The organism is Neisseria sp. P0006.S009, assembly GCF_051962915.1.
GTDB classification, from domain to species: Bacteria; Pseudomonadota; Gammaproteobacteria; order Burkholderiales; family Neisseriaceae; genus Neisseria; species Neisseria subflava_E.
In genome coordinates this window covers 417,850-469,539 of sequence record NZ_JBQCUV010000001.1, presented here as the reverse complement: position 1 = coordinate 469,539, position 51,690 = coordinate 417,850, and the positions used below count along the sequence as shown (strand labels likewise).

Here is a 51,690-nt window from a genome sequence, read left to right as displayed (position 1 = left end):
ATGGAGCGGGAAACGAGTCTCGAACTCGCGACCTCAACCTTGGCAAGGTTGCGCTCTACCAACTGAGCTATTCCCGCTCTGATATTTGTTGCTTCGTATATCGAAGAAGACGCAATTATTATGGATTTAATCGCGTGCGTCAAGTGTTTTGTTTTTATTTTTTTAAAAAATTTATTTGAATTCTTTCCATGCCATTTTCAGGTAGTAGCACATTGACCAGATGGTCAATACAGATGCTATAAACATCAATATGTTACCAATGAGATAGAAAGGATCGCTATATTTGTCTGTGCCGATAAGCAAAAGGAAGATGGCGATCATTTGGGCAGTGGTTTTGAATTTACCGATGGTTGCCACGGCAACGCTGCCGCGTTTGCCCATTTGTGCCATCCATTCGCGCAAGGCGGAAATGGTAATTTCCCGGCCGATGATAATCATGGCGAAGATGGCGTATGTTCTGCCAAGGCTGACGAGCAGGAGCAGGGCAACTGCGACCATGAGTTTGTCGGCAACGGGGTCGAGGAATGCGCCAAAGTCGGAAGTTTGTTTCCAGCGGCGTGCCAAAAAGCCGTCGAACCAGTCTGTAATAGCGGCAAGTGCAAAGATGATGGCGGCTGTCCAGTTGACGGTTTGTGGTTGAATCCATGTGTTCGGTAAATAGAATAGGATGGTGAACACGGGGATTAATAGGACGCGCATCCAGGTAAGTAAAATAGGTATGTTCCAAGGCATGGTTTGGGATCTTTTGGATGATGTGTCGGGTTGTTCATTATAGCTTATTTGTTCACTCTGCTTTTTGAAGTGTTGTTTTTTTGCCGACAAGTATCTCGGGCATAGGTTTTTGTCGTGTGGGTTGTGAAGAAAATCTGCTAAGGCCGTCTGAAAAATAGGCTGTTGCGGGGTGTAAATGTTTTTGGGTAGAAAAGTAGCTGCGAAATAGTGGGCAATAAGGTCTGCCTGCTGTTCGATATTTAATTGGTTGATGTGGGGTAAGGGGATGGGGTAGGCGTAAGCTTTGCGTTTTCTGTATCCGCCTTTGAGCATGATGAATAGGCCGGAAAGCCAAACTTTGTGACCGCGCTGGTGTTGCCAGACATGTGTCAGCTCATGAATCAGCCAAATTTTGTAGGCTATGCCGGCTTGAGTGAAATCTTCGGGGCAGTGTTTACGCGGAAAGTATATGTTTCCATTGGGCGCAATGGCGGTATTGGCGTTGGGTATAAGTGGAATGCCGCGATATATTTTGATGCGGTGGAAGTTTATGCTGTCCGCAAAAACTTGTTTTGCCATACGGACTTCATTTTCGGTCAGTCTGCGCCAATCGGAAAAAATCATATTTGGAAGGGAATATAAAAGGGTATGAAGATTTCAGGCCGTCTGAAAGGTTTCAGACGGCCTGGGTCGGGATTTATTGTTCTGTTGAAGCGGCTTGTTTGCCGTTGTCGAACAATTTGTCCATAGGCGTCAAGTTGACTGCATTGCCTTGGCTGACTATCCATTTGTTTTCAACACGCCATACGCCTGAGGCATCTTCAACGCGTAAGTACCAATGATTGGTTGGGCGTAAAGGTTTAAAGACGGCTTCGTATTCCATGCGGCCGTTTTGCGGTTCGGCTGTTACGGCGCGCAGCTTGACGGTTTGGTCATCGGCTTTGCGTGTTGGGTGCATCAACAATAGGTTTAATGGCTGTTTGGTATCGAATTGTCCGCTGACGAATACTTTGGCGGCATTCATATCCGGACTGATTAAGACCTGCACCTGAATTTGCCGTTTAACGGCTTCTTCATCGCGGTGAAGTTGGATTTCGATGTGTTTGCCGTCTTTGTAGTAATCGTCAGACACCAAGTCTGTCGTATGTTCTTTTGCGACGAAGAACATGGAAACGCTGGCGATAACGACGAAGATGGGGCCAGCCATCAGCACCCAGGGCCAAATATGTTTGTACCAAGGTTTGATTTTGGGTTGTGGGGACACCGTTTATTCTCCGATAAAGGTTGCTTTTTCTTCTAAAGTAGTCGGTTTGGAGTCAGCAGAGCCGGTCTCGTGATAGATAAAGGTAAATTCAATCGGATGGCTGCCTTTGTCGGCGTATTCGGGAATGGTAGATACCTGTACCGGGATGGTAACGGTTTCCCGCGGCGCAATTTTAATACCGTTTTCAGGCAGGCCGGTCAGCGCGATTTCATCAAAGCCTTTGACGGTTGCAGTCATCAGTTGTTCATTTTCACTATTGTTGATAATGCGCAGGTTATAGGCATTTTCCAACCAGCCTTGGCTGTTTTCGCGAACCATGACGCCACGGTCTTTCAGGATATCGACTTCGACCATTTTTCGGGTGGAAATGCCGACCAGGAAGGCGATGATGACCACCAGGAGTACTGCGCCATAACCAGCTACACGCGGACGTTTCAAGCGTTTTTTGATGTCGCTTTCAGGGTATTCGTGTTCCAACGCGCCTTCGGTCGTATAACGGATTAAGCCGCGCTCGTAGCCCATTTTGTCCATGATTTCGTCGCAGGCATCGATACACGCCGCGCAGCCGATACATTGGTATTGCAAACCGTCGCGGATGTCGATACCGACGGGACAGACTTGCACGCACATGGTGCAGTTGATGCAGTCGCCCAAGCCGCTGTCTTCTTTGTTGGCGGTTTTCTTGCGTGCGCCGCGCGGTTCGCCGCGTTCGGTATCGTAAGAAATAATCAGCGTGTCTTTGTCAAACATTGCACTTTGGAAACGTGCATACGGACACATATGCAGACACACTTTTTCGCGCATGATGTGGGCGAAGAAGAAAGTCATGAATCCGTAAAATGCTGCGGCAAACATTGCGCCGCCGCCTGCTGCTCCGGTGAATAAATCGGGAATAAATTGGCGGATCGGGATAAACCAGCCTGCAAAAGTGATACCTGTCCATGCGCAGACAAGGAAAATCAGCAGGTATTTGGTGGCCTTAATGCGAATTTTAGTAAAGTTCCAAGGCGATTTTTCCAGTTTCAGGCGTTTGTTTCTATCGCCTTCGACCAAGTTGTCGATCCACAGCATAATTTCGGTGTAAACTGTTTGCGGGCATGAATAGCCGCACCACAAACGACCGGCAATGGTTGTCCACCAAAACAATCCGAATGCGCAAATCATCAGCAGCAAGGCAAGGTAGATCAAATCGCCCATGCCCAGCGACAGTCCGAAAATGAAGAAATGACGGTCAGGGATATTGAATAAAACCGCCTGACGGCCGCTCCAGTTGAACCATGGAATAACGTAAAATACAAACTGGGTCGCCAATACGGCGGCGATACGCAGTTTGGCAAAGCGTCCTTCTGCCTTTTTAGGATGGATGCGTTCGCCTTCGGGATGGATTTGAATCACGCTGGATTTGGGTTTGGAAGGTTTGGGCGCAGTGGCTTTTGCTGTTTTTTCTGTTGAGGGTGTGGTGTTTTCAGCTTGGTTTTCTGGTGACATTTCAGTGTTCCTTGATGAAGTGCACACAAGCCTGTTGTCATGGTAGTAGTTTGATGTGAATATTTTCAGACGGCCTTTCGCGTGCATACAAATCATAACATTTGACTCTATTCAAAGCAAAAGAGGGACTTCGTCTTAACGATGGATTCCTTGTGGCCGTTTGATGTAGGGCCGTCTGAAAAGGGCAGTATTCAAAGGTTTACGAATCAGCCTGTATGCAAACTTATAGTGATTTGCTATTTACACGATAAAAATATATAAAGCACTGTTTCAAAACGAAATAACAGTTAATATCATCTATCCTGTTCGTTTCGGGCAACCGAGTGGAAACAGGCCGTCTGACAAAGCGAATATCAAAAGCTATCCTTGAAAGCACGGCTGATTCAGGCGATAATCGGCACACCTTTTTTCATATTTCCAATCTTGTCCAAGGAAGGTCAAACCATGTCTCAACTGGCAAACGCAATCCGTTTCCTCTCAGTCGATGCCGTACAAAAAGCCAACTCAGGCCACCCGGGTGCGCCTATGGGTATGGCGGAAATGGCAGAAGTGTTGTGGACGAAGTTCCTCAATCATAATCCGGCTAACCCGAAATTCTACAACCGCGACCGTTTTGTCCTCTCCAATGGTCATGCTTCCATGATTCTTTACAGCCTGTTGCACCTGACCGGCTACAACGTTTCTATTGATGATCTGAAAAATTTCCGCCAACTGCACAGTAAAACCCCCGGCCATCCTGAATATGGCTACACCGACGGCGTGGAAACCACGACCGGCCCATTGGGACAAGGTATTGCCAACGCTGTGGGCATGGCTTTGGCCGAAAAAATCTTGGCTGCTGAATTCAATAAAGACGGTTTGAACATCGTTGACCACCACACCTACGTCTTCATGGGCGACGGTTGTATGATGGAAGGCGTATCGCATGAAGCCTGTTCGCTTGCCGGTACTTTGGGCTTGGGCAAACTGATTGTTTTATATGATGACAACAATATTTCCATCGACGGTAAAGTGGACGGTTGGTTTACCGAAAATATTCCGCAACGCTTTGAAAGCTACGGCTGGCATGTGATTCCAAATGTAAACGGTCATGATACTGATGCCATTCAGACGGCCATTGAAGCGGCCAAAGCCGAAACCGGCAAACCTTCCCTGGTTTGCTGCAAAACCTTAATCGGCAAAGGCAGTGCCAACAAAGAAGGCAGCCATAAAACCCACGGTGCGCCTTTGGGTGCGGACGAGATCGAAGCCACGCGCAAACATTTGGGTTGGGCTTATCCTGCGTTTGAAATCCCTCAAGAAATCTATGCTGCATGGGATGCAAAAGAAAAAGGCGCGAAACTTGAGGCCGAATGGAACGAGCTCTTTGCTCAATATCAAGCCAAATACCCTGCCGAAGCCGCAGAATTCGTGCGCCGCATGGATAAAAAACTGCCGGAAAACTTCGATGCTTACGTTCAAGCTGCATTGAAAGAAGTGTGTGCCAAAGCAGAAACCATCGCCACTCGTAAAGCCAGCCAAAACAGTATCGAAATCTTGGCAAAAGAGCTGCCTGAATTGGTGGGCGGTTCTGCCGACTTGACCCCGTCCAATCTGACTGACTGGTCAAACAGCGTTTCCGTTACCCGAGAACACGGTGGCAACTACATTCACTACGGCGTGCGCGAGTTCGGTATGGGCGCAATCATGAATGGCCTTGCCCTGCATGGCGGTGTTAAACCATTCGGCGCGACTTTCCTGATGTTCAGCGAATATGAGCGTAATGCCTTGCGCATGGCTTCGCTGATGAAAATCAACCCTGTATTTGTGTTTACCCACGATTCCATCGGTTTGGGTGAAGACGGTCCGACCCACCAACCTATCGAGCAAACTGCCACTCTGCGCCTGATTCCAAATATGGATGTATGGCGTCCATGTGATACCGTTGAATCTTTGGTAGCGTGGTCTGAAGCCGTTAAAGCGGCCGATCATCCGTCCAGCCTGATTTTCAGCCGTCAAAACCTGAAATTCCAAGCGCGTGATGAGCAACAACTGAACGACATCAAACGCGGTGCTTATGTAATCAGCGAAGCTCAAGGTAATGCGCAAGCTATTGTAATTGCTACCGGTTCTGAAGTTGAATTGGCTCTGGAAGCACAAAAAGTATTGGCAGAACAAGGTATCGCCGTACGTGTCGTTTCCATGCCGTCTACCAATGTATTCGACCGCCAAGACGCCGCCTATAAAGCCGCCGTTCTGCCGGAAGGTTTGCCACGCGTAGCCGTAGAAGCCGGACATGCCGACGGTTGGTATAAATACGTCGGTTTGAACGGTGCCGTGGTCGGTATCAACCGCTTCGGCGAGTCTGCACCTGCTGACTTGCTGTTCAAAGAATTCGGCTTTACCGTAGACAATGTGGTTGCCACTGTTAAATCCGTTTTGTAAATCAGATTTTTGATTGAGATAAAAAGGCCGTCTGAAATTCAGACGGCCTGAGACCTTTGCAAAATTCCTTTCCTCCCGACAGCCGAGATCCAAACAAAGATTTTCGGCTGTTTTTGTTTCAAATATCCACTGATTCTACCCAAATTCCCCCTTAATCCCCCTTGGATACCTGATTAATCAGGTATCCGGCCACCTTTTAGGCAGCAACAGGCGCACTTAGCCTGTTAGCCGCTTTCAACAGGTTCAAACACATCGCCTTCAGGTAGCTTTGTGCACTCACTTTAATCAGTCCGAAATAGGCTGCCCGCGCATAGCGGAATTTACGGTGCAGCGTACCGAAACTTTGTTCGACCACATAATGGGTCTTCGACAAATATCGGTTGCGTTTGGTTTGCGCTTCCGACAGCGGATGTTTGCGGTGAGCTTTGCGCATAATGCCGTCCTGCAGTCGATGCTCTTCCAGATGTTGCCGGTTTTCCTCACTGTCATAGCCTTTGTCGGCATAGACGGTCGTACCTTTGGATAATCCTTCCAATAAAGGCGACAGGTGTTTGCACTCATGGGTATTGGCGGGGGTAATGTGCAGTTTCTCGATATAGCCTTCCTCATCGGTACGGGTATGTTGTTTGTAACCGAGTCTGTATAACCCGTTTTTTTTTATCCAACGGGCATCGCTGTCTTTACTCGGTGCGGTTTGGCCGCTGACTTGTCCTTCTTCATCGACTTCTATGGCCTGGCGCTGTTTGCTGCCGGCGGTCTGGATAATGGTGGCGTCAACGACGGCGGTGGATGCTTTCTCTACTTTTAAGCCTTTTTCGGTCAGTTGGCGGTTGATCAGTTCCAGCAGTTCGGACAGCGTGTCATCTTGCGCCAGCCAGTTGCGGTAGCGGCATAAGGTGCTGTAATCGGGGATGCTCAGTTCGTCAAAACGGCAAAACAGGTTGAAATCGATGCGGGTGATGAGGCTGTGTTCGAGTTCGGGATCGGAGAGGCTGTGCCATTGTCCGAGCAGGACGGCTTTGAACATGGACAACAGGAGATAGGCGGGACGGCCGCGGTGGTCTCGGAGGTAACGGGTTTTTTGACGATTCAGGTATTGTTCGATCGGCTGCCAATCAATCACCTGATCCAACTTCAATAGCGGGAAATGGTCGATGTGTTTGGCAATCATGGCTTGTGCGGTTTGCTGAAAGAAAGTACTCATGAGAAATCCCCTAAATGTCTTGGAAGGAATTTAGGGGATTTGGGGGAATTTTGCAAAGGTCTCAAATTATTAGATATTTTGCTATTTATGACCACTATTCGGCGACTGACAAAAAAGCCCGCGTAGGGCGCGGGCTTAGGGTAAAAGCGGATTTTATACCTCTTTTACAGGGGTAGCGGCGGTAGTGCTTTTCACCAAATCGACTGCGTGCTGGCAGTTTTGCTTGCTGGTGTAGCCTTGGCCCTGAGCGATGATTTCATGGTTGGCTGCTTTCAAATGCCAACGGTATTCGCCTTTTGCGTCTTTATAGATTTCAAAATACATAAGGTTTCTCCTATGAATGAGTACATGTTTTCTTACCGCTTTGACGGCAAGTCCTGGTCATTGAGCATTTGGGCGGACGGCCCTGAAGAAGCCCGGGCAAAATTTCGGGCTGCACGGGAAAATGCGCAGTATGACGGCGAAGTTGTAACAAAGATTTATACATTTGTAAATATTTCGTGGGTTAAGAAGTTGTACAGACGGATAAAATATTTAATGGGTATCAAAGAATGACCTACCGTGAATTAGTTGAACGTCAGTTGGCTGTGCGCCATGCCGATTTGGAATTGGGCTTAAGCCGCTCCCGCGAACAAGAATAGATGAGAATTGGATGTTAATTACAAAAAAGGTCGTCTGAAAACGGAAATTTCGTTTTCAGACGACCTTTTGCCTTTATCCGTCAAACCGCTGCTGCTTCAGGTTTGGCTTTGTTTTTCTTGAATTTCAACACGGCTTCTTCTTTTGCCGCATCCCAGTCTATCAGCACGAAGCCACCTTCGGCGAGTTTACCGAACAGGAGTTCGTCGGCGAGCGGTTTGCGGATTTTTTCCTGAATCAGGCGGTTCATCGGGCGTGCGCCCATTTGCGGGTCGAAACCTTTTTCCGCCAGATAGTTGCGCAATGCCGGCGTGAATTCGGCTTCGACTTTTTTGTCGAGGAGCTGGTGTTCGAGCTGAAGCAGGAATTTGTTCACAACTTTTACGATGAAGGGTTCGGACAAGGGTGCAAACGGGATAATCGCGTCCAAGCGGTTGCGGAACTCGGGCGTGAAGAGTTTGTTGATCGCCTGCATTTCGTCGCCGCGTTCGCGCTTGGCGGTAAAGCCGAGGCTGGGGCGGCTGAGGCTTTCCGCGCCTGCGTTGGTGGTCATAATCAGGATGACGTTGCGGAAATCGGCACTCTTGCCGTTGTTGTCGGTCAGTTTGCCTGCGTCCATGACTTGCAGGAGGACGTTGAAAATGTCGGGGTGGGCTTTTTCGATTTCGTCCAAGAGCAACACGCAATGCGGCTGTTTGTTGACGGCTTCGGTCAAAAGGCCGCCCTGTTCGAAACCGACGTAGCCTGGTGGCGCACCGATGAGGCGCGATACGGCATGGCGTTCCATGTATTCGGACATATCGAAGCGTTGCAGCGGTACGCCCATCGAGTAGGCAAGCTGTTTGGCGACTTCGGTTTTGCCGACGCCGGTCGGGCCGGAGAAGAGGAAGCTGCCTATGGGCTTGTCGGGTAGGGCAAGGCCGGAGCGCGACATTTTGACGGCGGCAACCAGCGCGTCGATGGCGTTTTCCTGACCGTAAACCATGTTTTTCAAATCGCGGCCGAGGAATTGCAGCACTTGCTTGTCGTCGTGCGATACGGTTTTTTCGGGAATCCGTGCAACTTTGGCGATGACGGTTTCGATTTGCGCTTTGCCGATGACTTTTTTCTGTTTGGATTTGGGCAAAATCCGTTGCGCCGCGCCTGCTTCGTCCATCACGTCGATGGCTTTGTCGGGCAGGAAACGTTCGTTGATGTAGCGGGCGGAAAGTTCGGCGGCGGCTTCGAGCGCACCTTGCGTATAGCGCACTTGGTGAAAATCTTCAAACATCGGTTTCAAGCCGCGCAGGATTTGCACGGTTTCGGCGACGGTGGGTTCGACCACGTCGATTTTTTGGAAGCGGCGGCTTAAGGCGTGGTCTTTGTCGAAAATGGTGCGGTATTCGTCGTAAGTGGTTGCGCCGATACAGCGCAGCGAGCCTTTCGCCAATGCGGGTTTGAGCAGGTTGGATGCGTCCATTGTGCCGCCGCTGGTGCTGCCCGCGCCGATGATGGTGTGGATTTCGTCGATAAACAAAATGGCGTGCGGGATTTTTTCGAGCTGTTTCAAGACGGATTTGACCCGCGCTTCAAAGTCGCCGCGGTATTTCGTGCCTGCCAAAAGCGAACCCATATCCAGCGCGTACACTTCGGCTTCCTTAAGCGCGTCGGGAATGTCGCCGTTGACGATTTGATGTGCCAAGCCTTCCGCCAGCGCGGTTTTACCCACGCCAGCTTCGCCTACCAAAAGCGGATTGTTTTTGCGGCGGCGGCACAGGATTTGCACCAACCGTTCCATTTCGTGTTTTCTGCCGATTAAGGGGTCGATGCGGCCGGCTTTGACTTCGGCGTTGAGGTTGACGGTGTAGTCGGAAAGTGAGCCGGTTTTTTGTTCTGCTTCCTCACCCTCGCGTCCCAGGCCGTCTGAATCATTGCCGTCTTCATCATCGGGCGAGCCATGGGCAATGCAACGCAAGACTTCAAAGCGCGTAATGGATTGCAATTTGAGGAAATAAACGGCATGGCTTTCGGATTCGCTCATCATGGCAACCAAAATATCCAAAGGCTCTACTGCGGCTTTGCCGGCAGACTGGGTATGCACCATCGCCCGTTGGATGACGCGTTGGAAGCCCAATGTCGGTTGGGTTTCGACCGTATCCAGAAGATGATCGGGAATTTGCGGCGTATTTTCGGCCACGCTGGCGGCCAGCTGCTCGGACAGGACTTTCAAATCCGCACCGCACAGTTTCAAGACGTTCGGCACAGCCGCATCTTCTTCTATCAGCACCAAAAGCAGGTGTTCCAAGCTGATAAACTCATAACGCGCGTTGCGTGCTTCACGGTAGAGCAGTTGCAGGATGTGTTCCAATTCGGGTGAAAGCATGGTTTAAACCTCTTCGACTATACATTTGAGCGGATGCCCTTCAGCTTTGGCGCGTTCCATGACCTGATGTTGCTTGGTTTGCGCAATATCGCGCGTGTAGGTGCCGCACAGGCCTTTGCCTTCGTGGTGCACCAGCAACATGACGGCCACGGCCTGTTCCTGTGCAAGCATAAAGACTTCGGTCAGGATTTCGACGACAAATTCCATGGTGGTGTAATCGTCGTTCAATAAAAATACGCCGTAACGTTTCGGCGGCTGTGTGTTGATATCGCTGAGCAGGGTATCGGATTGGTGGTCGGTATTCGGATGGTTCATAATCTTAGGTTTCAGTTTTCAGACGGCCTGTTTTAGAGTGTAAACCGTTTTCTGTTGTATTTCGGCCAATTTTTTCTATTTTCCCACTTTTTTGAAAACATAGCTTGACGTTTTGTCTTAACAAATGTAAAAAGACGGTTAAGCAGAAGTTGGCACTCGACCGCGTAATAAAAACGGGGGAGAAACGCTGAACGTTTTAGTTTGCTGTATGCCTTGTTTTGCTGATTTTGTTAATTTTTAAGTATAGGAAGTTTCTAATGGCAACCGGTATCGTAAAATGGTTTAACGACGCTAAAGGTTTTGGTTTCATCACTCCTGACGAAGGCGGCGAAGATCTGTTCGCTCACTTCTCAGCGATCAACATGGAAGGTTTCAAAACCCTGAAAGAAGGCCAACGCGTGTCTTTCGACGTAACCACCGGCCCTAAAGGCAAACAAGCTGCTAACATTCAAGCTGCTTAATCAAATGCGCGGCATAAGCCGTAAAATCATGGCGGGGTTTCCCGCCATTTTTTATGGGCGTTCGAGTTAAAAATTATGAATCCAAATTCATCTTATCAAAATGCTTTAAACCAGTTGGACGAGCTTATCCGTCATTTCCGCAGCGAAGGCGAGGTCAGCTGCGCCGTTGCCGAGCGTGAAGACCAAATTTTGATCCGCCTTGCCGATTTGAAACTGGATTTGCGTCCTGAAGATGAAAAAGCCATTGCCGATATAGACCGCTTTTACCGCCGCCATGTTTTAAGCGAATAAACGTTTCAAAACCGTTTGCCGTTTTATTTTTTAAGCATGCCTGATAAAATAGGCCGTCTGAAAAGTTTGTAAAGAATCAGCACAATGAGTATTGCCAATAATAAAAAAGCCTTTCACGATTTCTTTATCGAAGACCAAATCGAAGCCGGTATAGTATTGGAAGGATGGGAAGTCAAAGCCATCCGCGCTGCACGCGTGCAATTAAAAGAAAGCTATATCTACTGGAAAAAAGACGCATTTTATTTGGTGGGCTGCCACATTACCGCATTGCCCACTGCCTCGACACACGTCAAACCCGACCCTGTCCGTCCGCGTAAGTTGTTGTTGAAGCAATCGGAAATCAATAAGTTAATCGGCAAAACCGAACGTGCCGGTTATACGATTGTGCCCTTAAACCTGCATTACACCCGCGGTAGAATCAAAGTGGAAATCGGTTTGGCCAAGGGTAAGAAACAGCATGACAAACGCCAAAGCCTGAAAGAAGCGGATTGGAAGCGTGAGAAACAGCGTTTGATGAAAAACGTACGTTGATTTTTTCAGACGGCCTTTGTATAAAGGCCGTCTGAATATTTATTGTTTGAACATTTTAAAAGGAAAACAGATGAAAACCATGATTTTAGCGGCGGCTTCAGCCGTATTGTTGCTGGGCGCGTGTTCCACTACGGAACAAAGAGTATTGAAGCCTGAAGAGCTGACCAGCATCAAACATGTCTGCATCATTCAAAATGCAAAAGTAAGACCGCATGATTTGGATCGTGCTTTGTCCAAAGCTTTGGCAAAACGCGGCATTGGCAGCACGATTGTAACTGCAGACAACCGCGGCAAACTGTATGATTCTTCTTGCCCGTATAACCTGCGTTACAAAACCAAAGGCAATAACGAAATCTTGCGTAAAGGCGTATTTGTGTTGAGAAGCACCAAGTACGCGGTTTCTACGGTCAGCTACTCTTTGAACGATGAAAACCACTTCCGAACCAATCCTGATTTGGTGAAACAGGCCGAAGGCGTTGTCGCTAAATTGTTGGAAAAAAACAGCAAATAAAAGCCAGAATAAAAAACCGGCTTGCCGTGATATGGAGAATATCGGGCAAGCCGGTTTTATTTTCAGACGGCCTTAAATGGATTTGATTTTTTCCCAAAGGGTTTTGACCGTACCTTGATAGTAAGTATCGGAAGTGCAATAGACTGTTTCTAAAGCACATTGTCCTTGAGAGCCGTATTTTTTGATGCACTGGCTCAAGGCAATTTGATGCACGTTTTTGAAGCGCGGAGATGTAATGGCCACTACGTTTTGAGCAGTCAATTTGCCCATGGCTTTAGGGTAGGCAACCGCGATACAGGTATTGTGCAGTGGGACAACCGTTTTGCAGCCTGTTGCTTGGCCTGCGCCAATACCGGCTAAGGCATCTTGGCCTTTGCAGAATGTTTCGAGTTCGGCTGTCGCGTCCAGTTGGGTGGCATTTTCTTTGGTGGTTTTGATTTGCAGCGCTTCATTGCTGTCGGCTGGGTTTTGCCACATGGCCAGGTAGCCGTAAGTATCGGCAGCCAGGGCGGCAGGAGTCAGTGCGCAAAGGATAAGTGTCGTTAGTGTTTTTTTCATGTTTGTTCCCTGTTTGTTGGGTATTTGTTGTCATTATAAAGCAAAAGTACTTATTTGATATAAATTTGCCATTAAAATGAAATTCAGTGTGGCAAACAGATAATAGGCCGTCTGAAATTTCAGACGGCCTGTTGATGATGTTTCAAAGAATAGGGCGCAGTTTTAGAGATTCATGCGCCGTGGCGGTCGAGCCAACGTTCGGCATCAAGTGCGGCTTGGCAGCCGGAAGCTGCGCTGGTGATGGCTTGACGGTAGGTATGGTCTTTGACGTCGCCTGCCGCCCATACGCCTTCGATATTGGTGGCGCCGACATTGTCGCCGGTGCCGCCTTTGGTTTTCAAATAGCCGGTTTCGTCCATATCAAGTTGGCCTTTGAAGATGTCGGTGTTGGGTTTGTGGCCAATGGCGATGAAGACGCCTTTGACGGAGATTTCTTCAGTGCCGCCGTCATTGTGTTTCAGGCGTGCACCGGTAACGCCGCTTTCGTCGCCCAAGATTTCATCAACCGAGCTGTTGAGCTTGAGGATGATTTTACCTTCTTCAACCCGTTGCATCAGCTTGTCCACCATGATTTTTTCGGCGCGGAAGCTGTCGCGGCGGTGAATCAGGGTAACGGTGTTGGCGATATTGGCAAGGTAGAGGGCTTCTTCCACAGCGGTATTGCCACCGCCGACTACGGCAACATCTTGTTTTTTATAGAAGAAACCATCACAAGTTGCACAGGCGGAAACGCCTTTGCCGGCAAAGGTTTCTTCGCTTGGCAAACCTAAATATTTGGCGGATGCGCCGGTAGCAACAATGAGTGCATCGCAGGTGTATTCGCCCATATCGCCTTTGAGGGTAAACGGACGGTTTTGCAAATCAACGGTGTGGATTTGGTCGAAAATCATTTCAGTGCCGAAGCGTTCGGCATGAGCTTGGAAACGGGCCATCAGTTCCGGACCTTGTACGCCTTCTGCGTCGGCAGGCCAGTTGTCCACTTCGGTGGTGGTCATCAATTGTCCGCCTTGCTCAACGCCGGTAATGATTACAGGGTTAAGGTTGGCACGGGCGGCATAGACGGCGGCAGTATAGCCGGCAGGGCCGGAGCCGAGGATGATGAGTTTGTGATGGTTGCTCATGATGGTTTCCTTGCTGATAAATGATTGAATTTTGTCGTGTCTACGCTTTCAGACGGCCTAAATTCTACTTGAATCTGCCGCCGTCTGAAATATGTTTGTCGTTTGGGTTTAGTGGCTGTCTTTCCACTGGTAGTATTTGGAACCGAGGTAGGAGCCGAGTTTGCGCAGGAACGGCTGGGTGATGATGTTGCTGTGGCGCAGTTGTTCGAAAGGTTTCAGACGGCCGTCATCACCCATGATGGCTTCGGCAATTGCCAAACCGGCAATGCCGGTAATCGCCATGCCGTGTCCGGAGTAGCCTTGTGCAAAGAAAACGGTAGGGGCGAGGCGGCCGAAATGTGGAGCGAGGTTGCGCGTGATGTCGCATTCGCCGCCCCAAGAATGCTCGATTCTGACATCGGCAAGTTGCGGAAAAACTTTCAGCATGTCTTGGCGGACGAGTTCGGTCATGCAGTCAGGATCGTCGATAAACTCGTTGTCTTTGCCGCCGAAGAGCAGGCGGCCGTCGGCGCTGAGGCGGTAGTAGTCGAGGACGTGGCGGTTGTCGCAGATGGCCATATTGTTGCGGATCAGGTCTTTGGCACGCTCGCCCAGAGGCTCGGTGGCGATGATAAAGGTGCTGACGGCAATGGCTTTTTGTTCCAATACTTTGAATTTCGGGTGTAAACCGGCATAAGTATTGACGGCATAAACGAGGTTTTTGCATTCAACGCTGCCATTGGGTGTATGAACCAGCCAACCGTTATCGCATGGCTCGATACGCGTCATCGGGGACTGCTCAAAAAGTTGTGCGCCTGCATCGGCTGCCGCTTTGGCAATGCCTAGGGTGTAATTGAGCGGGTGCAAGTGGCCGGATAAAGGATCAAATTGCGCGCCTTGATACATATCGCTGGCTAGTTGTTGCTTCAGTGTGGCTTTATCCCAAAGCTGGTAATGGCTTGCGCCATAATGTTTTTGTGCGTGTTTGTGCCATTGTTGCAATTCTTCCCAATGCTGAGGACGGACGGCGACGGTCGCGTAGCCGCGTTGCCAATCGCATTGGATATTGTGTTTTTGAATGCGCGAGTCAACCAGTTCAACGGCTTGCAGGGATTGCTGCCAGAACCATTGGGCCTGTTCTAAGCCGACTTGTTTTTCGATCTCTTCCATGCCGCAGGCAAAATCGCTGATGACTTGTCCGCCGCTTCGGCCTGATGCGCCGAAACCGATACGTGCGGCTTCGAGTACGATGACTTCATGGCCGTTTTCGGCAAGCGGTAGGGCGGTGCATAAACCGGTCAAGCCGCCGCCGATAACGCAGGTTTCAGTTTTCAGACGGCCTTCAAGCGTCGGATAAGACGGATGGGGATTGGCTGTGCTGACATAGTAGGAGGGAAGGTATTCTTTGAAGCTGGGATTGATCATGATTTGGGCTTTAGGTTGGTTTTCACTTTATTGAAAACAGGTTTTCAGACGGCCAGGAATATGGGCTTAAGTTTAGGCCGTCTGAAAGGATAAAATGCGGTTAATAAAACAGGCTGTTCCGACACTTTATCGGACAGCCTGTCTGCATATTAGGCGGCTTTTTCGGCTGCCAATTTTTCTTGGCGGTAGGCTTCGGCAGCCTCGCGTTCCCGTTTGGTTGCCTGACGCATCATCCAGTAGTTGACGACAATCACCAGCGTACCGATGATACCGATCAGGATGGTTGCTAAAACGTTCATCTGAGGGTCAAGGCCGAGTTTGATTTTGGAGAAAATTACTTGCGGCAATGTCGATGAGCCCGGGCCTGATAGGAAGGAGGTAATGACCAAGTCGTCCAAAGACAGGGTAATGCCCAAGAGGAAGCCGGAAGCAATCGCAGGGGCAATCAGCGGCAGGGTAATCACGAAGAAAATCTTCAGCGGACGGGCGCCCAAGTCCATAGCGGCTTCTTCCAAGGATTGATCCAATTCCACCAAGCGCGAGCGGATGACGACGGTAATGTACGCCATGCAAAGCGTGGTGTGGCCGAGGAAGATGGTGAAGAAACCGCGATCGAAGTAGAGCGATTGCAGCAATTCACTGCCTTGCAGGAACATTTGTACCTGAATAATCAGCAACAGCATGGACAAACCGGTAATCACATCAGGCATCACCATAGGCGCGGAAATCATACCGGCAAACAGGGTGCTGCCGCGGAAGCGCTTAATACGCGCCATGGCGTAACCAGCCAATGTGCCGAGTGCTACGGCGGCAAGCGAGGAAACGATGGCGATACGCAATGACAGCCAGGCCGCCTCCAAGATGGTGTCGTTTTCCATCAATGCACCGTACCATTTGGTTGAGAAACCGCCCCAAACGGTAACCAGTTTGGATTCATTGAAAGAATAGATGACCAAAACCACCAGCGGAATATAGAGGAATGCCAGCGAGAGCAGGAGCATCAGTTTCAAGAACCAGGATAATTTGGTTTTCTGCATTATTTGCCTCCTTCTTCCAATTCGCGGTTTTCATAGTGCTGGAACAGGGCAATCGGTACAACCAGCAGGGCAACCATGACGACGGCGACGGCAGAAGCCAGCGGCCAGTTGTTTTGGTCGAAGAATGCCTGCCACAATACTTTACCGATCATCAGGTTTTCAGAGCCGCCCACCAATTCAGGAATCACAAATTCACCGACGGCCGGAACGAAGACCAGCATAGAGCCTGCGATGATGCCTGTTTTGGATAAAGGCAGGGTAATGGTAAAGAACGATTTGATCGGACCTGCACCCAAGTCGGAAGCGGCTTCGAGCAGGCGGTTGTCCAGTTTTACCAGTTGTGTGTACAGCGGCAAAATCATAAACGGCAGATAGGCGTAAACCATCACCAAATTCAGCGAGAAAGCATTGTAGAACAGGTCTAAAGGCTCGCTGATGATTCCATATTTGATTAAGAAATTGTTGATGATGCCGTTGTGACCCAATAAGCCCATCCATGCGTAAACACGCAGCAGGAAAGAGGTCCAGAAAGGCAGCATGATTGCCAACAGCAGGCCGTTGCGCGCAGCCGGATTGGCGCGTGAAATGGCATAAGCGGTCGGATAACCAATTAACAGGCAGATGATGGTCGTCGTCAGCGCGGTCTTAATCGAAGACCAGTAGGTCATCAAATAGATATTGCTGTTTTCACTGTCGCCAAACGGATTGAGCGTATTCCAAAAGTTTTGGAAAATGTCGGCGTAGTTCTGATAGCTGATGGCAATGTTCAGACGGCCTAAGTCTTCATCAATCGTCGTCAACGGCGTAAATGGCGGAATGGCGATTTCTTGTTCGGCAAAGCTGATTTTCAATACGATGGCGAACGGAATCAGAAACAGCACCAAGAGCCAAATATACGGCACGGCAATCACTGCACGCTGTCCAGGACGGCGAAACAGTTTCTTTTTCAGTTTTTTAAGGTCCATTGCATTTCCCTCAAATTAACTGTACAGAGGTGTCGGTTGGTTTTCAGGCCAGCTGATATAGACGGTTTCGTCCCAAGTCGGCGGCGTAATGTTGCGCACATACCAATAAGGTGCGGGAACTTGGCTCTTAACGACACGGCCGTTGGCGAGTTTGATGTGGTAAATTGCAAAGCTGCCCAGATAGGCAATTTCTTTAACCGTGCCTTGGGCCCAGTTGTGCGCGCCCAAGTGTTCTGGTTTTTCTTTATGCAAATCAATGTCTTCTGGGCGGATGCTGATCCAGATTTCATGGTCGTTCGGAACGCCAAGGCCGTGGTCGATGCGGACGTGGTTTTCCAAGCCGTCACATTTGACGATAGAGAAATCGGCGCGGTCGTCAATAACGACGCCGTCAAAAATATTGGTTTCGCCGATAAATTCAGCGGTAAAGCGACTGTTAGGGTAGTCGTACACATCGCTAGGTGTGCCAACTTGGCGCAATTGGCCGTCGGACATAATGGCGATACGGGTAGCCATCGTCATCGCTTCTTCTTGGTCGTGGGTAACCATAATGCAGGTTACGCCGACTTGTTCCAGCGTGTTGACCAATTCCAGTTGGGTTTGTTGGCGCAGTTTTTTATCGAGTGCGCCCAAAGGTTCGTCAAGCAGCAGGATTTTAGGACGTTTCGCCAGGCTGCGCGCCAAAGCGATACGTTGTTGCTGACCGCCGGAGAGTTGGTGCGGCTTGCGTTTGGCAAATTTGGTCATTTGCACCAGGCGTAGCATTTCTTCCACACGGGCATCAATTTCGCCTTTAGGCATTTTGTCTTGTTTCAGACCGAAAGCGATGTTTTGCTCAACGCTCATGTGCGGGAACAAAGCATAGCTTTGGAACATCATGTTGATTGGGCGCTCGTACGGAGCAAGCTTGGTAATGTCTTGGCCGTCGAGAATGATTTTGCCCTGATTGGGGCTTTCCATGCCTGCCAACATGCGCAGCAGCGTGGATTTGCCACTGCCTGAGCTGCCCAAAAGGGCGAAGATTTCGTGTTGATAGATGTCCAAGTCGATGTTATCGACAGCGTAATTGTCACCAAACTTTTTCACCAAGCCTTGGATTTGCAAATAAGGTTTGGCTGAAGACGCAGTGGTTGCGGTCATAATGGCAATACTCCAAAAAGAAAGACGAGTACCGGCAAAACGGATTTTCGAATGGGTGATAAAAAGCTGTTTGATTGCTGGCGGGAGTCGGACGGAGGCCGTCTGAAACTCTTGTAAAGCGCACGGGCAGCGTGGATAGAAAGCAGTTTAAGCCTCAGCTTTTGCTCTCGGCAAACTCAATATTATATTAGCCTAAGCCTCATAGGGGCAATATGAAAATGCTTGTAGCGGCTGATTTGAAGCAAATAGGAAAGGAAAGGCAGGCAGGGGAACAGGATAGCGAAAATGGGTAACGTTGTTTTTCTGCACAAAAGGATTTAATTTATATTCAAATGTCTTAAAAAATAATTTAAGATAGAATAAAATACGCAAATTGCATTAATTTTAATAAAGTCGTGCGGATTGCGTTTTATGCGGGCAAGATGGTTTTGTTCTGAATAAAAAAACTAAATCCGCTATATGAATAAAAAGGGAAAACATGAGCATTAAAGAATGGCCCGAGGGGGAGCGGCCGCGTGAGAAGCTGTTGGAGCACGGCGCGGCGGCATTGAGTGATGCGGAGTTGCTGGCGATTTTATTGCGTGTCGGAACACGCGGTATGAGTGCGGTCGATTTGGCGCGTTATTTGTTGGGTGAATTTGGCAGTTTGGGGAAGCTGATGAGTGCGGATGCCAAAACACTCGCTGCTTATAAGGGCATGGGTTTGGCAAGCTATACTCAATTTGCCGTGGTCAAAGAAATCGGGCGGCGGATTTTGGGTGAAGATTTGCAGGAGCAGATTGTTTTGTCAAGCCCGAAATCGGTTGCGGATTATCTGCGCCTGCATCTTGGGCATGAAAAAATCGAGGTCAGCGTTGCTTTGCTGCTCAACCGTCAAAATCAATTGATTGCGGTACGGGAATTGTCGCGCGGTACGGTGGCGGAAAATACGGTTTATATCCGTGAAATCGTCAAATTGGCATTGGATGAATATGCCGACAGTTTGATTTTGGCACACAATCATCCGGGCGGCTCGGCAAGGCCGTCTGAATCTGATGTGCAGTTTACAGAGCGTTTGAAACAGGCTTTAAGTTTGGTCGATATTACGCTGTTGGACCATTTTATTGTAACGGCAAAAGAAACCTGCTCTTTGCGCGAACAGGGCTATATGTAAGGATGAATGTTCAGAAGGCCTCAGTAGGATTGGTTACCTTACTGAGGCCGTCTGAAGGATTATTGCGTTACTTCTTCGGAGGATTCTTCTCTATAGATGATTTTTTCCGATTTTGGCTTTTCTTTGCTCTTTTCTTTTTCTTTGTCCTTGTCTTTTTTACTGTCAGGAATGGCGGCGTCAATCACTGCCCCCGTTCCTTTGACGACCAATTTTCCGGCAGTCAGGACGGTTGTAGCAGCCAAATCAACAGCCGCACCTACAATGCAGCCGTTAAGCGTCAAGCAAAGGGCAAGTGCCGGAAGTAGGCGTTTTGTGCATCTCAATGACTGCATCCGCAGTGTCCTTCATGATGATGGTCGCATCCGAGTGCTTCTTGCCAAGCATCATCATCGCCGTCAAATTCTTCGACTTCGTCAAATTCGCCGTTTTCTACCATGCTTACCAGCTCTTCCAAGTTTTCTGCGCCTTCTACCCAAAAGCAGGGAATGTCGGGTGGTGTGTCGGGGGCAAGCAGGGCGGCTTGTTGGTCGTGCCAAGCAATCCAATAGCCGTTCTGCGTTTGTACGAATACGGCATCGGGATGGATGGTTTCGTTTTCAGTATTGACCAGCATTCTGGCGGCGATATCGGTTTGAAAAGGTAAGGTTTGCATGATGGTTTGAGAATGTGGGAAAAGAAAGTATTGTAACATGGCAAAAACAAACGCACCGTCTGAGTCAGGCGGTGCGTTTGTGTCTCGGCAACTTGGGTGCAGACGGTTTAAGGTGTCGGCCGCACCGGAAATATCATTCCGTTTAGATTATTTGTCGTCGTTGTTTGCCAAAACAAAGCGGTAAATAGCCGCGCCCACTGCTGCGCCGGCAATAGGGGCCAACCAGAACAACCACAGTTGTTCAACAGCCCAGCCGCCTTGGAACAAGGCAACGCCGGTAGAACGTGCAGGGTTGACGGAAGTATTGGTCACAGGAATGCTGATCAAGTGAATCAGGGTCAGACCCAGGCCGATGGCGATAGGGGCGAAGCCGGCCGGAGCCAGTTTGTCGGTAGAACCCATGATGATGATCAGGAAGAATGCGGTCAGGACGAATTCGATCAGCAACGCGGCCATCATGTCGTAACCGTTAGGAGAGTGTTCGCCGAAACCATTGCTGGCAAAGCCGGAAGCAACAGCATCAAAACCGGTTTTACCGGAAGCAATTAGATACAGAACACCTGCAGCGGCAATCGCACCGATGACTTGGGATACGATGTAAGGCAACAAGTCTTTACCGTTGAAACGGCCGCCGATGAAGAGGCCGACGGAAACGGCAGGGTTGAAGTGGCCACCGGAAATATGGCCGACGGCGTAAGCCATGGTCAGTACGGTCAAGCCGAACGCCAAGGCGACACCGGCAAAGCCAATGCCGAGTTCAGGGTAGGCTGCTGCCAATACTGCGCTGCCGCAGCCGCCGAATACCAGCCAGAAAGTGCCGAAAAATTCTGCAAAATATTTTTTCATTTGTTTTTCCTCGTAAAGGGTGGGGGTGTTGCCGAAGGCATGAATCATAATAATATTGTTTCTAATCGAAAAACGGATTTACCTGTTTTTTCCGGTCTTGACAAAAGGCCGTCTGAAAATGGTGACAAACGGGTAGAGATATGTATTTTGTAGGTTGAGTTTGGTTGATTGAACCTTGTTTTTTGTGAAGTAAATGCCGTTAATGCAAAAGCATTTTGTTTTGTAGGTAATATTATTTATAGATTATTAATTTGATTGGAATCTCTGAACCATATCTGATTTAAAAAGGCCGTCTGAAAAGTTTTCAGACGGCCTTGATTTAAGCAAGGATAAATTAATCCAGATGGTCGCTGCTTTGCGCCAAGATGGTGCGGTTGCCGTTGTTTTCCGCCGGAGAAACAATACCGTCGGCTTCCATTTGGTCAATCAGGCGGGCGGCGCGGTTGTAGCCGATGCGCAGTTGGCGTTGGATATTGGAAATGCTGGCTTTACGCGATTTCAAGACAACGGAAACGGCTTCGTCATACATGGGGTCGAGGTCGCTGTCGTTGCTGCGGCTGGTGCCGGTAAAGTCTTCGGCCGAACCGCTGCTTAAAATATCATCGATATAATCGGGTGCGCCGAATTGTTTCAGATATTCCACTACGCGGTGTACTTCGTTGTCGGAAGCGAACGCGCCGTGTACGCGTTGCGGATAGCCAGTGCCGGGTGGCAGGAACAGCATATCGCCTTGGCCGAGCAGGTTTTCCGCACCCATTTGGTCAAGAATCGTGCGGCTGTCGATTTTGCTGGATACTTGGAAGGCAATGCGTGTCGGAATATTGGCTTTAATCAGGCCGGTGATGACATCCACGCTTGGGCGTTGGGTGGCAAGAATCAAATGGATGCCGGCTGCGCGTGCTTTTTGGGCAAGACGGGCAATCAGTTCTTCAATTTTCTTACCGGCGGTCATCATCAGGTCGGCAAATTCATCTACGACGACCACGATAAACGGCAGTTTTTCCAATGGCTCAGGGTCTTCAGGCGTGAGGCTGAACGGGCTGCCGATTTTTTCGCCACGAGCGGCGGCTTCGGCAATTTTTTGGTTAAAACCGGCAAGGTTGCGCACGCCCATAAAGCTCATCAGGCGGTAGCGTTTTTCCATTTCGTTGACGCACCAGTTCAGCGCGTTTGCAGCCAATTTCATATCGGTCACGACAGGGGCGAGCAGGTGCGGAATGCCTTCGTAAATGCTCAGTTCCAACATTTTCGGGTCAATCATAATCATGCGCACGTCTTCCGGCGTTGCTTTGAAGAGCATGGACAGAATCATGGCGTTCACGCCTACGGATTTACCCGAACCGGTCGTACCGGCAACCAGCAGATGCGGCGCTTTGGCCAAGTCGGTAACAACAGGCTGGCCGGTGATGTCTTGGCCGAGTGCGAGGGTCAGTTTGGATTTGGACTCGGTAAATGCAGGCGAATTGAAGATTTCGCTCAGGCGGATCATTTGGCGTTTAGGATTAGGCAATTCCAAGCCCATGCAGGTTTTGCCGGGGATGGTTTCCACCACGCGGATGGAAGCCACGCCAAGCGAGCGCGCCAAGTCTTTTTCAAGGTTCAAAACGGCACTGCCGCGTACACCGACATCAGGCTCAATCTCGTAGCGCGTAATGACCGGGCCGGAATAGGAGTCCATCACTTTGACTTTAACTTTGAACTCGGCCAGTTTTTCTTCGATGGTAATGCTGTTTTCCAGCAACTGTTCTTCAGTTTGCGAGGCGCTCGGGTCAAACTGCGGCGGCAGAAGCAGGGCAGTGGTCGGTAGAAGCGCATCGGTCAGTGTTGTTGAAGTCGGATGAACTATGCTTGGCGTATTTTCTTGAACGCTTGGTTCTACGCTTTGAACAGGCGTTTCAACGACTGTCTGTGTATATTCAGACGGCCTTACGATTGTTTCAATAGATTCAACAGGTTCAATCGTTTCAACCGCTTGAATAGCTTCTGCTTCCGCTTGTACAGACGCTTCCGGTTCACTATCGAATTCTGTTTCTTCTTCGGCAGATTCGCTGATTAAATAATCGCGGATACTGCGTTCAGGCTGATTGCTGACATGCGCATTGACTTGCGAATCAAAAATCGGCACTTGGATTTTATGTTCAAAAGCAGGCGGCTCTGGGATATCAATCGGCGCAATCGATGTTTGGAAAACGGGCGGCTTGGGGATATCGGTTTTCGCCATAGGGACGACCGGTACGGCAGGCGGCTCGACTACGGTTGCGTTTGGTGCGGCAGGTCGGGAGATATAAGGGGATTTTTTAACAGGCGCAGCCGGTTTTGGACGGGACGGCGTTGCCGGTACGGCAGGTTGTGGTGCAGCAGCCTCCGTGGCAGCTCGTTTACGCGCCCATCTTTCGGCAGCCGCTTCGGTATGGCGGACTTGACGGCGCAGGCTGGCAGGACGGCTGATTTGTCCCAAGTTGGCCAAAATTTCGTCATTTTCGATGGTGCGCGGAGAGTAGTCGCGCAATGGGGCGACGGCTGCGGCCAGTTTGTGGCGAGCGGCGGTACGGCGGGCAAGGTTGTCGTGAATATCTTCCGCTTGGATTTCAGAAGGGAATGCCTGCATGGAAGTATAGGGGAGGATGGCTTCTTTTTCGGCAGTTCTTAAGGCCGTCTGAACAGTTTCGATATGCGGTGCATTCGCTTCTGCCACGCGGACATTGTTGGTACGCGCCAAGGCACGTTCGCGTGTGCGGCGCAAAACAGGATCGTTGTAGTCGATGATTTCCATGCCGGTCATCGGCAGGGATGAAGCACGCAACAATGGGGTCTCGACTTCGTCTTTGTAAATCGGCGCATTTTTTTCGGCCAAATGCTCGTTCCATTCTTCAACCGCCGCTTCGTGCAGGGAACGGGTGGCTTCTTCTAATGTGATTTCTTCAAAATTGCTGTTTTGCACCAAAGACGGGCTGTATTCGGGTGTTTCCATTTGTGCAAACGGCGTGATTTTGGGAATACGTTCCGGCTTGGCAGATTTGCGGGTTTTAGGCGCAACTTTGATTTCTTCTTCGGTCGCTGCGATGTGTTCCGGCTCTTCGGCAACGGGCTTTGCTGCGTGCTCTTCGTCTGTTTCGGCGTGTTGCGTTTTATTGTGTTCGAGCGCGGAAAGCAGGCGGATGCGGGCGATTTTATGGTTGTCGGCGGTGCGCTTGTTCATGCTGAACAAACGTTTCAGGCTGTCCAGTTGGCTGGCAAAACCGACCGGGCTGTCTTCTTCGTTTATTTCTTCTTTATCGCCACTGAGTTGGGCCAATTCTTGGCGCCACTTTTGCTCTTGTTTCTGGCGCCACCAGAACAATCCGGCTATGACAGCCAGCAGAATTAAAGCCAATATTGTCCAAAGCATGCGTCCATCCCCTTAATTAAACGGCAAAGTCCGTTATTCTAACGCTTTTTTCGGGTAAACAAAACCAGCCGAAACAAGCTTTAACGGCAAAGGCAGACAGGATTGTCAAAGCTATGGCTTGAGACGCGTATAATAGGCCGTCTGAACATTTTGCGGATGAGATGATGATTTTTCAAAACGGATGGTTTCCCGTTGGTGTCGTGATGGCGGCATGGCTTGTGTTGCTGGTGATTTTTGCTTTGTGTGCAAAGCAGGCATGGGTGTCGGTATCGCAGCATCGTTCCGCATTCTTGGTGGCTGCCGTGATGTTGCCGCTGGCTTGGAGTTTGAATGCCTCTCCCGAAAGCGGACAACTGGCCGGTATGAGCTATCATTTGCTCGCTTTGAACCTGACGGCTTTAATGCTGGGCATCTCTGCCGCATTCTGCCTTGGCGTTTTACTATTTTTTCCGTATTTGTGGCTTTGGGGCGATTGGCATATGTTCCCCATCAATGCTTTGTCCGTATTGCTTCCGCCTTTGTTGGTGAACTTGGGTTTCCGCTATTGGGTGTCGCGGTTGCCTGCCAATATCTTTATCTTTATTTTTCTGAATGGTTTTTGGGCCGCGGCTGTCGGCATGGTATTTACCGGCGTGGTTTTGGTCAGTTTGTTGGACTGGGCGGATGTATTCGATACGGCGGTATTATGGAAAACCGCTTTTCCTGTTTTCTTCTTAATCGCTTGGGCGGAGGCATTTTTGAGCGGTATTTCAACAGCTATTTTCATCGCGCTCAAGCCGCAATGGATTTGTACTTTCGATGACGACAGGTATTTGAAATCCACGCCTAAGATTTGGCAATAAGATATGAAGGCATCTTTGCTTGGTTTTCAGACGGCCTAATGACCGTATGGCCTGTTTTTTGAATTGAATGTTTAACTTGTTATGTTTGCTTATATTTTTCCCATTGTTTGCGGTGCCGCTGTCGGGGCTGTATTGCGTTGGCTGTTTGGCTTAGTGCTGGTGTCTTCTGCGCCTTTTTCTATCGGTACATTGGCGGCAAACTGGCTGGGTGCGCTGCTAATCGGCGTATTGGCAGAACTCTTAACCGATCCGCAATGGCGTTTGCTTTGGATTACCGGCTTTCTCGGCAGTTTGACCACATTTTCAGGTTTTTCAGTGGAAATGGTGGGTTTGATGCAGGCGCAACGTTGGGGTATGGCTTTGATGGCAACCTGTCTGCATGTTTTCGGTTCGTTTGGTTTGACGGCGCTGGGGATTAAATTGGCGCAGATTTGGAAGTAAGCAAAAATAACAGGGTGCAATTTTGCACCCCGTTATTTTCTATAGGTATTTAATCAATGCCAATAGGCAAACAGACGGTTTCTTGACAATAGGTTTTGCCGGATTCGCTTAAGTGTGCCGGTTTGTAGGCGGCAAAGGTGTAGGTCAGGTCTGCGCGGAATGTGTCAGGATCGGCTTCGGCGGTGTCGCAGTTGAGGCCGGTGGGAATATCGAGGGCGACTTTCAGGCCGTCTGAATGATTGAGTTGGCGGCAGAGGGTGGCGATTTCGGTTGGAAGCGCGCCGCTGAAACCTGTGCCGAATATGCCTTCGATAATGATGTCGTAACCGTTTTTCAGACGGCTTTCCAGTTCTTGGACGGATATCAATTCAATATGGGGCAAACCGTTGAGGCGTTCGCGATTGGTTTGAGCCAAGGGGGAGAGGTTTTCTCCGAGTGAAAACAGAATGTCGATGTGCCAACCTTGCGCCTGCATATATCTTGCCATGACTAGGCCGTCGCCGCCGTTGTTGCCTTTGCCGCAAACGATCAGGGCGCGTCCGGCTTGAGGATGACGCTGCATGAGGTCTCGGGCGGCAGAGCTGCCGGCGTTTTCCATTAGTTGGTCGAAGCTCGTGCCTTTATCGACGGCTGCTTGTTCGCGTTCACGCATTTGGGCGGCGGTATAGACTTTCATGATTGGCTCTCTTTGCAGGAAGTTATTTGTCAGCAGTATTCATTAGGCGTAAGGCTTTCAGACGGCCTATTTCTTTTTGATATTCCACCAGTCCGATAAATGTGCCGTCTCGGCTGTATACGCGAATGGGCTGTTCGGCGGAAATGTTTTCGGTAAACTGGGGTCGTTGCCCGTGTTTGAGCATGGTAACGGCGTAGTCGTTTAACTCAAGTCTGGGGAAGTGTTGCACCAAGACATCGCAAGGCAGCAGCAGGGCATCGCGTTCGGCTTCGTCCAATTCGGCCAAGGCTTCGAGCGTGTGGCTTTGGGCAATGGTAAAACCGGCGGTTTCAGTACGGCGCAGGGCGGTCAGGTGGGCGAATGTGCCGATGTGTTTGGCAATGTCTTCACTGAGGGTGCGGATGTAAGTGCCCTTGCTACAACGTACGTCTATCACGGCTTTGGGTGCATCAAACTCTGTGATATCAATGGAGTAAATGATGATATCGCGCGCTTTGCGTTCGATAACGATACCTTTGCGCGCGTATTCGTACAGCGGTTTGCCTTCGTGCTTGAGGGCTGAAAACATGGGTGGCACTTGGCGGATATCGCCCGTTAAGGCTTGGCAGGCCGTCTGAAATTCGGACAATGAAATATCGGCGCGTGCGGTGGCGATGATTTCGCCTTCGGCATCACCTGTGCTGCTGGCTTCGCCCAGTTTCAGCGTGGCCGTATAGGCTTTGTCGGCATCAATCAGGTATTGGGCGAACTTGGTCGCTTCGCCGAAACAAACAGGCAAAAGCCCTGTGGCCAAAGGATCGAGTACTCCGGTATGCCCGGCTTTTTCGGCACGGAACAAACGCCGCGCTTTTTGCAGGGCGGTGTTGCTGGAAAGGCCTTCAGGTTTGTCGAGGAGAAGAACGCCGTTGACCGGGCGTTTGGTGGGTTTGGCTGTCATATCGGGTAGGAGGTAATGTTCAGGCCGTCTGAAAGCATTCAGACGGCCTGTGTGTTTTAATCAATCAGTCTTCAACCGGTTTTTCCGCCGCCACTTGGTCGATCAGGCTGGAAATGCTCATGCCGCGTTCGAGTGATTCGTCGTATTTGAAGTGCAGCTCGGGCGTTTTGAAGAGTTTGATGCGTTTGGCCAATTCGCTGCGCAAATGGCCTTTGGCGTGTTCCAAAGCTTCTTCGGTAATGTCGCGTGTGCTGTCGTCGAGGACGGTGTAGAACACGGTCGCGTGGCTGTAATCGCGGGTGACTTCGACTTCGTTGATGGTGATGAAGCCTGCGCGCGGGTCTTTCAGGCCGGTGCGGACGAGTTCGGCAAGCTCGCGCATGATTTGTTCTTTGACACGGTCTTGGCGGGCGTAGCCGCGTTGGGGTTTTCTCATGGTTTTCCTTGATGTATGGCAGGCTGTCGTTTTCAGACGGCCTGCGGTTTGGATTTTGAACAGCTGCCTATTATAACGGAGCGCGGTTTATTGTGCTTGAACCGAGAAAGGCATATCGATTTTTTGCCATTGCGCGCTTTCGTAGTCCAGCGCGTCGGCGATGAGGGGGTGTTGCTCCAGCCATTGGGCGTTGATGCGCAAGATGAAGCTGTGGTTGTTTTCATCGATGCGAAGCTGGGTTTGCGGCGGTAAATCGAGCGGCAGGCGTGAGCGGCAGAAGAGGGCGGCCAGACGCAGGGACAATACGGCACACCACATGATTTCGTTGTCGCCGATAATGTCCGCCATTTTCTTGAGGTCGCCGCGATGGCCGATAACCAGTTGCGCCAAAATGGTTTGCTCTTTGCGTGAGAAGCCCGGCATATCGGCGTTTTCGAGAATGTAGGCGGAGTGTTTGTGATAGCCGGTATGGGCGATATCCAAACCGATTTCATGCAGACGGCCTGCGCGGCTGAGGTATTGGTTCCACAGGGCAAGCTCTTGAACGGTTACGTTTTTGGCGTGGCACAGGCTGTTCATGAAGGCTTGCGCGGTATCGGCAACACGTTTGGCTTGGTTGAGGCTGACGTGGTAGCGTTTTTGGAACTCTGCTGTTGTCTGTTCGCGCATATCGACATTGAGGCTGCGGCCGATTAAGTCGTAGAACACGCCGTCGCGGAGGGCGGCTTCGGTAACGGTCATTTTGGTCAGTGAGAGTTCGTCGAAAGCGGCCATCATTACGGCCAACCCGCCCGCAAAAACTTCGACGCGTTCGGGTTTGAGGTTTTCAAATTTGGCTTTTTTAACCGAACCGGCTTCGATAATCCTATCGGCAAGATAACGCATGCCTTGGGCGGTAATGTCGGCTTCCTGCGGCAATTCGGCCGCCAAAACGTCGCGTATGGATTTTGCCGAACCGGACGTGCCGATGGCGAAATCCCAACCGGTGCGCTTCATCAGTTTACTGATGCGTTGGATTTCGATACGCGCGGCGGAAACGGCGGCTTGGAAATCTTTGGTGGTTACTTTGTTTTGGAAGAAGCGCATGCTGTACGTTACGCAGCCCAAAGGCAGGCTTTCTGTGGTCAGCGGTTGCAAATCCGAGCCGATGACAAATTCAGTCGAGCCACCGCCAATGTCGATAACCAGCATTTTGTCGCCTTTGGGCGGCAGGGTATGTACTACGCCGGTGTAAATCAGACGCGCTTCTTCACGGCCGGCAATGACTTCGATGGGGAAGCCCAACGCCGCTTCGGCACGAGGCAGGAATTGGGCGATGTTTTTGGCGACACGGAAAGTGTTGGTGGCCACCACGCGCACGTTTTCGGGTTGGAATCCGCGCAGGCGTTCGCCAAATTTTGCCAAACATTCCAAGGCTTGTTCTTGAGAGGCTTCGCTCAGGTTTTTTTGTTCGTCCAAGCCGGCGGCAAAGCGAACCATTTGTTTGAACGAGTCGATGACTTTCAGCTGGCCGTTGTTGTTTTCACAAATTTGCAGGCGGAAACTGTTGGAACCCAAGTCGACGGAGGCTAAAACGTTGGCGGGAGTGGTGGTCATAAAAAATACCGCTTGATTAGAAAAACCTAAATGTTACTTGAGGCGGTATCACTTGACAATAAAAGGAATACAGCTCTTTGATTCTGCTCATAGATGTATTTTATAATGCTGATTTTAAGCAAATATATCAAAGGCCGTCTGAACTTTTCAGACGGCCTAAAAAGAGAAAACACATGAAATCGGAAAACCAAGATTCCTTATTTTTATCGCGCCGCCGCCTGTTGCAAGTGGGCGGAGCCATGCTTTTGACGCCTGCGACCGCATGGGCAGGAGCGCAACGTGAAGAAACGCTGGCGGATGATGTGGCTTCCGTGATGCGCAGTTCGATCAATAGCGCCAGCCCTGCGCGGCTGGTGTTTGCCGATTCGAGGGAAGGGGAGCGTTGGTTGGCGGCGATGTCTTCCCGATTGGCACGCTTTATTCCCGATGAGGGCGAGCGCCGCCGTTTGTTGGTCAATATTCAATATGAAAGCAGTCGTGCCGGACTCAACACCCAAGTGATTTTGGGTTTGATTGAAGTGGAAAGCGCGTTTCGCCAATATGCCATCAGCGGCGTGGGTGCGCGCGGTTTGATGCAGGTGATGCCGTTTTGGAAAAACTATATCGGCAATCCGTCGCACAACCTTTTCGATATCCGCACCAATCTGCGCTACGGCTGCACCATTCTTCGCCATTACAACAATATCGAAAAAGGCAATATTGTCCGCGCTTTGGCAAGGTTTAATGGCAGTTTGGGCAGTAACAAATATCCGAATGCCGTATTGGGTGCGTGGCGGAATAGATGGCAGTGGGGTTGAGCGGCTTGCGATTTGCCCCATGCAATTCCTTTGAATCCTGTATAATCAGAAAATCTGTTAATTCACACTTTCAGACGGCCTTTCGCAAATTTAAGGCCGTCTGAAACATTATTTATGGCAAGAGATAACCGCATTCAAATGTTTCCGCACGAATGGCGTGCCAGTACCACACTCTCCGGCGTTTACGCACTGCGTATGCTGGGGATGTTTTTGGTGCTGCCTGTTTTGGCAATGTATGCCGCTTCGTTGCCCGGTGCGGAAGATAATAAAGCATTGGTCGGTATGGCAATGGGCATTTACGGGCTGACACAGGCCTTGTTGCAGCTGCCATTGGGCATCGCTTCCGACAAGTTCGGCCGTAAAAAAGTGATTTATATCGGCTTGATTGTGTTTGCCGCCGGTAGTTTTTTAGCCGCAGTTGCCGACAGCCTGCAAATGCTGGTTGCCGCGCGTGCCATTCAAGGCGCGGGTGCCGTCAGTGCGGCGGTAACGGCTTTACTGGCGGATTTGACCCGTAGCGAAGTGCGGACGCGTGCGATGGCAATGATTGGCCTGAGCATCGGCTTGACCTTCTCCGTCAGCCTGGTGCTTGCGCCGATGATTGCCAGCTTTATCGGCGTATCCGGCCTGTTTGCGCTGACCGGTATCCTGACGGTAATCAGTATCGGCGTGGTTGCGTGGATGACGCCGGAGCCGGAAGAGTCAAAACTGCACGAAGACACGCAGGCTCAGCCTTCGCGTATGGGCGAGGTATTGAAAAACCGCCAACTGCTCAATCTCGACTTCGGTATTTTTGCCTTGCATGCGGCGCAAATGGCTTTATTTACCGCATTGCCGTTTGCCATGACGCAGTTGGGTTTAGAAAAAATTCATCACTGGCAAGTTTATCTGCCGTCAACCATTACCGGCCTGATTATTATGGTGCCGCTGATTATTGTCGGCGAAACGCGCAACAAGCTCAAACAAGTGTTTATCCTTGGTATCGTCTGCATTGCCGCAGCGCAAATCGGTCTGCTGTTTGGAATGCACTCGGTATGGTTGATTACCGCTTATCTGATTGTTTACTTTATTGGTTTCAATGTATTGGAAGCTAGCCTACCGTCTATGGTGTCGAAAATCGCTCCGTCCGATTTGAAAGGTACCGCGATGGGCGTGTATAACACCATGCAGTCGGTCGGCTTGTTTGTCGGCGGCGCAACCGGTGGTTTATTGTTCCAAAAATATGGTTTTGTAGGCGTATTTGCCTTTTGTAGCGTATTGATGTTGCTGTGGCTGGTATTGGCAGTCATTTCGCCGGCACCTAAACCTGTCAAAAACCTCAGCTATCCGCTTAACGCCGAATGGCAACAAAATCCGGATTTGCTCTACCAAAAATTGACCGAAATTGAAGGCGTTGAAAGCATCAGCTTTAGCGCAGATAAACAAACCATTTATATCAAGGCCTTGCAAAAAGGATTCGACCAAGAGGCCGCCGAAAAAATTATCACAGGAGTGTAAAATGTCATTGAATAAAGTTATCCTCATCGGCCGCCTCGGCCGCGACCCGGAAGTCCGCTATATGCCCAACGGCGAGGCCGTCTGTAACTTCAGCGTTGCCACCAGCGAAACGTGGAACGACCGTAACGGCCAACGCGTAGAACGTACCGAATGGCACAACATCACCATGTACCGCAAACTCGCCGAGATCGCCGGTCAATACCTGCGTAAAGGCAGCCAAGTGTATCTGGAAGGCCGTATCCAAAGCCGTAAATATCAAGGCAAAGACGGCATCGAGCGTACCGCTTACGACATTATCGCCAACGAAATGAAAATGCTCGGCGGTCGCAACGACAACAGCGGCGGCGCACCATACGATGACGGTTACAACCAAGGCGGTCATTCAAGCCAAAGCAGTTACCAACAAGCGCCACAACAGCAATACCAATCTGCTCCGGCTCAAGAACCCCCAGCCGCCCCAGCCCGTCGTCCTGCCCCGGCACAACCGACCGCTCCGGTTGATGATATCGACGACGATATTCCATTCTAATTGTTGAGCAACACAAAGGCCGTCTGAAAATATACTTTCAGACGGCCTTTAATATTATCTAAATAAAATCCTACATTTGCACCGAACCGCTGACGGTCAGGCTGATTTCTTCTGAGCCTGGGGAGGCTGGTACGCCATCTTCTATTCCTGCAGCTACCTCTGCGACAGGGGCTGCCCGCAGCATTTTGGCGCGTGCAAAATCGCCGCCGACTTGGCGGTTGCCGATATGGCCCAGGTTGAGTTTAACGATTTTGTAGCTGGAGAAGCCGAGTGTTTGGGCGAGGTTTTGGGCGCGGTCTTTGAAGCGCAGGATGACGGCTTTGCTCAGTTGGTCGACGGTTTCTTCGCGTTTTTCTTTGGATACGGAAAATGAGGAGCTTTCCAAAACGGCGATATTGATGCTGTCGGCAATCAGGCGGTTGAGTGCTTCAAAGTCTTTGCTTTCTACTTTGAAGTAGGCGTGTTCTTCCCAGCCGGTTTGGGTGCGTTTGCCGTTGGTGTATTGATAGCGCGGGGATGCGTTGCGTTCCATCAACTCGGCTTTAAATTTGCTGTTTTGGGAGATTTTGTTGAACTGGTTGAATTTTTTCATGAAGGCTTGGTTGACGGCTTGACGGTCTTTGCCTTCTGCGTTGACGCTGAAATGCGCAGTCATGGTATCCCGTGGCACTTCCATATTCGCGGATTCGGAAAATTCAACGATGTTGTAATTGAGGCTTTCTGCTGCAACGGGCAGGGAGACGGCTAGCAGTAGGGCGGTAAGGGCTGGGCGGAGCATTTTGGTTTTCCTTGTAATGCGGATTTTAAAAAAGTAATTTAGCATGAAATATGGAAACGTTGGCTTTGGCAAGCGTAAGGATTTGTATGGGTTGAGGCCGTCTGAAAAGAAGTTACTTTGTATCCATCAGGCCGACTTCATGGGGATTGAGGCGGGCTTTTTCTTCTTGGCCTAAGCCGACCAATTTCCGTAATCGGGTCATGTAGGCATTGACGTCAAGGCCCCGTCCGTAGCGTTGTGCTTCCCAGATGGTTTCTGCCAAGGCTTCCATCATATCGTGTTCGGCTTTGACCCAGTCGCCGTTGTAACGGGCGCAAAGTTGTTGGTGGATGGCACGGATGCCCGGAGGCTGGTCGATGGCGCTTTGCTCTTGCAGGGAAAGGTGTAGCGACATATGCAGGAATGGATTGCTTTCGCCGTCTTCGGGCAACCATTCTTTATCTAAATATTGTTCGATGTCTTCGAGATAGTGTCCGTATTCGGGATGGGCTTCGATAATACGCAAAGCTTTTTGTTGCAGGCTGTCTAATTGGAGCGGTGCGAGCCTGTGTTGCCAAACGTGGGCAAAGAATCGGCGGACATCGTGAGTGTTTACGTCATACATGATGGGTGGTGTGATTTGATTTTGGGATATGTGATTATATAGTGATTGCGATAAAAAAGGCCGTCTGAAACATATGTTTTCAGACGGCCTTTGTTTTGCAGGGTTTAGCGGCGGTCGATGATTCGGTAATACACTTCACCGTCTTGGACATAGCCCAATTCGACGCGGGCAATTTCGGCGATGGCCTCTTGTCCGTGTGCCAAGTCTTCAACTTCCGCATTGAGGAAATTGTTGCGCAAAGTGAGCGTTTGGTTTTTTTCCTCCTGACGGACGAGCTGCTCCTGCAATTCTTCCGTATGCCCGACGCTGCCTTTACCAAACCAAAGGCTGTACTGACAGCACAAAAGTGCGAAGGTTAAAACAAAAGTCACCCACTTCATACAATCAATATCCTATATTCTGCTTATTTGCCCAGTTGGTAGAATGCGGCTTTGCCAGGGTAGTAAGCGGCTTCGGCCAATTCTTCTTCGATGCGCAACAATTGGTTGTATTTCGCCATGCGGTCAGAACGGGACAGGGAGCCGGTTTTGATTTGCATACAGTTGGTAGCGACTGCCAAGTCGGCAATGGTGCTGTCTTCGGTCTCGCCGGAACGGTGGCTCATCACGCTGGCGTAACGGCTGCGTTTTGCCAAGTCAACGGCTTTCAGGGTTTCGCTCAAAGTACCGATTTGGTTTACTTTCACCAGCAATGCGTTTGCCACGCCTTTTTCGATGCCTTCAGCTAGGATTTTGGGATTGGTTACGAACAAGTCGTCGCCGACCAATTGAACTCGGTCGCCCAATTTTTCGGTCAGCAGTTTCCAGCCTTCCCAGTCGTTTTCGTCCATGCCGTCTTCGATGGAAATGATTGGGAATTCGTTAACCAGGCCTTCCAAGTATTCGGCAAATTCTGCGCTGGTGTAAGAGCGGCCTTCGGCTTCCAGATGGTATTTGCCGTCTTTGTAGAACTCGCTGGATGCGCAGTCCAGGGCGAACAATACGTCTTCGCCAGCTTTGTAGCCTGCGGCTTCGGTTGCTTCTACGATCAGTTGCAGGGCTTCTTTGTGGCTGTTCAGGTTAGGTGCGAAACCGCCTTCGTCGCCAACGGTAGTTGGGAAGCCTTTGGCATCACACAGTTTTTTCAGTGCGTGGAATATTTCGGCGCCGCAACGCAGAGCTTCGCGGAAAGATTTTGCGCCGACAGGCATAATCATGAATTCTTGGATGTTCAGGCTGTTGTTGGCATGTTCGCCGCCGTTGATAACGTTCATCATTGGAACAGGCAGAGCCATTGGGCCTGCGCCGCCCAAGTAACGGTACAGTGGCAGGCCTGCATCTTCAGCGGCTGCGCGTGCTACGGCCATAGAAACGGCCAAAGTAGCATTGGCACCCAAGTTGCCTTTGTTTTCAGTACCGTCCAATTCGATCATGATTTGGTCGATATAAGATTGTTCGTTGGCATCGATACCGATGAGGGCTTGCGCGATTTGGTTGTTGACGTGGTCAACGGCCTTCAATACGCCTTTGCCCAAGTAACGGGATTTGTCGCCGTCACGCAGTTCCAAAGCTTCTTTTTGTCCGGTTGATGCGCCGCTAGGTACGGCTGCGCGTCCCATGACGCCGGATTCCAACAATACGTCACACTCTACGGTAGGGTTGCCGCGGGAGTCCAAAATTTCGCGTGCAAAAATATCAACGATTGCGCTCATGAATATCTCCAAATAGGATGGTAAAAGAAAAGTAGCTTTGTTACGTTTCAGACGGCCTTAAGGATGATTGCCAAAGTCTGATAAATGCAGACATTATACCGTCTTTGCCGGGCATGGCATCGGCGTCGGTATGAAACCGACTGTAAGTTTGTTTCACGTCAATATCGCTCAAACAAACATAAGCCGTATAGTGTAACATTTTTTACCCTTTTTAGGGTGAAAAGCTGATTAAATAAGGCATAAGGCCGTCTGAAAACCAGATTAACCTTCGCCCAAAATCATTGAGCCTACGCCGTCATCGGTCAGCACTTCCAAGAGCAGGGCGTTGGGAACGCGGCCGTCTATGATATGCGTGGCTTTGACGCCGCTTTTGGCGGCTTCGACGGCAGAGGCGATTTTAGGCAGCATACCGCCGTACAGCGTACCGTCTTCAATCAGTTCGTCAATGCGGCTTGGCGTCAGGGTGGTTAATAATTTGCCTTCTTTATCCAGTACGCCGGGGATATTGGTCATCATCAGCAGTTTTTCGGCTTGAAGTTTTTCCGCCAGTTTTCCGGCAACCAAGTCAGCATTGATATTGAACGCTTCGCCGTTTTGTCCTACGCCGATAGGTGCGATGACAGGGATGCAGCCGCGTTCGACCAAGCCTTCCACCAAACGGGTATCGATGTCCGCCACTGTGCCGACTTGACCGATGTCCACGCCTTTTTGTTCGGGCGTGTCGATCAGGAGTTTTTCCGCTTTGATGAAGTGGTTGTCACGGCCGGTAATACCGACGGCGCGACCGCCGAAGGTAGTAATCATGGAAACGATTTCTTTATTGACGTGTCCGCCCAAAACCATTTCTACGATGTCCATGGTTTCGCTGTCGGTCACGCGCATGCCTTGAACAAATTCTCCTTTTTTGCCGACTTTTTCCAACATTTCATTGATTTGCGGGCCGCCGCCGTGAACGATGACGGGATGCAGACCGATCAGTTTGAGCAGGACGACATCGCGTGCGAAGCCCTCTTTTAAGGCCGACTCGGTCATGGCGTTGCCGCCGTATTTGATGACGATGATGGAGCCGGAAAAACGGCGGATATAAGGTAAAGATTCGGCAAGGACGTGAGCCTTGATGGCAGGGGAGACAGATTGTTGCTGGGTCATGGTTTCAACCTTGTTTCATGATTTCGGCCTTTATCTTAATCCCAAAGGCCGTCTGAAACAATATTTCCAAGCGCTTGAAATCCTGTTAAATCAGTTAAATGGTTGAAACCAGCCTCATGCAAACGGTAAAATGACGGTTTGCTTCGGCCTCTTCGCCGATTACTAAGGATACCCATGATGAAAATCAGCACCCAATTCGATGCCGGTTCGGTCGTTGTCAAAGACTTGAGCAACCCTGCCGATATCCATCTCGCCCTGCGTCCCGACAATGCTTCGGAGTTTGCCCAATGGTTTTACTTCCGTTTGCAGGGTGCGGCCTATCAAAACTGCGTGATGCATTTTGAAAATGCGGCGGACGCTGCGTATCCTTTGGGCTGGGAGGACTATCAGGCTTGCGCTTCTTACGACCGCCAAAATTGGTTCCGCGTGCCGACCAGCTACGAAAACGGCGTGTTGACCATCAACCATACGCCTTTGTCCAACAGCGTTTACTACGCTTATTTCGAGCCTTATTCCAACGAGCAGCATTTGAACCTTTTGGGCGATGCGCAGGGCAGCGGTTTGTGCCGTATCGACGATTTGGGCAGTACCGTTCAAGGCCGCGACATCAATCTTTTGACCATCGGCAACCAAGTCGAAAGCGACATGAAAGTTTGGATTATCGCCCGTCAACATCCGGGCGAAACCATGGCGGAATGGTTTGTCGAAGGTTTGCTGGGCCGCCTGCTTGATCCGCAAGATCCGACCGCGCGCATGCTGCTTGACCGTGCGACTTTCTACATTGTACCGAATATGAATCCGGACGGCTCGGTTTTGGGCAATTTGCGCACCAATGCCGCCGGCGCCAACCTCAACCGCGAATGGGAAAAACCGACTTTGGAGCGAAGCCCTGAAGTCTTTTCCGTCCGCGAAAAAATGATGGAAACCGGCGTGGATTTGTTCTTGGATATTCACGGCGATGAAGGCCTGCCGTTTGTCTTTGTAGCCGGTACCGAAGGCGTGCCGAACTACAACGAACGCATCGAAGCCTTGGAAGACCAATTCAAACTTGCGCTGCTCAATGCCAGCCCCGATTTCCAAGACGATTACGGCTATGACAAAGATGCGCCGGGTCAGGCAAACATGACTTTGGCGACCAACTGGGTCGGTAATCATTTCAACTGCCTTGCCTATACTTTGGAAATGCCGTTTAAAGACAATGCCAACCTGCCGGACGATGATTTCGGCTGGAACGGCCAACGCTCGCTGCGCTTGGGCGAGGCAATGTTGTCTGCGATTTTGAATGTGGTTGACGATTTGCGTTAAACCGTCCGACACTGCATACAGGCCGTCTGAAAGTTCAGGCTTTCAGACGGCCTTTGAGATAAGGAATACATATTATGATGATACATCCCCAGTTTGATCCGGTGCTGATCAGTATCGGCCCGCTTGCCATCCGTTGGTATGCCTTGAGCTATATCGTCGGCTTTATCCTGTTTACGATTTTGGGCCGCCGCCGTATCGCGCAAGGTAATTCTGTGTTTACCAAAGAAACACTCGACGATTTCCTGACTTGGGGTATCTTGGGCGTGATCTTGGGCGGCCGTATCGGCTACGTTTTGTTTTATAAATTTTCCGATTATCTTGCCAACCCTTTGGATATTTTCAAAGTTTGGGAAGGCGGCATGTCGTTTCACGGCGGATTCTTGGGTGTGGTCGTTGCCATGTGGCTGTTTGGCCGCAAGCACAACATCAGTATTTTAAAATTGATGGATACCGTTGCACCGCTCGTACCGCTGGGCTTGGCTTCCGGCCGTATCGGCAACTTTATCAACGGCGAACTTTGGGGACGCGTGACCGAACTCAATGCTTTCTGGGCGATGGGTTTCCCGCAAGCGCGTTACGAAGATACGGAAGCTGCGGCGCACAATCCTTTGTGGGCCGAATGGCTGCAACAATACGGTATGCTGCCGCGCCACCCGTCTCAGCTTTACCAGTTTGCCCTTGAAGGCATTTGCCTGTTTGTCATCGTTTGGATTTTCTCGAAAAAACCACGTCCGGCCGGACAAACGGCAGCATTATTCTTGGGCGGTTACGGTTTGTTCCGCTTTATTGCAGAATTTGCCCGTCAGCCTGACGACTATCTTGGCCTGCTGACTTTGGGTTTGTCCATGGGTCAATGGTTGAGCGTGCCGATGATTGTATTGGGTGTGATTGGTTTTGTTTGGTTTGGCCGTAAAAACAGTGTTGCCAAAGCGTAAATAAAACAAGAAATAAAGGCCGTCTGAAAAGGTTTTCAGACGGCCTTTTTATGGTTTCAAGCAAACGGATTTTGGGTTTAACCGAAAAAGCCCATTTTGACTTGAATGAGTTTTTCCAACTCTGGCAGGACGCGGCGGCGTGAAACGAAGAAGATAATGTGGTCGCCGTCTTGGAGGATGGTTTCGGTGTGGTGTCCCATGATGACTTCGCCGGTTGCGCCGCGGACGATAGCAGCGATGTAGCAGTCGTTTGGCCATTTGATGCCGCTGATACGGCGGCCGACGATGGCGGAAGTGTTTTTGTCGCCGTGTACCACCACTTCGATGGCTTCGGCCGTGCCGCGGCGCAGGGGGTGGACGGCAACGACGTCGCCGCGGCGAATGTGGGCGAGGATGGAGCCGATGGTAATCAGGTGGGGGGAAACGACGATATCGATTTTGTTGCCTTCGAGCAAATCGACGTAGCTTGAGCGGTTGACGATGGTGATTACGCGTTTGGCACCAAGGTTTTTCGCCAGCAGGCTGGACATGATGTTGTTTTCGTCGTCGTTGGTCAGCGCGCAGAAGACGTCGATTTCGTCGATGTATTCTTCGTCCAGCAGGGTTTCATCGGTGGCGGAACCTTGCAGGACGAGGGTGTTGTCCAGATTCTCGGCCAGCCATTCGGCGCGGTGGGGTTTGTATTCGATGATTTTGATGTCGTATTTGGATTCGAGCTGTTTGGCGAGGCGGTAGCCGATGTTACCGCCGCCGGCAATCATGATGCGGCGGGTACGCGCTTCTTTCGGACGCAATTCGCGCATGATGGCTTCAACGCTGTTGATGTCGGCAGCAAACAGGACTTCATCGCCTTCGATGATGACGGTTTGCGGCGTTGGGACGATCAGGCGGTTGTTGCGGTAGATGGCGCAGATTTGGCAGTCCGCACCTTCGAGCAGGTGTTGGTTGATATCGGCAATTTCACGCCCGATCAGCAAACCGCCTTTGCGTGCTTGAACAATTACCATGCGGACTTGGTCGTTGGCAAAGCTGAGTACTTGCAATGCGCTGGTGTAGCTGAGCAGTCCGACAAGTTGTTCGGTAACCAGTTGTTCGGGGCTGATGGTTTCCGTAATGCCGAAGATATTGAGGCTGCCTTCTTCGGGTTTGTCGCTGCCGGCAACCGGATATTCGAGGTATTCACTTGAGCGTACGCGTGCGATGCGACTGGGGATATTGAACAGGTCGGCGGCGATTTTGGAGGCAACGATGTTGGTTTCGTCACTGCGGGTCAGGGCAAGCAGGAGGTCGGAGTCAGCCGCACCTGCCTGTTCGAGGGTAAAGGGCGATGCGCCGTTGCCGACGATGGTTTGGACATCGAGGCGACTGCTGATACGGTTGAGCGCTTTTTCGTCGATGTCGATGATGGTAACGTCGTTGCTGGGAACAGAGGCGAGGTTTTGGGCGACGGTCGAGCCGACTTGGCCGCTGCCGAGAATAAGTATTTTCACGGTAATCGAGTGTGTTCGGTAAAAATGAAATTGTAACAAAAGACCGTCTGAAATTGGAGTTTCAGACGGCCTGATTTTTCAATCGGCTAAAGGATTACCAATAGCCCAAGGCTTTCCACCACAAGATGCCGACAGTGCTGAAAATCAGAATTTCGACCACGCTCATGATGAAGCCGGCTTTCCACCATTCGGTCATGGTTACATAGTTGGAGCCGTAAATGACAGGTGCAGAACCGGTAGCGTAGTGGGTCAGCGACATCATGATGCCGGTAGCGGCTGCCATAACCAGGGCAAACAGCATCGGTGGTGCGCCCAAGGCCAAGCCTGCGCCGTAGAATGCGCCGAACATGGCGGTAACGTGTGCCGTACCGCTGGCGAAAACGTAGTGGGCGTAGAGGTAGGCCAGCATCAACAGGGCACAACCGGCTTCCCAACCCAAACCCATGTGGGCGATACCGCTTTGCATGGAGTCGGATAACCAACTGATGAGGCCCAGTTTGTTGAGGAAGTTTGCCATCATAACCAAGGCCGCAAACCAGACGATGGTATCCCACGCGCTTTTTTCTTTCAACGCATCTTCCCAAGTCAGTACGCCGGTCAACAGGCACAAGCTCAAGCCGAGGAAGGTGGTGGCGGTAGCGTCAACTTTCACGCCGAACAGCATCTCGGGAATACCCGCCCACAACAGCAGCAGAACCAGGAAAATACCCAGCATGATTTTTTCTTCACGCTTCATCGGCCCCATGGCAGCCAAATGCTCTTTTGCCAATGCAGTGGCGTTAGGGGTTTGTTTGATTTCAGGCGGATACAGGAAATACAACACCAGCGGCATCAGCAGCATGGCAAGCAGGCCGGGTACTACCATTGCCAAGAACCAAGTACCCCAAGAGAGTTGGATTTGTGAATTGGTGGCTTTGGCAACCAATTCGACCACCAGTGGATTAGGTGCGGTGGCAGTGATAAAAATCAGACAGGTAATTACGTTGGAGTGGAAGTTGACCAGTGAAAGGTATTTGCCGATTTTGCCTTCCGTACCCTTTTCAGGGTCGGAGTCGAAGCTTAAGGCAATGGATTTCATAATCGGATGCACAATCGCACCACCGCGCGCAGTATTACTCGGCGTTACCGGACCGATGACCAAGTCGGCTAGTGCCAAGCTGTAACCTACGCCCAGCGTGCGTTTGCCGAAGAGGGAAATCAAAAGGTAGCCGATACGCATACCCAAGCCGGTTTTCAACAGGCCGCGCGAAATGATGATGGCGATACCGATCATCCAGATGAGTGAGTTGTTGAGGCTGCTCAAAGCATCTTTGGTTGCGTCGGCGGCTTTTTCATTGGTCACACCGGTCAGTGCAACCAAGGTAATGCCCAAAATCGCCATTGCGCCGATAGGCATGGCTTTGCCGATGATGCCGGCAATAATGCCGACGAACAATGCCAAAAGATGCCATGCGTCAGGCGATACGCCTTGAGGAACGGGGATAACGAACCAGATAAGCAGCGTCAGCACAAGTGCGACCGCAGCAGGAATTGGCTTGAAGCCCATGTTGAATCTCCTAATTTGAGGATTGAAGTATTGGGAAATCGGTTTTCAGACGGCCTTTACAGTAACAGGCCGTCTGAAAACAACGTCGTTTTACTCCTGTTCTTGCAGCAGGCCGTACTCTTCGGGGAAGGTGCGCAGCGAGCTTTGCAACACGGTAACCGCGCCGTCAATCAAACCGCAACGGCCGCTTCGTGGCAACAGTTGGCACAGGCTTTGCAAGGCGTGCAGGTCGTCGGGAGTGCCGATGCCGGTGTCCACGCGGTTGAGCAGGCGGGAAAGCTGGAATGTGCCGCCTTTACACGGTGGGCATTGACCGCATGAGTTGGAAGCAAAAAATTCCACATACTCGGCCACTTTACGCACCACGCTGGTGCCTTCGGAAATCACAATCATCGCGCCGGTACCGAGGCTGGATTTGCGTTCGCGCACGGAAACGAAGTCCAAAGGCACATCCAAATCTTTTACGGTCAAAAGCGTATTGGACGGGCCGCCGGTAAATACGGCTTTAAACGTACGGCCTTCGAGCATACCGCCGCCGTGATCGTAAATCAGTGATTGCAGGGTTGTGCCCATCGGCAGTTCGTACAGGCCCGGGTTCAATACGTCGCCGGAGAGTGAGTAGAGTTTCGTACCGGCTGCATCGCCCAAACCCAAAGATTTGTACCATTCCGCACCTTTAGCAAGGATTTGTGGAATATTGGCGAAGGTTTCGGTATTGTTGATAAGGGTCGGCTCACCGTTGACACCGCTTTCGGCAGGGAAAGGCGGCTTGCGGCGGGGGAAGGGGAAACCGCCTTCCAGCCATGAAATCACGGCAGTTTCTTCACCGCCGATATAACGTCCTGAAGTTTCAACCAGTTGCAAGTCCAAAGGTTTACCCAAGTAGTTTTCGATACGGATAAACAAATCGCTGTTTTTCCATTGCTCGATGGCCGGTGTGATGGAAGCGATGGATTCGGTTTGATGAGGGTTGACGTACAGAATCGCTTTGTTGGCACGGCAGGCAACGGCGGCAATCAGGACGCCTTCGATGACTTGGTGCGGCGTATTTGCCAGCAGTACTCGGTCTTTAAATGTACCCGGTTCGTCTTCGTTGGCATTGCAGACAACGTATTTGTCACCATTTTTGCTTTGGGCGGCAACGGCGGCCTCCCATTTGCGCCAAGTCGGGAAACCTGCACCGCCCATACCGCAAAGATTGGCATCTTGCAGTTTGGAAACAATGCTTTGTGGATCGGCAAGCGCAGCCAGCAGGCCTTCGCCACCGCCGACTTTGCGCCAAGCGGCTAAATCTGCGCCGACTTGGCGGGAAGGATGCAGTAAGTTTTGATTGGCTTGGTTCATGATTGTTGCTCCTGCAAACCGGCGTGTTCGCGCAAATCGAATTTGCCGTAGTCGGGATATAAAACGGGGGCTTTGATGTCGCTGGTCAGACCGGCGCGGGTCATTTCGCGTTGCAGGTCGTGGACGTGTCCGACACCGCCGCGTACTTTTTTCAGAGGCAGGCCGCAACCGGCGGCGGCTTTACCCGCGCGGCGGCCGAAGCTGATGATGTCCAAAAGCGCATTGCCCATCAGGCGGTTGCGGCCGTGAATACCGCCGGTTACTTCGCCGGCGCAATAGAGACCTTCAACGCAGGTTGCGCCATCGCCGTTGATTTCGATACCGCCGTTTTGATAGTGCAGGGTCGGATGAATCATGGCCGGCTCAACGGCAGGGTCGATGCCGCATTTATGGGCAACGTGGCCGAGTGTTACCAAACGGTTTAATACGTCAGGGTCGTTAGCAATCAGGCGCGGGGTGTCGAGGAACACGCCGACTTGACCGTCTCGTACCACGCCGCGGCCTTCGCGGCATTCACGCAGAATCGCAGCGGCAACAACGTCGCGCGGTTGCAATTCGTCAACGAAACGTTCGCCCAAACCGTTGACCAGCTTGGTGCCTGCAGAGCGCACTGCTTCGGAAATCAGCGCGCCTGCCAAGTGTGGAGGGTGGGCGACGCCGGTTGGGTGGTATTGGAAAGAATCGACATCGCGCAGTTTGGCGCCGATACGGTAAGCCATTACCAGGCCGTCTGCAGTCGCGCCATAGTGGTTGGAAGTGGCGAAACCTTGCAAATGCAGGCGTCCGCTGCCGCCGGTTGCCAATACCACGGCTTTGGCGTGAACCAATACCAAAGAGCGTTTTTCCAAATCGTACAAAATCGCGCCGACGCAGCGGCCGTGTTCGTCCGACAATAATTCGATGGCGGGGTGGCGGTTGAGCTGTGTGATGTTTTCGTCGAGCTCGACTGCCTCGCGCAGTACGCGCATCATTTCGAGGCCGGTAAAGTCGCGGTAGCTCAAAATACGCGGTACGGTTGTACCACCTGCGCGTTTGCGGCTCAACATGCCGTTGCTGTCCGCGCCTTTGGCAAGGTCGAAAGTCATGCCCAAACCGATCAGCCAGCGGATGGCGGACGGCGCGTCGGTAACCATTTGCGCCACCAATTCTTTTTTGCCTGCGTTGTGGCCGCCTTTGATGGTATCGTCAAAGTGTTGTTGCAGGCTGTCTTCCGCGCCGACCGCAGCTTGAATGCCGCCTTCGGCCATCACGGTATTACTGTCGCCGATACGCAGTTTGTTCGCCATGATGACGCGTGCTCCGGCTTCAGTGGCAGACAATGCCGCTGCCGCGCCCGCTCCGCCGCCACCAATTACCAATACGTCGGTGTTCAAGTGTTCTGCGCCTGATAAATTATAGTCGTCAATCAGAGGCTGACTGATTAAGAGTTTGGCCAAATCAGTATGGCAGTAATCGCCTTGGTTTGGGCCGATAGGCAGTTTCACACGTGCATTTGCCTGATAGTCAGGGTGAAATTGGCTCAGTAATTCGTTTTTTTCAGGTAAATCGCCGCGCAGCTCCAATGAGGACGCACGCAGGTTGGCAAGGGCAGTTTCGTAGTCTATGCCTTGGATTTTGTTAACCATTACACTGACTCCTCTTCAAATTCGACTTTCATTTTGCCGCTGTCGATTTCGCGCAGGCGGCGCATCAAATCCACAGGACGCAATGTGCGCGCCGCTTTCATACGGCGGGCGAACAAGCCCAAGTGGTTCGGACGGATGTGTTCAGGGCAGGAGAGGGTGCAGAGGTTGCACATCACGCATTGGTCAAAGGTCAGCGCAGCCGCACTGAAATCGCCGGAAACTACCTGCGCTACGCCGTTTTCCACTTGCAAACCTTTAGGACAGGCTCGATTACAGCCGCCGCAATGACGGCAATTTTGCGCTTCAGGGAAGGCTTTGGCGGTATCGTCCAACCAGTTCCAGCCATCACCAATCTCGCCGACGTCGTAATATTGGATGTGCTCCGGAATAAAGTAGTCCAAGAAGCTGACTTGCATGCCTTCTTCAACTTTGGTTTCGCATGCCAGTGCAGTGGTGACTTCGCGCTCGCCTTCTTTACGAATCATACAGCGGCAGGAACCGCATACGCCTTGACCCATACAGCCGACATTGGCAGTAATTGCATTGCCTGAACGGGCATAGGCTTGGATGATTGACGAGTCGGCGGAAGCTTTGACTTCATGGCCGTCTATGGTCAGGGTTAACAAATTTTCACTCATGGTTTGTTCCTGTGAAATTGGAAGTTGGAATAGTGGGTAATTTGATTAATTGTATTTTTATTACATTTATTGCGTATGAGGAAAATATCCAAGTGATTTACTCGGAAATTCTTTTAAAATCAATGTTTATCTTTATGAGTCGAAGTGTATCAGAATTTAGTGGTTTTGATGATAGGGGTAACCTAAGGTTTTATAGAAGGAGGATTGCAAACAAAATATGCCTATTATTTAGACAAATTTATTACAACAATTTGATTTTAAAGGTAAAATAAAATTACTTTTTTATTATAAATTTTAAAATATTCGTATATTTACTAGTAAAAATCATTATTATATGTTAGACAATTTTACATAGATTGTTGTATATATTGAATAATATTCTGATAGGTAAGTAAGTGAAAAGATTGTTATAAAATTTCAGAAAATTAAATGAGTTTGATATCAGTCAAGAAGATTGAGGGAGAAAATGACACAGATTTTACAATTGTGTATCGTGTTGGAAAATAAGAAAGGCCGTCTGAAATTTAGGTGGTTTCCTTTTAAATACAAGCTACTAAATTTCTTTCTCAGATACTTAAGGCAAACATTTTCAGACGGACTTGTAATTAGAATATCATTTAAAAATAATGTAATTTTATTTCTGTGTAAGTGAATGGTCAGTGGATATATATTATCAATAACCAAGTGATTTAATGCGATATTAAATTCTATTTAAATCAATAAGGTATGAAAATGATATTGTCTGGGTCATTCATTTGAAAGCACTATTACACTATTGAAGGCCGTCTGAAAAAATCGGTCTCTTAAGAAATAAACAAACCCTCCCTACCATGACTCCGAAAAGGAACACAATCATGACCGTCATCAAGCAAGAAGACTTTATCCAAAGTATTTTCGATGCTTTCCAATTCATCAGCTATTACCATCCTAAAGACTACATTCAGGCTTTGTATAAGGCTTATCAAAAAGAAGAAAACCCTGCCGCCAAAGATGCGATGGCGCAGATTTTGGTCAATAGCCGTATGTGTGCTGAAGGCCATCGTCCGATTTGTCAGGATACCGGTATTGCGACCGTATTCTTGAAAGTGGGCATGGATGTACAGTGGGATGCCGAGATGAGCGTACAGGAAATGGTTAACGAAGGCGTACGCCGTGCATACACCTATCCTGACAACAAACTGCGCGCCTCTGTATTGGCCGATCCGGCTGGTAAACGTCAAAATACCAAAGACAACACCCCTGCCGTTGTACATATGGAAATCGTAAAAGGCGACAAAGTCGAAGTCACTTGCGCAGCCAAAGGCGGCGGTTCTGAAAACAAAACCAAAGTTGCCATGCTCAACCCTTCAGACAATATCGTTGATTGGGTCTTGAAAACCGTTCCTCAAATGGGTGCCGGCTGGTGTCCTCCGGGTATTTTGGGTATCGGCATCGGCGGTACGCCTGAAAAAGCAGTGTTGATGGCCAAAGAAAGCCTGATGAGCCATATCGATATTCAGGAACTCAAAGAAAAAGCCGATTCCGGTGCAGAATTGTCTACAACTGAAGCCCTGCGCTTGGAACTCTACAAAAAAGTAAATGCCTTGGGTATCGGCGCACAAGGTTTGGGCGGTTTGAGCACCGTGCTGGATGTCAAAATCCTTGACTACCCAACCCACGCGGCTTCCAAACCGATTGCCATGATTCCAAACTGCGCGGCAACCCGCCACATCGAATTTGAATTGGACGGCTCAGGCCCGGCCAAACTGGAAGCACCATCTTTGGAAGACTGGCCGGATCTGACTTACAGCCCGGACAACGGCAAACGTGTCGATGTCAACAATCTGACCAAAGAAGAAGTGGCCACATGGAAAACCGGCGACGTATTGTTGCTGAACGGTAAAATCCTGACCGGTCGCGATGCCGCGCACAAACGTTTGGTTGATATGCTCAACAAAGGCGAAGAATTGCCGGTAGATTTCACCAACAAACTGATTTACTACGTCGGCCCGGTTGATCCAGTCCGTGACGAAGTTGTTGGTCCGGCCGGTCCGACTACTTCCACCCGTATGGATAAATTCACCCGCCAAATGCTGGAACAAACCGGCCTCTTGGGTATGATCGGTAAATCCGAACGCGGCGCAGCAACTTGCCAAGCCATTGCTGATAACAAAGCTGTTTACCTGATGGCTGTCGGCGGCGCAGCATATCTGGTTGCCAAAGCCATTAAAGCGTCTAAAGTCTTGGCTTTCCCAGAATTAGGTATGGAAGCGATTTACGAATTTGAAGTCAAAGACATGCCTGTAACCGTTGCGGTGGATAGCAACGGCGAATCGGTTCACGCCATTGCGCCAAAACAATGGCAGGCCAAAATCGGTATTATTCCGGTTGATGCTTGATATTTGACTGAATAATCAAAGGCCGTCTGAACGATTTCAGACGGCTTTTTTTGTTTACAAATAATTCAAATGTTTTCAAACGAGTAAATTTCCCTTTCTAAAAAGCACTTGTCAAAATCAGCGTTTGAAACTAAAATTCACAGCTTATCGAGTCGGAGTGTGGCGCAGTCTGGTAGCGCACTTGCATGGGGTGCAAGGGGTCGAAGGTTCGAATCCTTTCACTCCGACCAAAGAATTGGAAAGAGCCGTTTTAAAAACGGCTCTTTTTTCGTTTGGATGATTTATCTGAATAATGTGTCCGAATGGATTTTAAAACTTAATACCAATGCCGTCTGAAACAAAACCTGCTTAAAAAAGCAGGTTTTGTTGTTTCTAAAGCAGGGCTATTCGGCACTATCTTTCAGCGTGTCTCTATAAGTATAAAGATACGATGCGCCAACAAAGGATGCGCCACCGATGACATTGCCCAGGAATACGGGAATCATGTTGAAGAAAAATTGCCCCCATGTGATGTTTGCGCCTGCCAAAATGCCGGCTGGGATAACGAACATATTGGCGACAAGGTGTTGGAAGCCGTTTAATACGAAAATCATGACGGGGAACCAAATGGCCAGCATTCGTCCGGTTGTGTTTTTAGCGGCAAAATGCAGCCACGCGCCCATGCAGACCATCCAGTTACATGCTATTGCCGATACGAAAGCACGGCCGAAATCCATATGGACTTTTGCTTCCGCCACGACAATGGTTTTTTCTGCCACGCTGCCTTCAATCATGCCGACATAGTATCCAAGGAAAAACGCCATTGCCAGTGTGCCCACCAAATTGCCCATGCAGACGATAACCCAGTTGCGTAGCAGCATTTTGGAGGAAATCCGTCCGGCCAATCTGCCTAAAGACATAATCATCATATTGCTGGTTACCAGCTCGCCGCCGCCAAGCAGGATACAAATCAAAGCGATTGGGAACACGGCGGCGCCGAGTAAAGTCGCAACTCCGCCCCATTCGTGCGGAATGCCGCTGACTACTTTTAAATAGGCAAGATATCCGAAGCCGATGTATCCACCGGCCAAAACGCTCAAGATTGCCAGTGTGGGGATGCTGGATTGTGCTTTGGCGCAGCTTTTGTCGAGAACAACCTGTAAAATTTCCTGTGGGTATAAATCGCGCGAAGCCATGATGTTCCTTAAAGTAGGTTGAGGAGGAAACGTTGTTTTAAAGATGGTACAAACTGTCGCGGTAGAGTAGTGTTATAGGGAGCCGGTGTACGGTCTTTGTCTTATCAATCAGCCTGAATTAAACCTAAAAAACAGATACTTCACCTTGCTTTAGCTCAAAAGAAATATTATTACATTTTGCTTCTGTATGAAAAAAGGCCGTCTGAACGTTGAGGTTTCAGACGGCCTTGTTTTGATTTTTAAACTTACAAATGAGCCAGTTTTGCATTGCCTTCGCGAGGAATAGGGCGCGGATTGCCTTGTGCATCGATGGCGACGTAAGTGAATACGGCTTCGGTGACCAGTTGGCGGTCTTCCGTTACCATATCGTTCATCAAAGTCTTCACCCACACTTCGATTTTCAGTTGCAAAGAAGTATTGCCTACGCGGACGCAATGACCGTAGCAGCACACGACGTTGCCGACCTTTACCGGCCTGATGAAATTCATTTCTTGAACGGCCACGGTTACAATTCGTCCCTGTGCGATTTCTGCCGCTAAAATACCGCCGCCCAGATCCATTTGCGACATAATCCAGCCGCCGAAGATATCCTGATTAGGATTGGTATCGCGCGGCATGGCTACCGTACGCAATAAAAGTTGTCCTTCGGGTGCCGCATGTGTTTGTTTGTTGTCAGCCATAAAAAATCCTGTCAAAAAAGTGCTATTTTACGCCATTTGTGGCGATAAACCTATGTAGGCCGTCTGAAAAATCAGAAGGCAAAGTGTTACAATCAACATATTCATCAGACAAAGGAGAAAGCTTATGCATCCGATTCAAGAACCACGAAATAGCGGCCTTTTGCGCGTATCCGACATTCACGAAATCTACTGGGAAGAATCAGGCAATCCTGATGGCCACCCCGTGATTTTCCTGCATGGCGGCCCCGGAGCAGGGGCATCACCTGCCTGTCGAGGCTTTTTCAATCCAGAGCATTTCCGCATCGTTATTATCGACCAACGCGGTTGCGGACGCTCCAAACCCTATGCCTGTATCGAAGACAACACCACATGGGATTTGGTTGCCGATATTGAAAAAGTACGCGAAATGCTCGGTATTCAAAAATGGCTGGTTTTCGGTGGCTCATGGGGCAGCACCTTGTCGCTGACTTATGCCGAAACCCATCCCGAGCGCGTCAGCGGCTTAGTTTTGCGCGGTATTTTCCTGTGCAGGCCGTCTGAAATGGCATGGTTGAACGAAGTAGGCGGCGTCAGCCAAATTTATCCGGCTCAATGGCAAAAATTCATTGCCCCCGTAGCCGAAAACAAACGCCAAGCCCTAATCCAAGCCTACCATGAAATGCTGTTCAGCGAAGATGAAGCCACACGCCTCAAAGCGGCTAAATCATGGGCAGACTGGGAAAGCTACCTTATTCAGTTTGAACCTAAAGACGTAGATGAAGACCCGCAAGCTTCCCTTGCCATCGCAAGAATGGAAAACCATTACTTCGTGAACGAAGGCTGGCTGCAGGGCGATAAAGCTATCTTGGCAAACATCGACAAAATCCGCCATATCCCAACCATCATCGTCCAAGGCCGCTACGACCTATGTACCCCGATGCAAAGCGCGTGGGAACTCTCGCAAGCCTTCCCTGAAGCAGAATTGAGAATCGTCCAAGCAGGCCACTCTTCTTTTGATCCTTCGCTTTCCGAAGCATTAGTGAAAGCAGTGGAGGATATTAGAAGCAAGTTATAAAGGTTAATAAATGACAATGCCGTCTGAAAAAGTTTCAGACGGCATTTTTTCTATTTGCATATTAAATTTAATATCATATTATCATTGAATCTATATCAATTTGAATTTTTTAGAATTTCAATATAAAACCCCCTCATTTACTACGCTCATTCCGCCCAAGATAAACTCGGCAATCCCTTGCCTTACAAACCATTGGCAAACCTTGCAAAGTCATTCGGTAAATGTGGGCGAAATGGCGGCTGAGTTTGCCCGGGTATTTGATGCGCAGGAAATTGCCTGCCAGACGGGACAGCTTCATGATTTAGGGAAATATTCAGTTGCCTTTAATCACCGATTGCATGGCAGCCCTTCAGCCGATCATGCTACTGCCGGAGTCAAAATTGCAAAAATGCTTGCTTCAGGGTGGGTTCCAAAGTATAAACTGTGGTTATCTTTCGTAGGCTAGATAACTTTATTAATGAATTAAAAGGCAAAAATAATGGAAACGAAACAAACCAATTCAACCATCAAATCGCGTGCGGCGGTGGCATTCGCCCCAAATCAACCCTTACAAATTGTGGAAATCGACGTAGAAATGCCGCACAAAGGCGAGGTGTTAATTCGTAACACGCACACTGGTGTGTGCCATACTGATGCATTTACGTTATCAGGAAGCGATCCTGAAGGTGTGTTCCCTGTGGTGCTTGGACACGAAGGTGCGGGTGTGGTCGTTGCTGTGGGCGAAGGTGTGTCAAGCGTAAAACCAGGTGATCACGTCATTCCTCTTTACACCGCTGAATGTGGCGAATGTGAGTTTTGTCGTTCAGGTAAAACCAACTTATGCGTCTCAGTGCGTGATACACAAGGTAAAGGCTTAATGCCAGATGGCACGACGCGTTTTTCTTATCAAGGTCAGCCGATCTATCACTATATGGGCTGTTCTACTTTCAGTGAATACTCAGTTGTTGCCGAAGTTTCACTGGCGAAAATCAATCCAAAAGCAAACCATGAACAAGTATGTTTGCTTGGCTGCGGCGTTACCACAGGTATTGGTGCGGTGCATAACACAGCAAAAGTGCAAGAAGGCGACTCTGTGGCGGTGTT

50 protein-coding genes, 2 tRNA genes and 1 pseudogene (1 of these 53 only partly in view) are annotated in these 51,690 nt (G+C 50.0%); 19 read left to right on the top strand and 34 right to left on the bottom strand.

Annotation, left to right across the window (positions count from 1 at the left end; translation table 11 throughout):
* Position 1: 1 nt before the first annotated feature.
* From ACTHTK_RS02235 to ccoG, 4 genes are all read right to left on the bottom strand, one after another.
* Positions 2-77: transfer RNA gene (locus tag ACTHTK_RS02235), tRNA-Gly, on the bottom strand.
* 94 nt (positions 78-171) lie between these two features.
* Positions 172-732, bottom strand: a complete 561-nt coding sequence (pgsA, locus tag ACTHTK_RS02230; RefSeq protein WP_296116745.1) for a CDP-diacylglycerol--glycerol-3-phosphate 3-phosphatidyltransferase — start codon at positions 730-732, stop codon at positions 172-174.
* Positions 733-1,408: 676 nt separating this feature from the next.
* Complete coding sequence (locus ACTHTK_RS02225) at positions 1,409-1,975, bottom strand: FixH family protein (RefSeq protein ID WP_039862483.1); 567 nt, start codon at positions 1,973-1,975, stop codon at positions 1,409-1,411.
* A gap of 3 nt (positions 1,976-1,978) precedes the next feature.
* Entirely contained in the window at positions 1,979-3,463 is a 1,485-nt protein-coding gene (gene ccoG, locus ACTHTK_RS02220) for a cytochrome c oxidase accessory protein CcoG (protein ID WP_107723458.1), read from the bottom strand.
* Positions 3,464-3,907: 444 nt separating this feature from the next.
* On the opposite strand from ccoG, the gene tkt reads away from it, so the two are divergent.
* Positions 3,908-5,887: a transketolase gene (gene tkt, locus ACTHTK_RS02215; RefSeq protein ID WP_440378303.1), complete on the top strand. Its 1,980-nt coding sequence runs from the start codon at positions 3,908-3,910 to the stop codon at positions 5,885-5,887.
* A 196-nt stretch (positions 5,888-6,083) separates the two neighbouring features.
* On the opposite strand, the gene ACTHTK_RS02210 is transcribed toward tkt, so the two are convergent.
* Positions 6,084-7,091, bottom strand: coding sequence for an IS5 family transposase (locus ACTHTK_RS02210; protein WP_107723456.1), 1,008 nt, complete (start codon positions 7,089-7,091; stop codon positions 6,084-6,086).
* A gap of 153 nt (positions 7,092-7,244) precedes the next feature.
* Entirely contained in the window at positions 7,245-7,415 is a 171-nt protein-coding gene (locus ACTHTK_RS02205) for a YegP family protein (RefSeq protein ID WP_107723455.1), read from the bottom strand.
* A gap of 12 nt (positions 7,416-7,427) precedes the next feature.
* On the opposite strand from ACTHTK_RS02205, the gene ACTHTK_RS02200 reads away from it, so the two are divergent.
* A complete protein-coding gene (locus tag ACTHTK_RS02200) occupies positions 7,428-7,646 on the top strand; it encodes a hypothetical protein (RefSeq protein ID WP_107723454.1) in 219 nt (72 codons plus the stop codon).
* Positions 7,647-7,812: 166 nt separating this feature from the next.
* Here the strand turns inward: ACTHTK_RS02200 and clpA are convergent, their stop codons facing one another.
* Both clpA and clpS read right to left on the bottom strand, forming a co-directional pair.
* Positions 7,813-10,092, bottom strand: a complete 2,280-nt coding sequence (gene clpA / locus ACTHTK_RS02195; RefSeq protein ID WP_440378302.1) for an ATP-dependent Clp protease ATP-binding subunit ClpA — start codon at positions 10,090-10,092, stop codon at positions 7,813-7,815.
* 3 nt (positions 10,093-10,095) lie between these two features.
* Positions 10,096-10,407 carry an ATP-dependent Clp protease adapter ClpS gene (clpS, locus tag ACTHTK_RS02190; protein ID WP_003679561.1) on the bottom strand — a complete coding sequence of 104 codons (312 nt, stop codon included), beginning with the start codon at positions 10,405-10,407 and terminating at the stop codon, positions 10,096-10,098.
* A 257-nt stretch (positions 10,408-10,664) separates the two neighbouring features.
* Here clpS and ACTHTK_RS02185 point away from each other — a divergent pair, with 257 nt between their 5' ends.
* The 4 genes from ACTHTK_RS02185 (at position 10,665) to ACTHTK_RS02170 (ending at position 12,201) form a co-directional block, all read left to right on the top strand.
* Entirely contained in the window at positions 10,665-10,868 is a 204-nt protein-coding gene (locus ACTHTK_RS02185; RefSeq protein ID WP_002217533.1) for a cold-shock protein, read from the top strand.
* Between the two features lie 75 nt (positions 10,869-10,943).
* The gene (locus ACTHTK_RS02180; protein ID WP_003746135.1) at positions 10,944-11,159 is read left to right on the top strand and encodes a hypothetical protein; all 216 of its coding nucleotides are present in this window, start codon (positions 10,944-10,946) and stop codon (positions 11,157-11,159) included.
* An 84-nt stretch (positions 11,160-11,243) separates the two neighbouring features.
* Positions 11,244-11,690 (top strand): SsrA-binding protein SmpB, encoded by a 447-nt coding sequence (gene smpB / locus ACTHTK_RS02175; RefSeq protein WP_003679566.1) that lies wholly within the window; start codon positions 11,244-11,246, stop codon positions 11,688-11,690.
* Between the two features lie 70 nt (positions 11,691-11,760).
* Positions 11,761-12,201: a hypothetical protein gene (locus tag ACTHTK_RS02170; protein ID WP_003682952.1), complete on the top strand. Its 441-nt coding sequence runs from the start codon at positions 11,761-11,763 to the stop codon at positions 12,199-12,201.
* A 72-nt stretch (positions 12,202-12,273) separates the two neighbouring features.
* Here the strand turns inward: ACTHTK_RS02170 and ACTHTK_RS02165 are convergent, their stop codons facing one another.
* The 6 genes from ACTHTK_RS02165 to ACTHTK_RS02140 all read right to left on the bottom strand — a co-directional run bounded on the left by ACTHTK_RS02165 (position 12,274) and on the right by ACTHTK_RS02140 (position 18,426).
* A complete protein-coding gene (locus tag ACTHTK_RS02165; protein ID WP_254344777.1) occupies positions 12,274-12,759 on the bottom strand; it encodes a DUF4189 domain-containing protein in 486 nt (161 codons plus the stop codon).
* 170 nt (positions 12,760-12,929) lie between these two features.
* The gene (trxB, locus tag ACTHTK_RS02160) at positions 12,930-13,880 is read right to left on the bottom strand and encodes a thioredoxin-disulfide reductase (protein ID WP_049348440.1); all 951 of its coding nucleotides are present in this window, start codon (positions 13,878-13,880) and stop codon (positions 12,930-12,932) included.
* Positions 13,881-13,988: 108 nt separating this feature from the next.
* A complete protein-coding gene (locus tag ACTHTK_RS02155) occupies positions 13,989-15,284 on the bottom strand; it encodes an NAD(P)/FAD-dependent oxidoreductase (protein WP_107723451.1) in 1,296 nt (431 codons plus the stop codon).
* A 149-nt stretch (positions 15,285-15,433) separates the two neighbouring features.
* On the bottom strand, positions 15,434-16,321 hold the full coding sequence (locus ACTHTK_RS02150; RefSeq protein WP_003679574.1) for an ABC transporter permease subunit: 888 nt from the start codon (positions 16,319-16,321) through the stop codon (positions 15,434-15,436).
* Entirely contained in the window at positions 16,321-17,286 is a 966-nt protein-coding gene (locus tag ACTHTK_RS02145; RefSeq protein WP_049335897.1) for an ABC transporter permease subunit, read from the bottom strand. The genes ACTHTK_RS02150 and ACTHTK_RS02145 overlap by 1 nt, the downstream gene beginning before the upstream one ends.
* Positions 17,287-17,301: 15 nt before the next feature.
* Positions 17,302-18,426: an ABC transporter ATP-binding protein gene (locus tag ACTHTK_RS02140; RefSeq protein ID WP_107857192.1), complete on the bottom strand. Its 1,125-nt coding sequence runs from the start codon at positions 18,424-18,426 to the stop codon at positions 17,302-17,304.
* A gap of 478 nt (positions 18,427-18,904) precedes the next feature.
* Between ACTHTK_RS02140 and radC the strand changes: the two genes are divergently transcribed.
* On the top strand, positions 18,905-19,579 hold the full coding sequence (gene radC, locus ACTHTK_RS02135) for a RadC family protein (RefSeq protein WP_107857191.1): 675 nt from the start codon (positions 18,905-18,907) through the stop codon (positions 19,577-19,579).
* Between the two features lie 59 nt (positions 19,580-19,638).
* On the opposite strand, the gene ACTHTK_RS02130 is transcribed toward radC, so the two are convergent.
* The 4 genes from ACTHTK_RS02130 to ACTHTK_RS02115 form a co-directional block, all read right to left on the bottom strand.
* On the bottom strand, positions 19,639-19,911 hold the full coding sequence (locus tag ACTHTK_RS02130) for an NF038104 family lipoprotein (protein ID WP_440378301.1): 273 nt from the start codon (positions 19,909-19,911) through the stop codon (positions 19,639-19,641).
* On the bottom strand, positions 19,899-20,231 hold the full coding sequence (locus ACTHTK_RS02125; protein ID WP_440378300.1) for a hypothetical protein: 333 nt from the start codon (positions 20,229-20,231) through the stop codon (positions 19,899-19,901). The genes ACTHTK_RS02130 and ACTHTK_RS02125 overlap by 13 nt, the downstream gene beginning before the upstream one ends.
* A gap of 147 nt (positions 20,232-20,378) precedes the next feature.
* Positions 20,379-21,077, bottom strand: coding sequence for an aquaporin Z (aqpZ, locus tag ACTHTK_RS02120; protein WP_049359809.1), 699 nt, complete (start codon positions 21,075-21,077; stop codon positions 20,379-20,381).
* A gap of 334 nt (positions 21,078-21,411) precedes the next feature.
* Positions 21,412-24,465: a DNA translocase FtsK gene (locus ACTHTK_RS02115; RefSeq protein WP_440378299.1), complete on the bottom strand. Its 3,054-nt coding sequence runs from the start codon at positions 24,463-24,465 to the stop codon at positions 21,412-21,414.
* A gap of 164 nt (positions 24,466-24,629) precedes the next feature.
* Between ACTHTK_RS02115 and ACTHTK_RS02110 the strand changes: the two genes are divergently transcribed.
* A complete protein-coding gene (locus tag ACTHTK_RS02110; RefSeq protein ID WP_440378298.1) occupies positions 24,630-25,307 on the top strand; it encodes an energy-coupling factor ABC transporter permease in 678 nt (225 codons plus the stop codon).
* 81 nt (positions 25,308-25,388) lie between these two features.
* Positions 25,389-25,748: a CrcB family protein gene (locus ACTHTK_RS02105; protein ID WP_003679592.1), complete on the top strand. Its 360-nt coding sequence runs from the start codon at positions 25,389-25,391 to the stop codon at positions 25,746-25,748.
* 49 nt (positions 25,749-25,797) lie between these two features.
* Here ACTHTK_RS02105 and ACTHTK_RS02100 read toward each other — a convergent pair whose 3' ends face one another.
* From ACTHTK_RS02100 to ppx, 4 genes are all read right to left on the bottom strand, one after another.
* Entirely contained in the window at positions 25,798-26,424 is a 627-nt protein-coding gene (locus tag ACTHTK_RS02100) for an NAD(P)H-hydrate epimerase (protein WP_440378297.1), read from the bottom strand.
* Between the two features lie 22 nt (positions 26,425-26,446).
* Complete coding sequence (gene truB, locus ACTHTK_RS02095) at positions 26,447-27,361, bottom strand: tRNA pseudouridine(55) synthase TruB (protein WP_440378296.1); 915 nt, start codon at positions 27,359-27,361, stop codon at positions 26,447-26,449.
* A gap of 64 nt (positions 27,362-27,425) precedes the next feature.
* Positions 27,426-27,797 carry a 30S ribosome-binding factor RbfA gene (gene rbfA / locus ACTHTK_RS02090; protein ID WP_003685554.1) on the bottom strand — a complete coding sequence of 124 codons (372 nt, stop codon included), beginning with the start codon at positions 27,795-27,797 and terminating at the stop codon, positions 27,426-27,428.
* A gap of 87 nt (positions 27,798-27,884) precedes the next feature.
* Positions 27,885-29,393: an exopolyphosphatase gene (gene ppx / locus ACTHTK_RS02085; RefSeq protein WP_440378295.1), complete on the bottom strand. Its 1,509-nt coding sequence runs from the start codon at positions 29,391-29,393 to the stop codon at positions 27,885-27,887.
* Between the two features lie 173 nt (positions 29,394-29,566).
* On the opposite strand from ppx, the gene ACTHTK_RS02080 reads away from it, so the two are divergent.
* The 3 genes from ACTHTK_RS02080 (at position 29,567) to ACTHTK_RS02070 (ending at position 32,216) form a co-directional block, all read left to right on the top strand.
* Positions 29,567-30,190 (top strand): lytic transglycosylase domain-containing protein, encoded by a 624-nt coding sequence (locus ACTHTK_RS02080; protein WP_039863563.1) that lies wholly within the window; start codon positions 29,567-29,569, stop codon positions 30,188-30,190.
* 114 nt (positions 30,191-30,304) lie between these two features.
* The gene (locus ACTHTK_RS02075) at positions 30,305-31,687 is read left to right on the top strand and encodes an MFS transporter (protein ID WP_440378294.1); all 1,383 of its coding nucleotides are present in this window, start codon (positions 30,305-30,307) and stop codon (positions 31,685-31,687) included.
* 1 nt (position 31,688) lies between these two features.
* Positions 31,689-32,216, top strand: a complete 528-nt coding sequence (locus ACTHTK_RS02070) for a single-stranded DNA-binding protein (protein WP_049332709.1) — start codon at positions 31,689-31,691, stop codon at positions 32,214-32,216.
* Positions 32,217-32,286: 70 nt separating this feature from the next.
* On the opposite strand, the gene ACTHTK_RS02065 is transcribed toward ACTHTK_RS02070, so the two are convergent.
* From ACTHTK_RS02065 to argB, 5 genes are all read right to left on the bottom strand, one after another.
* Entirely contained in the window at positions 32,287-32,994 is a 708-nt protein-coding gene (locus tag ACTHTK_RS02065; protein ID WP_440378293.1) for an SIMPL domain-containing protein, read from the bottom strand.
* A gap of 112 nt (positions 32,995-33,106) precedes the next feature.
* On the bottom strand, positions 33,107-33,598 hold the full coding sequence (locus ACTHTK_RS02060; RefSeq protein WP_440378292.1) for a DUF1841 family protein: 492 nt from the start codon (positions 33,596-33,598) through the stop codon (positions 33,107-33,109).
* 104 nt (positions 33,599-33,702) lie between these two features.
* Positions 33,703-33,978, bottom strand: a complete 276-nt coding sequence (gene ftsB, locus ACTHTK_RS02055) for a cell division protein FtsB (protein ID WP_003679613.1) — start codon at positions 33,976-33,978, stop codon at positions 33,703-33,705.
* A 23-nt stretch (positions 33,979-34,001) separates the two neighbouring features.
* Positions 34,002-35,288, bottom strand: a complete 1,287-nt coding sequence (gene eno / locus ACTHTK_RS02050; protein WP_440378291.1) for a phosphopyruvate hydratase — start codon at positions 35,286-35,288, stop codon at positions 34,002-34,004.
* 261 nt (positions 35,289-35,549) lie between these two features.
* Entirely contained in the window at positions 35,550-36,437 is an 888-nt protein-coding gene (gene argB, locus ACTHTK_RS02045) for an acetylglutamate kinase (RefSeq protein ID WP_440378290.1), read from the bottom strand.
* A gap of 174 nt (positions 36,438-36,611) precedes the next feature.
* On the opposite strand from argB, the gene ACTHTK_RS02040 reads away from it, so the two are divergent.
* Positions 36,612-37,742 carry a M14 family metallopeptidase gene (locus ACTHTK_RS02040; RefSeq protein WP_440378289.1) on the top strand — a complete coding sequence of 377 codons (1,131 nt, stop codon included), beginning with the start codon at positions 36,612-36,614 and terminating at the stop codon, positions 37,740-37,742.
* A 74-nt stretch (positions 37,743-37,816) separates the two neighbouring features.
* Positions 37,817-38,677, top strand: a complete 861-nt coding sequence (gene lgt, locus ACTHTK_RS02035) for a prolipoprotein diacylglyceryl transferase (RefSeq protein WP_049348460.1) — start codon at positions 37,817-37,819, stop codon at positions 38,675-38,677.
* A 77-nt stretch (positions 38,678-38,754) separates the two neighbouring features.
* On the opposite strand, the gene trkA is transcribed toward lgt, so the two are convergent.
* The 5 genes from trkA to ACTHTK_RS02010 form a co-directional block, all read right to left on the bottom strand.
* On the bottom strand, positions 38,755-40,167 hold the full coding sequence (gene trkA / locus ACTHTK_RS02030) for a Trk system potassium transporter TrkA (protein WP_440378288.1): 1,413 nt from the start codon (positions 40,165-40,167) through the stop codon (positions 38,755-38,757).
* Between the two features lie 94 nt (positions 40,168-40,261).
* Positions 40,262-41,713 (bottom strand): DASS family sodium-coupled anion symporter, encoded by a 1,452-nt coding sequence (locus ACTHTK_RS02025; RefSeq protein WP_440378287.1) that lies wholly within the window; start codon positions 41,711-41,713, stop codon positions 40,262-40,264.
* A 90-nt stretch (positions 41,714-41,803) separates the two neighbouring features.
* Positions 41,804-43,057, bottom strand: a complete 1,254-nt coding sequence (locus ACTHTK_RS02020) for a complex I 51 kDa subunit family protein (protein ID WP_440378286.1) — start codon at positions 43,055-43,057, stop codon at positions 41,804-41,806.
* On the bottom strand, positions 43,054-44,682 hold the full coding sequence (locus ACTHTK_RS02015) for an FAD-binding protein (RefSeq protein ID WP_440378285.1): 1,629 nt from the start codon (positions 44,680-44,682) through the stop codon (positions 43,054-43,056). The genes ACTHTK_RS02020 and ACTHTK_RS02015 overlap by 4 nt, the downstream gene beginning before the upstream one ends.
* Positions 44,682-45,320 (bottom strand): 2Fe-2S iron-sulfur cluster-binding protein, encoded by a 639-nt coding sequence (locus ACTHTK_RS02010; protein ID WP_107723437.1) that lies wholly within the window; start codon positions 45,318-45,320, stop codon positions 44,682-44,684. The genes ACTHTK_RS02015 and ACTHTK_RS02010 overlap by 1 nt, the downstream gene beginning before the upstream one ends.
* An 854-nt stretch (positions 45,321-46,174) precedes the next feature.
* Between ACTHTK_RS02010 and ACTHTK_RS02005 the strand changes: the two genes are divergently transcribed.
* Positions 46,175-47,698, top strand: a complete 1,524-nt coding sequence (locus tag ACTHTK_RS02005) for a fumarate hydratase (RefSeq protein ID WP_440378284.1) — start codon at positions 46,175-46,177, stop codon at positions 47,696-47,698.
* Between the two features lie 153 nt (positions 47,699-47,851).
* Positions 47,852-47,928: transfer RNA gene (locus tag ACTHTK_RS02000), tRNA-Pro, on the top strand.
* Positions 47,929-48,081: 153 nt separating this feature from the next.
* Here ACTHTK_RS02000 and ACTHTK_RS01995 read toward each other — a convergent pair.
* The gene (locus ACTHTK_RS01995) at positions 48,082-48,873 is read right to left on the bottom strand and encodes a formate/nitrite transporter family protein (RefSeq protein ID WP_107723436.1); all 792 of its coding nucleotides are present in this window, start codon (positions 48,871-48,873) and stop codon (positions 48,082-48,084) included.
* A 245-nt stretch (positions 48,874-49,118) separates the two neighbouring features.
* Entirely contained in the window at positions 49,119-49,553 is a 435-nt protein-coding gene (yciA, locus tag ACTHTK_RS01990; RefSeq protein ID WP_049332732.1) for an acyl-CoA thioester hydrolase YciA, read from the bottom strand.
* Positions 49,554-49,677: 124 nt separating this feature from the next.
* Here yciA and pip point away from each other — a divergent pair, with 124 nt between their 5' ends.
* From pip to ACTHTK_RS01975, 3 genes and pseudogenes are all read left to right on the top strand, one after another.
* Positions 49,678-50,607 carry a prolyl aminopeptidase gene (gene pip / locus ACTHTK_RS01985; RefSeq protein ID WP_107723435.1) on the top strand — a complete coding sequence of 310 codons (930 nt, stop codon included), beginning with the start codon at positions 49,678-49,680 and terminating at the stop codon, positions 50,605-50,607.
* Between the two features lie 135 nt (positions 50,608-50,742).
* Positions 50,743-50,992 (top strand): annotated as a pseudogene (locus tag ACTHTK_RS01980) (CRISPR-associated helicase/endonuclease Cas3); the annotation flags it as partial.
* A 93-nt stretch (positions 50,993-51,085) separates the two neighbouring features.
* Positions 51,086-51,690: the 5' portion of an S-(hydroxymethyl)glutathione dehydrogenase/class III alcohol dehydrogenase gene (locus ACTHTK_RS01975; RefSeq protein ID WP_107723427.1), read on the top strand. Its footprint extends 532 nt past the window's final position; only the first 605 of its 1,137 coding nucleotides appear in the window; its start codon is at positions 51,086-51,088; the stop codon falls past the right edge of the window.

Bases quoted from the DNA above. Each gene is read 5' to 3' on its own strand.
- ACTHTK_RS02145 (WP_049335897.1), bottom strand. From the start codon at position 17,286: ATGGACCTTAAAAAACTGAAAAAGAAACTGTTTCGCCGTCCTGGACAG.
- ACTHTK_RS02180 (WP_003746135.1), top strand. From the start codon at position 10,944: ATGAATCCAAATTCATCTTATCAAAATGCTTTAAACCAGTTGGACGAG.
- ACTHTK_RS02060 (WP_440378292.1), bottom strand. From the start codon at position 33,598: ATGTATGACGTAAACACTCACGATGTCCGCCGATTCTTTGCCCACGTT.
- ACTHTK_RS02065 (WP_440378293.1), bottom strand. From the start codon at position 32,994: ATGCTCCGCCCAGCCCTTACCGCCCTACTGCTAGCCGTCTCCCTGCCC.
- ACTHTK_RS02185 (WP_002217533.1), top strand. From the start codon at position 10,665: ATGGCAACCGGTATCGTAAAATGGTTTAACGACGCTAAAGGTTTTGGT.
- ACTHTK_RS02155 (WP_107723451.1), bottom strand. From the start codon at position 15,284: ATGATCAATCCCAGCTTCAAAGAATACCTTCCCTCCTACTATGTCAGC.
- ftsB (WP_003679613.1), bottom strand. From the start codon at position 33,978: ATGAAGTGGGTGACTTTTGTTTTAACCTTCGCACTTTTGTGCTGTCAG.
- ACTHTK_RS02080 (WP_039863563.1), top strand. From the start codon at position 29,567: ATGAAATCGGAAAACCAAGATTCCTTATTTTTATCGCGCCGCCGCCTG.
- tkt (WP_440378303.1), top strand. From the start codon at position 3,908: ATGTCTCAACTGGCAAACGCAATCCGTTTCCTCTCAGTCGATGCCGTA.
- pip (WP_107723435.1), top strand. From the start codon at position 49,678: ATGCATCCGATTCAAGAACCACGAAATAGCGGCCTTTTGCGCGTATCC.
- ACTHTK_RS02170 (WP_003682952.1), top strand. From the start codon at position 11,761: ATGAAAACCATGATTTTAGCGGCGGCTTCAGCCGTATTGTTGCTGGGC.
- ACTHTK_RS02205 (WP_107723455.1), bottom strand. From the start codon at position 7,415: ATGTATTTTGAAATCTATAAAGACGCAAAAGGCGAATACCGTTGGCAT.
- truB (WP_440378296.1), bottom strand. From the start codon at position 27,361: ATGACAGCCAAACCCACCAAACGCCCGGTCAACGGCGTTCTTCTCCTC.
- pgsA (WP_296116745.1), bottom strand. From the start codon at position 732: ATGCCTTGGAACATACCTATTTTACTTACCTGGATGCGCGTCCTATTA.
- ACTHTK_RS01995 (WP_107723436.1), bottom strand. From the start codon at position 48,873: ATGGCTTCGCGCGATTTATACCCACAGGAAATTTTACAGGTTGTTCTC.
- ACTHTK_RS02070 (WP_049332709.1), top strand. From the start codon at position 31,689: ATGTCATTGAATAAAGTTATCCTCATCGGCCGCCTCGGCCGCGACCCG.
- ACTHTK_RS02165 (WP_254344777.1), bottom strand. From the start codon at position 12,759: ATGAAAAAAACACTAACGACACTTATCCTTTGCGCACTGACTCCTGCC.
- clpA (WP_440378302.1), bottom strand. From the start codon at position 10,092: ATGCTTTCACCCGAATTGGAACACATCCTGCAACTGCTCTACCGTGAA.
- ACTHTK_RS02020 (WP_440378286.1), bottom strand. From the start codon at position 43,057: ATGAACCAAGCCAATCAAAACTTACTGCATCCTTCCCGCCAAGTCGGC.
- smpB (WP_003679566.1), top strand. From the start codon at position 11,244: ATGAGTATTGCCAATAATAAAAAAGCCTTTCACGATTTCTTTATCGAA.
- ACTHTK_RS02210 (WP_107723456.1), bottom strand. From the start codon at position 7,091: ATGAGTACTTTCTTTCAGCAAACCGCACAAGCCATGATTGCCAAACAC.
- radC (WP_107857191.1), top strand. From the start codon at position 18,905: ATGAGCATTAAAGAATGGCCCGAGGGGGAGCGGCCGCGTGAGAAGCTG.
- lgt (WP_049348460.1), top strand. From the start codon at position 37,817: ATGATGATACATCCCCAGTTTGATCCGGTGCTGATCAGTATCGGCCCG.
- ACTHTK_RS02025 (WP_440378287.1), bottom strand. From the start codon at position 41,713: ATGGGCTTCAAGCCAATTCCTGCTGCGGTCGCACTTGTGCTGACGCTG.
- ACTHTK_RS02100 (WP_440378297.1), bottom strand. From the start codon at position 26,424: ATGAAAGTCTATACCGCCGCCCAAATGCGTGAACGCGAACAAGCAGCC.
- ACTHTK_RS02140 (WP_107857192.1), bottom strand. From the start codon at position 18,426: ATGACCGCAACCACTGCGTCTTCAGCCAAACCTTATTTGCAAATCCAA.
- clpS (WP_003679561.1), bottom strand. From the start codon at position 10,407: ATGAACCATCCGAATACCGACCACCAATCCGATACCCTGCTCAGCGAT.
- ACTHTK_RS02130 (WP_440378301.1), bottom strand. From the start codon at position 19,911: ATGCAGTCATTGAGATGCACAAAACGCCTACTTCCGGCACTTGCCCTT.
- argB (WP_440378290.1), bottom strand. From the start codon at position 36,437: ATGACCCAGCAACAATCTGTCTCCCCTGCCATCAAGGCTCACGTCCTT.
- ccoG (WP_107723458.1), bottom strand. From the start codon at position 3,463: ATGTCACCAGAAAACCAAGCTGAAAACACCACACCCTCAACAGAAAAA.
- rbfA (WP_003685554.1), bottom strand. From the start codon at position 27,797: ATGAGAAAACCCCAACGCGGCTACGCCCGCCAAGACCGTGTCAAAGAA.
- trxB (WP_049348440.1), bottom strand. From the start codon at position 13,880: ATGAGCAACCATCACAAACTCATCATCCTCGGCTCCGGCCCTGCCGGC.
- eno (WP_440378291.1), bottom strand. From the start codon at position 35,288: ATGAGCGCAATCGTTGATATTTTTGCACGCGAAATTTTGGACTCCCGC.
- ACTHTK_RS02110 (WP_440378298.1), top strand. From the start codon at position 24,630: ATGATTTTTCAAAACGGATGGTTTCCCGTTGGTGTCGTGATGGCGGCA.
- ACTHTK_RS02200 (WP_107723454.1), top strand. From the start codon at position 7,428: ATGAATGAGTACATGTTTTCTTACCGCTTTGACGGCAAGTCCTGGTCA.
- ACTHTK_RS02105 (WP_003679592.1), top strand. From the start codon at position 25,389: ATGTTTGCTTATATTTTTCCCATTGTTTGCGGTGCCGCTGTCGGGGCT.
- ACTHTK_RS02150 (WP_003679574.1), bottom strand. From the start codon at position 16,321: ATGCAGAAAACCAAATTATCCTGGTTCTTGAAACTGATGCTCCTGCTC.
- yciA (WP_049332732.1), bottom strand. From the start codon at position 49,553: ATGGCTGACAACAAACAAACACATGCGGCACCCGAAGGACAACTTTTA.
- ACTHTK_RS02075 (WP_440378294.1), top strand. From the start codon at position 30,305: ATGGCAAGAGATAACCGCATTCAAATGTTTCCGCACGAATGGCGTGCC.
- aqpZ (WP_049359809.1), bottom strand. From the start codon at position 21,077: ATGAAAAAATATTTTGCAGAATTTTTCGGCACTTTCTGGCTGGTATTC.
- ACTHTK_RS02040 (WP_440378289.1), top strand. From the start codon at position 36,612: ATGATGAAAATCAGCACCCAATTCGATGCCGGTTCGGTCGTTGTCAAA.
- ppx (WP_440378295.1), bottom strand. From the start codon at position 29,393: ATGACCACCACTCCCGCCAACGTTTTAGCCTCCGTCGACTTGGGTTCC.
- ACTHTK_RS02005 (WP_440378284.1), top strand. From the start codon at position 46,175: ATGACCGTCATCAAGCAAGAAGACTTTATCCAAAGTATTTTCGATGCT.
- ACTHTK_RS02125 (WP_440378300.1), bottom strand. From the start codon at position 20,231: ATGCAAACCTTACCTTTTCAAACCGATATCGCCGCCAGAATGCTGGTC.
- ACTHTK_RS02015 (WP_440378285.1), bottom strand. From the start codon at position 44,682: ATGGTTAACAAAATCCAAGGCATAGACTACGAAACTGCCCTTGCCAAC.
- ACTHTK_RS02010 (WP_107723437.1), bottom strand. From the start codon at position 45,320: ATGAGTGAAAATTTGTTAACCCTGACCATAGACGGCCATGAAGTCAAA.
- ACTHTK_RS02115 (WP_440378299.1), bottom strand. From the start codon at position 24,465: ATGCTTTGGACAATATTGGCTTTAATTCTGCTGGCTGTCATAGCCGGA.